The organism is Roseateles sp. (assembly GCF_965262435.1).
GTDB lineage: Bacteria > Pseudomonadota > Gammaproteobacteria > Burkholderiales > Burkholderiaceae_C > Paucibacter_A.
Genome location: NZ_OZ253537.1, coordinates 4,392,944 through 4,450,614 on the forward strand (window position 1 = coordinate 4,392,944; position 57,671 = coordinate 4,450,614).

General features: G+C 61.9%; 47 protein-coding genes (2 of these 47 running past the window's edge). 31 read left to right on the top strand and 16 right to left on the bottom strand.

Features of this window, described 5'->3' with window-relative positions:
• The 10 genes from araG to ACQY39_RS18920 form a co-directional block, all read left to right on the top strand.
• Window positions 1–1,074, top strand: partial view of an L-arabinose ABC transporter ATP-binding protein AraG gene (gene araG, locus ACQY39_RS18875; RefSeq protein ID WP_428508849.1) — the 3' portion only. Its footprint begins 468 nt before the window's first position; only the last 1,074 of its 1,542 coding nucleotides appear in the window; its start codon lies beyond the left edge, outside the window; its stop codon occupies window positions 1,072–1,074.
• 77 nt (window positions 1,075–1,151) lie between these two features.
• Window positions 1,152–2,117, top strand: coding sequence for an L-arabinose ABC transporter permease AraH (gene araH, locus ACQY39_RS18880; protein WP_428510884.1), 966 nt, complete (start codon window positions 1,152–1,154; stop codon window positions 2,115–2,117).
• A gap of 117 nt (window positions 2,118–2,234) precedes the next feature.
• Window positions 2,235–3,437 (top strand): SIS domain-containing protein, encoded by a 1,203-nt coding sequence (locus ACQY39_RS18885; RefSeq protein WP_428508851.1) that lies wholly within the window; start codon window positions 2,235–2,237, stop codon window positions 3,435–3,437.
• Complete coding sequence (locus ACQY39_RS18890; RefSeq protein WP_428508853.1) at window positions 3,421–4,383, top strand: ROK family protein; 963 nt, start codon at window positions 3,421–3,423, stop codon at window positions 4,381–4,383. The genes ACQY39_RS18885 and ACQY39_RS18890 overlap by 17 nt, the downstream gene beginning before the upstream one ends.
• A gap of 47 nt (window positions 4,384–4,430) precedes the next feature.
• Window positions 4,431–5,720: a D-tagatose-bisphosphate aldolase, class II, non-catalytic subunit gene (locus tag ACQY39_RS18895; protein WP_428508855.1), complete on the top strand. Its 1,290-nt coding sequence runs from the start codon at window positions 4,431–4,433 to the stop codon at window positions 5,718–5,720.
• 145 nt (window positions 5,721–5,865) lie between these two features.
• Window positions 5,866–6,642: a DeoR family transcriptional regulator gene (locus ACQY39_RS18900; protein ID WP_428508857.1), complete on the top strand. Its 777-nt coding sequence runs from the start codon at window positions 5,866–5,868 to the stop codon at window positions 6,640–6,642.
• A gap of 47 nt (window positions 6,643–6,689) precedes the next feature.
• Window positions 6,690–7,799: an N-acetylglucosamine-6-phosphate deacetylase gene (gene nagA / locus ACQY39_RS18905; protein WP_428508859.1), complete on the top strand. Its 1,110-nt coding sequence runs from the start codon at window positions 6,690–6,692 to the stop codon at window positions 7,797–7,799.
• Between the two features lie 180 nt (window positions 7,800–7,979).
• Window positions 7,980–10,034 carry a M13 family metallopeptidase gene (locus ACQY39_RS18910; RefSeq protein WP_428508861.1) on the top strand — a complete coding sequence of 685 codons (2,055 nt, stop codon included), beginning with the start codon at window positions 7,980–7,982 and terminating at the stop codon, window positions 10,032–10,034.
• A gap of 44 nt (window positions 10,035–10,078) precedes the next feature.
• Window positions 10,079–11,494, top strand: a complete 1,416-nt coding sequence (locus tag ACQY39_RS18915) for a hypothetical protein (RefSeq protein ID WP_428508863.1) — start codon at window positions 10,079–10,081, stop codon at window positions 11,492–11,494.
• On the top strand, window positions 11,491–12,126 hold the full coding sequence (locus ACQY39_RS18920; protein ID WP_428508865.1) for a M13-type metalloendopeptidase: 636 nt from the start codon (window positions 11,491–11,493) through the stop codon (window positions 12,124–12,126). Before ACQY39_RS18915 ends, ACQY39_RS18920 begins: the two co-directional genes overlap by 4 nt.
• A 90-nt stretch (window positions 12,127–12,216) precedes the next feature.
• On the opposite strand, the gene ACQY39_RS18925 is transcribed toward ACQY39_RS18920, so the two are convergent.
• Window positions 12,217–13,326: a fatty acid desaturase family protein gene (locus ACQY39_RS18925; RefSeq protein WP_428508867.1), complete on the bottom strand. Its 1,110-nt coding sequence runs from the start codon at window positions 13,324–13,326 to the stop codon at window positions 12,217–12,219.
• A gap of 6 nt (window positions 13,327–13,332) precedes the next feature.
• Window positions 13,333–14,436, bottom strand: a complete 1,104-nt coding sequence (locus ACQY39_RS18930) for a ferredoxin reductase (RefSeq protein ID WP_428508869.1) — start codon at window positions 14,434–14,436, stop codon at window positions 13,333–13,335.
• Between the two features lie 126 nt (window positions 14,437–14,562).
• On the opposite strand from ACQY39_RS18930, the gene fabR reads away from it, so the two are divergent.
• From fabR to ACQY39_RS18945, 3 genes are all read left to right on the top strand, one after another.
• Complete coding sequence (gene fabR, locus ACQY39_RS18935) at window positions 14,563–15,288, top strand: HTH-type transcriptional repressor FabR (RefSeq protein WP_428508871.1); 726 nt, start codon at window positions 14,563–14,565, stop codon at window positions 15,286–15,288.
• A 218-nt stretch (window positions 15,289–15,506) separates the two neighbouring features.
• Complete coding sequence (locus tag ACQY39_RS18940; RefSeq protein WP_428508873.1) at window positions 15,507–17,033, top strand: tyrosine-type recombinase/integrase; 1,527 nt, start codon at window positions 15,507–15,509, stop codon at window positions 17,031–17,033.
• A 193-nt stretch (window positions 17,034–17,226) separates the two neighbouring features.
• Window positions 17,227–17,895, top strand: a complete 669-nt coding sequence (locus ACQY39_RS18945) for a PEP-CTERM sorting domain-containing protein (RefSeq protein WP_428508875.1) — start codon at window positions 17,227–17,229, stop codon at window positions 17,893–17,895.
• A gap of 300 nt (window positions 17,896–18,195) precedes the next feature.
• On the opposite strand, the gene ACQY39_RS18950 is transcribed toward ACQY39_RS18945, so the two are convergent.
• Both ACQY39_RS18950 and ACQY39_RS18955 read right to left on the bottom strand, forming a co-directional pair.
• Window positions 18,196–18,963 (bottom strand): substrate-binding periplasmic protein, encoded by a 768-nt coding sequence (locus ACQY39_RS18950; RefSeq protein WP_428508877.1) that lies wholly within the window; start codon window positions 18,961–18,963, stop codon window positions 18,196–18,198.
• Between the two features lie 585 nt (window positions 18,964–19,548).
• The gene (locus ACQY39_RS18955; protein WP_428508879.1) at window positions 19,549–21,435 is read right to left on the bottom strand and encodes a glycoside hydrolase family 9 protein; all 1,887 of its coding nucleotides are present in this window, start codon (window positions 21,433–21,435) and stop codon (window positions 19,549–19,551) included.
• Between the two features lie 203 nt (window positions 21,436–21,638).
• Here ACQY39_RS18955 and ACQY39_RS18960 point away from each other — a divergent pair, with 203 nt between their 5' ends.
• The 9 genes from ACQY39_RS18960 (at window position 21,639) to ACQY39_RS19000 (ending at window position 32,555) form a co-directional block, all read left to right on the top strand.
• Window positions 21,639–22,877: an ROK family protein gene (locus ACQY39_RS18960; protein WP_428508881.1), complete on the top strand. Its 1,239-nt coding sequence runs from the start codon at window positions 21,639–21,641 to the stop codon at window positions 22,875–22,877.
• 69 nt (window positions 22,878–22,946) lie between these two features.
• A complete protein-coding gene (locus tag ACQY39_RS18965) occupies window positions 22,947–23,915 on the top strand; it encodes a carbohydrate kinase family protein (protein WP_428508883.1) in 969 nt (322 codons plus the stop codon).
• Between the two features lie 3 nt (window positions 23,916–23,918).
• Window positions 23,919–25,145, top strand: coding sequence for an MFS transporter (locus tag ACQY39_RS18970; protein WP_428508885.1), 1,227 nt, complete (start codon window positions 23,919–23,921; stop codon window positions 25,143–25,145).
• A gap of 72 nt (window positions 25,146–25,217) precedes the next feature.
• Window positions 25,218–27,884: a TonB-dependent receptor gene (locus tag ACQY39_RS18975; protein ID WP_428508887.1), complete on the top strand. Its 2,667-nt coding sequence runs from the start codon at window positions 25,218–25,220 to the stop codon at window positions 27,882–27,884.
• 557 nt (window positions 27,885–28,441) lie between these two features.
• Window positions 28,442–28,888 (top strand): hypothetical protein, encoded by a 447-nt coding sequence (locus tag ACQY39_RS18980; protein ID WP_428508889.1) that lies wholly within the window; start codon window positions 28,442–28,444, stop codon window positions 28,886–28,888.
• Window positions 28,889–29,094: 206 nt separating this feature from the next.
• On the top strand, window positions 29,095–30,366 hold the full coding sequence (locus ACQY39_RS18985) for a Shedu immune nuclease family protein (RefSeq protein ID WP_428508891.1): 1,272 nt from the start codon (window positions 29,095–29,097) through the stop codon (window positions 30,364–30,366).
• Window positions 30,367–30,947: 581 nt separating this feature from the next.
• Window positions 30,948–31,346: a hypothetical protein gene (locus ACQY39_RS18990; protein ID WP_428508893.1), complete on the top strand. Its 399-nt coding sequence runs from the start codon at window positions 30,948–30,950 to the stop codon at window positions 31,344–31,346.
• Window positions 31,343–32,065 (top strand): StbB family protein, encoded by a 723-nt coding sequence (stbB, locus tag ACQY39_RS18995; RefSeq protein WP_263568941.1) that lies wholly within the window; start codon window positions 31,343–31,345, stop codon window positions 32,063–32,065. Before ACQY39_RS18990 ends, stbB begins: the two co-directional genes overlap by 4 nt.
• A 22-nt stretch (window positions 32,066–32,087) precedes the next feature.
• The gene (locus tag ACQY39_RS19000; protein ID WP_263568940.1) at window positions 32,088–32,555 is read left to right on the top strand and encodes a hypothetical protein; all 468 of its coding nucleotides are present in this window, start codon (window positions 32,088–32,090) and stop codon (window positions 32,553–32,555) included.
• Window positions 32,556–32,596: 41 nt separating this feature from the next.
• On the opposite strand, the gene ACQY39_RS19005 is transcribed toward ACQY39_RS19000, so the two are convergent.
• Window positions 32,597–33,475 carry a DUF932 domain-containing protein gene (locus ACQY39_RS19005; RefSeq protein ID WP_263568939.1) on the bottom strand — a complete coding sequence of 293 codons (879 nt, stop codon included), beginning with the start codon at window positions 33,473–33,475 and terminating at the stop codon, window positions 32,597–32,599.
• A gap of 110 nt (window positions 33,476–33,585) precedes the next feature.
• Entirely contained in the window at window positions 33,586–34,056 is a 471-nt protein-coding gene (locus ACQY39_RS19010) for a single-stranded DNA-binding protein (protein WP_428508895.1), read from the bottom strand.
• Window positions 34,057–34,814: 758 nt separating this feature from the next.
• Here ACQY39_RS19010 and ACQY39_RS19015 point away from each other — a divergent pair.
• The 5 genes from ACQY39_RS19015 (at window position 34,815) to ACQY39_RS19035 (ending at window position 41,531) form a co-directional block, all read left to right on the top strand.
• Window positions 34,815–35,195 (top strand): AlpA family transcriptional regulator, encoded by a 381-nt coding sequence (locus ACQY39_RS19015; RefSeq protein WP_428508897.1) that lies wholly within the window; start codon window positions 34,815–34,817, stop codon window positions 35,193–35,195.
• A gap of 1,379 nt (window positions 35,196–36,574) precedes the next feature.
• Window positions 36,575–36,709 (top strand): rubrivinodin family lasso peptide, encoded by a 135-nt coding sequence (locus ACQY39_RS19020; RefSeq protein ID WP_263568936.1) that lies wholly within the window; start codon window positions 36,575–36,577, stop codon window positions 36,707–36,709.
• A gap of 295 nt (window positions 36,710–37,004) precedes the next feature.
• Window positions 37,005–37,742, top strand: a complete 738-nt coding sequence (locus ACQY39_RS19025; RefSeq protein ID WP_428508900.1) for a lasso peptide biosynthesis B2 protein — start codon at window positions 37,005–37,007, stop codon at window positions 37,740–37,742.
• An 18-nt stretch (window positions 37,743–37,760) separates the two neighbouring features.
• Entirely contained in the window at window positions 37,761–39,563 is a 1,803-nt protein-coding gene (locus ACQY39_RS19030; protein WP_428508902.1) for an asparagine synthase-related protein, read from the top strand.
• Between the two features lie 204 nt (window positions 39,564–39,767).
• A complete protein-coding gene (locus ACQY39_RS19035) occupies window positions 39,768–41,531 on the top strand; it encodes an ATP-binding cassette domain-containing protein (RefSeq protein ID WP_428508904.1) in 1,764 nt (587 codons plus the stop codon).
• A gap of 69 nt (window positions 41,532–41,600) precedes the next feature.
• Here the strand turns inward: ACQY39_RS19035 and ACQY39_RS19040 are convergent, their stop codons facing one another.
• The 4 genes from ACQY39_RS19040 to ACQY39_RS19055 all read right to left on the bottom strand — a co-directional run bounded on the left by ACQY39_RS19040 (window position 41,601) and on the right by ACQY39_RS19055 (window position 49,054).
• Complete coding sequence (locus ACQY39_RS19040; protein WP_428508906.1) at window positions 41,601–44,054, bottom strand: alpha/beta hydrolase family protein; 2,454 nt, start codon at window positions 44,052–44,054, stop codon at window positions 41,601–41,603.
• Between the two features lie 300 nt (window positions 44,055–44,354).
• Complete coding sequence (locus ACQY39_RS19045) at window positions 44,355–47,363, bottom strand: TonB-dependent receptor domain-containing protein (protein ID WP_428508908.1); 3,009 nt, start codon at window positions 47,361–47,363, stop codon at window positions 44,355–44,357.
• Window positions 47,364–47,489: 126 nt separating this feature from the next.
• The gene (locus ACQY39_RS19050) at window positions 47,490–48,572 is read right to left on the bottom strand and encodes a FecR family protein (RefSeq protein ID WP_428508910.1); all 1,083 of its coding nucleotides are present in this window, start codon (window positions 48,570–48,572) and stop codon (window positions 47,490–47,492) included.
• Between the two features lie 2 nt (window positions 48,573–48,574).
• Complete coding sequence (locus ACQY39_RS19055; protein WP_428508912.1) at window positions 48,575–49,054, bottom strand: RNA polymerase sigma factor; 480 nt, start codon at window positions 49,052–49,054, stop codon at window positions 48,575–48,577.
• A 945-nt stretch (window positions 49,055–49,999) separates the two neighbouring features.
• Between ACQY39_RS19055 and ACQY39_RS19060 the strand changes: the two genes are divergently transcribed.
• On the top strand, window positions 50,000–50,794 hold the full coding sequence (locus ACQY39_RS19060; protein WP_428508914.1) for a hypothetical protein: 795 nt from the start codon (window positions 50,000–50,002) through the stop codon (window positions 50,792–50,794).
• Here the strand turns inward: ACQY39_RS19060 and ACQY39_RS19065 are convergent.
• Window positions 50,791–51,060 carry a hypothetical protein gene (locus ACQY39_RS19065; RefSeq protein WP_428508916.1) on the bottom strand — a complete coding sequence of 90 codons (270 nt, stop codon included), beginning with the start codon at window positions 51,058–51,060 and terminating at the stop codon, window positions 50,791–50,793. The genes ACQY39_RS19060 and ACQY39_RS19065 overlap by 4 nt on opposite strands.
• A gap of 694 nt (window positions 51,061–51,754) precedes the next feature.
• Between ACQY39_RS19065 and ACQY39_RS19070 the strand changes: the two genes are divergently transcribed.
• Window positions 51,755–51,943 (top strand): hypothetical protein, encoded by a 189-nt coding sequence (locus tag ACQY39_RS19070; protein WP_263568927.1) that lies wholly within the window; start codon window positions 51,755–51,757, stop codon window positions 51,941–51,943.
• A gap of 81 nt (window positions 51,944–52,024) precedes the next feature.
• On the opposite strand, the gene ACQY39_RS19075 is transcribed toward ACQY39_RS19070, so the two are convergent.
• The 3 genes from ACQY39_RS19075 to ACQY39_RS19085 all read right to left on the bottom strand — a co-directional run bounded on the left by ACQY39_RS19075 (window position 52,025) and on the right by ACQY39_RS19085 (window position 55,402).
• Window positions 52,025–52,885 carry a hypothetical protein gene (locus ACQY39_RS19075; RefSeq protein WP_428508918.1) on the bottom strand — a complete coding sequence of 287 codons (861 nt, stop codon included), beginning with the start codon at window positions 52,883–52,885 and terminating at the stop codon, window positions 52,025–52,027.
• Between the two features lie 287 nt (window positions 52,886–53,172).
• Complete coding sequence (locus tag ACQY39_RS19080) at window positions 53,173–54,309, bottom strand: 3-deoxy-7-phosphoheptulonate synthase (RefSeq protein ID WP_428508920.1); 1,137 nt, start codon at window positions 54,307–54,309, stop codon at window positions 53,173–53,175.
• Window positions 54,310–55,150: 841 nt separating this feature from the next.
• Window positions 55,151–55,402, bottom strand: a complete 252-nt coding sequence (locus ACQY39_RS19085; RefSeq protein WP_263568924.1) for a hypothetical protein — start codon at window positions 55,400–55,402, stop codon at window positions 55,151–55,153.
• A gap of 208 nt (window positions 55,403–55,610) precedes the next feature.
• Here ACQY39_RS19085 and ACQY39_RS19090 point away from each other — a divergent pair, with 208 nt between their 5' ends.
• Together ACQY39_RS19090 and ACQY39_RS19095 are read left to right on the top strand one after the other, a co-directional pair.
• Complete coding sequence (locus ACQY39_RS19090; protein ID WP_428508922.1) at window positions 55,611–56,276, top strand: sigma-70 family RNA polymerase sigma factor; 666 nt, start codon at window positions 55,611–55,613, stop codon at window positions 56,274–56,276.
• The gene (locus tag ACQY39_RS19095) at window positions 56,273–56,491 is read left to right on the top strand and encodes a hypothetical protein (RefSeq protein WP_428508924.1); all 219 of its coding nucleotides are present in this window, start codon (window positions 56,273–56,275) and stop codon (window positions 56,489–56,491) included. Before ACQY39_RS19090 ends, ACQY39_RS19095 begins: the two co-directional genes overlap by 4 nt.
• 5 nt (window positions 56,492–56,496) lie before the next feature.
• On the opposite strand, the gene ACQY39_RS19100 is transcribed toward ACQY39_RS19095, so the two are convergent.
• Together ACQY39_RS19100 and ACQY39_RS19105 are read right to left on the bottom strand one after the other, a co-directional pair.
• A complete protein-coding gene (locus ACQY39_RS19100) occupies window positions 56,497–57,042 on the bottom strand; it encodes a TetR/AcrR family transcriptional regulator (RefSeq protein ID WP_428508926.1) in 546 nt (181 codons plus the stop codon).
• 154 nt (window positions 57,043–57,196) lie between these two features.
• Window positions 57,197–57,671, bottom strand: the 3' portion of a protein-coding gene (locus ACQY39_RS19105) for a DUF3455 domain-containing protein (protein ID WP_428508928.1). It continues 77 nt past the right edge of the window; 475 of the gene's 552 nt are visible here — the last part of the coding sequence; its start codon lies off the right edge, out of view — the gene reads right to left on this strand; it ends in the stop codon at window positions 57,197–57,199.

Sequence of the window (57,671 nt, forward strand, 5' to 3'; positions counted from 1 at the left end):
CGCGATGCGCGCGTGATCGCGCTCGACGAACCCACCAGCTCGCTCTCCCACAGCGAAACCGAGACCCTGTTCCGCCTGGTGCGCGAGCTGCGCGATCAAGGCAAGGTCTTGATTTATGTGTCGCACCGCCTGGACGAGATTTTTGCCCTCTGCGACGGCGCCAGCGTGCTGCGCGACGGCCGCTCGGTCGGCCGCTTCGCCAGCCTGCAGGGCGTCAGCCGAGATCAGCTGGTGCAGGCCATGGTGGGCCGCGAGATCCAGGATGTGTTCGGCAGCGGCAGGAAAAAGCAAGCCGCGGCAGCTAACGAAACGGCTGCACGCAGCCCACGACTCCAGGTGCAGCAGCTCAGCGGCCGCAGCCTGCCCAAGCCGGCCAGCTTTGAAGTCGCCGCCGGCGAGATCGTCGGCTTCTTCGGCCTGATGGGCGCGGGCCGCAGCGAGCTGATGCGCCTGGTCTTCGGCGCGGACCCGCGCCGCAGCGGCCAGGTGTGGCTGGACGGCGAGCTGATGCGCAGCGATTCGGTCGCCGGCTCGATCGCCGCCGGCCTGATGTTCTGCCCCGAGGACCGCAAGGAGCAAGGCATCATCGGCTGCCGCTCGGTGGCCGAGAACATCAACCTCAGCTGCCGACGCAACAACTCCGGCCTGCTGATCAACGCCCGACGCGAGGCTGAGGTGGCGGCCGAGTTCATCGCCCGCCTGCGCATCAAGACGCCCAGCGCGGCGCAGGAGATCCGCCTGCTCTCGGGCGGCAACCAGCAAAAAGCCATCCTGGCCCGCTGGCTGGCCGAGCGCGAACTCAAGGTGCTGATCATTGACGAGCCCACCCGCGGCATTGACATCGGCGCCAAGAGCGAGATCTACGAGGTGCTGCATGAGCTGGCCGCGCGCGGCGTGGCCATCGTCGTGGTCTCCAGCGAGCTGCCCGAGGTGCTGGGCCTGGCCGACCGCGTGCTGGTCATGCGCCAGGGCCGCATCGCCGGCAGCCTGGCCCGCAGCGAGGCCAACGAAGCCCGGGTGCTGGCCCTGGCTCTGCCCGATGGCGGCGCTCGCCCAGAAGCGCAAGCGGCCTGAAGCCCTCTCCTCGCATGTCACCGAATTCTGAATCGACCCCGATGAACACGAGCACTGACTCTTTGTCCCCCAAGCACATGCAAGCCGCTGCCTCTTCCCCTGACACGAGAAAGACTCTTCTGCGTCTGCTCGACGAACACAGCCTGCTGCTGATCTTTGCCCTGCTGTTTGGCGTGCTCTCGCTGACGGTGGAGTACTTCTTCAGTGTGCCCAACATGATCGGCCTGGCCCTCTCGGTCTCGCAGATCGGCATGGTGGCCTGCGCCATGACCTTTTGCATCGCCTCGCGCGACTTCGACCTGTCCATCGGCTCCACCGTGGCCCTGGCCGGCGTGCTCTGCGCCACCGTGATCAACCAGACCGAGAGCATCGCCCTGGGCATTGCCGCGGCCCTGGCGGCCGGCGCCGTGATCGGCTGGGTCAATGGCGTGGTGATCGCGCGTTGGAAGATCAATGCCTTGATCACCACCTTGGCCACCATGGAGATCGTGCGCGGCCTGGCCTTCATCACCGCGGGCGGCCAGGCGGTGGGCATCTCGGCCGATGCCTTCTTCGAGCTCGGCAATGCCTTCTGGCTGGGCCTGCCGGTGCCGGTCTGGATCACCATCGCCTGCGTGGCCTTGTTCGCCCTGCTGCTCAACCGCACCATCTACGGCCGCAACACCCTGGCCATCGGCGGCAACCCCGAGGCCGCCCGCCTGGCCGGCATCAACGTCGCCCGTGTGCGCATCACCATCTTCCTGATCCAGGGCGTGGTGGCGGCGGCGGCCGGCGTCATCCTGGCCGCGCGCATCACCAGCGGCCAGCCCAATGCGGCGCAAGGCTTCGAGCTCAATGTGATCTCGGCCTGCGTGCTCGGCGGTGTTTCGCTGATGGGCGGCCGCGCCAGCATCTCGGGCATGGTGGTGGGCGTGCTCATCATGGGCACGGTGCAGAACGCGATGAACCTGCTCAATATCGACGCCTTCTACCAGTACATGGTGCGCGGCGGCATCTTGCTGCTGGCCGTGGCCCTGGACCAGCTGCGCCGCAAAGACAGTTAAGCCTGTTTCTCGAAAGAAACTTCTTTTGTTTCATCGCCATTTCTTTTCTTTACGTCAATTTTCTTGACGAATCGAAAGTTAAAAGATAAATTTACCGACAATCTTTCGATCCATCCGATGACTACTCTTCTCAACCGCTCCGCCAGCGACTGGCAGCACTTGCAAGGCCTGGCCACGGCGGAGGAAATCGCGCAACAGCCCCGCGTCTGGCGTGAACTGGCCGCCTCGCTGGCCAACCATCAGGCCCAGCTGCGCGCCTTTCTGGACGCCTGGCTGAAGGAACCCAGTCACCGCGTCATCCTGACCGGCGCGGGCAGCTCGGCCTATGTGGGCCAGACCCTGGCCGACGAGATCAACCGCGACTGGCCGGCCGAGGTGCGCGCCGTGGCCACCACCAGCCTGCTGACCCACCCCGAGCTCTATCTGCAACGCGAGCAGCCCACCTTGCTGGTGTCCTTTGCGCGCAGCGGCAACAGCCCGGAAAGCCTGGCTGCCGTCGAGCTGCTGCGTCAGCAGATCGATGCGCCGCGCTTTCTGAACATCACCTGCAATGCCGAGGGTGAGCTCTACCGCAACAACGCGGCGCGCGCCGACACCCTGAACCTGCTGATGCCGGCCGCCTCCTGCGACCGCGGCTTTGCCATGACCAGCAGCTTCAGCAGCATGCAGCTGGCCGCCCTGGCTGCCTTCAGCCGCGCACCCTGGGCCGAGCGCCTGGCCCGCCTGGAACTGGTGGCCCAGCGCGCCGAGGCCTTGCTGGCCCAGCAGGCGGCCACCCTGGCCGAGCTGGCCGCCCAGCCCTTCGACCGCATCGTCTACCTGGGCAGCGGCCCCTTGGAGGCACTGGCGCAAGAGTCGGCGCTCAAGGTGCTGGAGCTGACCAGCGGCCGCGTGCTGGCTTTCTCGAACACCTTGCTGGGCTTCCGCCACGGCCCCAAGTCCATGCTCAATGGCCAGAGCCTGGTGGTGATCTTCCAGTCGCAGGACGCGCATGCGCGCCGTTATGAGCAGGACCTGCTGAACGAGCTGCTGCGCGACGGCATCGCCGGCCGCGTGCTGCTGATCGGCGAGGCCGGTCCCGGCGCGCTGCAGGGCGACAACCCTCTGCTGAGCCGCGCCCTGAGCGCCGAGCCCAGCGGCCTGAGCGACAGCTGGCTGACCACGCTGTGGCTGATCCTGGCCCAGCAGTACGCCCTGCACCGCTCGGTGGCCCTGGGCCTGACGCCAGACAATCCCTTCCCCGACGGCACGGTCAACCGGGTCGTGCAGGGTGTGGAGATTTATCCCTATGTCGAATCTGGCCGTGTCCACTGCGACTGAGTCCGCCCCGCCAGGCGGCGCGCCCTGCTACGGCCTGGACATCGGCGGCACCAAGATCGAGCTGGTCGCCTTTGATGCGGGTGCCCCCGGCTTCGACGAGCTCTACCGCCGCCGAGTGGCCACACCGACGCAGGATTTCGAGGCCTTTGTCGAGGCGATTGCTGAGCTGGTGATTGAGGCCGACCGGGCCCTGACTTGCAACGGCCGCGTGGGCCTGGGCCTGCCCGGCATCATCAGCCCGCAGACCGGCTTGCAGCTCAGCTCGAACGTGCCCGCACTCAGCGGCCGCGCCGTGCCGCAAGCCCTGCGCGAGCGCCTGGGCCGGCCGGTGGCCATCGGCAATGACTGCCAATGCTTTGCCCTGTCCGAAGCGCAAGGCGGCGCGGCCGAGAGCTTTGCTTCGATGTTCGGCGCCATTCTCGGCACCGGGGCAGGCGGCGGTTTTTGCGTCCAGGGCCGGCTGATCGCCGGCTACAACGGCCTGGCCGGAGAGTGGGGCCACTGGGCCCTGCCTGCGCTGCTGCAACAGCGCCACCGCCTGCCCCTGCTGGCCTGTGCCTGCGGGCTGCAGAGCTGTGTCGAGCGCTACGTCTCGGGCAGCGGCTTGGCGGCCTTGTTCCAGCATTTCGGCGGCCCGGCAGGCCAGTCCGTGCCCGAGATCGTGGCCGCAGCCGATGCGGGCGACGCCCACGCGAGCCAGGCCCTGGCCGTGCATCTGGACCTGCTGGGCCATGCCCTGGCCGGCCTGATCATGGCCTACGACCCCCATGTGCTGGTGCTGGGCGGGGGGCTGTCCAAGCTGCAAAGCCTCTACGCCGATCTGCCCGAGGCGATTCGCCCGCATCTCTTCCAGGGCGTCAGCGTGCCGCCCATCCTGCCGCCGCGCTTTGGCGATGCCGGCGGCGCGCGCGGTGCCGCGCTGCTGGCGCGCCAGCGCCTGAGCTGAAGCCGCTCCGCCTCCAGTTCCCCCAGTTCCTCTTTCTGCCTGCCCCCATGTCCCATTTGCTCGCCACCATCACCGCCCACCGCAACGGCCAGCCCGTCGGCCTCTACAGCGTCTGCTCGGCCAATCCTTTCGTGCTGCAAGCGGCGATGGCGGTGGCGCGCAGCTACGGCACACCGCTGCTGATCGAATCGACCTCCAACCAGGTGGACCAATTCGGCGGCTACACCGGCATGACGCCGCCGCAGTTCCGCGACTATGTGCAGGCCTTGGCGGCCGAGGCTCACTTCCCGCTCGATCGCATCGCCTTGGGCGGTGACCACCTGGGCCCCAATGCCTGGCAGCATCTGCCGGCCGCCGAGGCCATGGGCCATGCCCGCGTGCTGATCGAGGCCTATGTGGCGGCGGGCTTCGAGAAGATCCACCTCGACTGCAGCATGGCCTGCGCCGACGACGCCCCGCCGCTCAGCGACGCGACCGTGGCCGCGCGCTCGGCCGACCTGGCCCTGGTGGCCGAGGCCACGGCCACGCGCCTGGGTTTGCAGCCGCCGGTCTATGTGATCGGCACCGAGGTGCCGGTGCCGGGCGGCGAGGCCTCGCTGGGCGGCGGCGTGGCCGTCACCGCGCCGGCCGCAGCGGCCGCCACCTTGGCCGTGCATGAGCAGGCATTTGCGGCCCAGGGCCTGGATGCGGCCTGGCTGCGCGTGATCGCCATGGTGGTGCAGCCCGGCGTCGATTTCGACCACAGCCAGGTCCAGCATTACCAGCCGGCCGCCGCAGAGGCGCTGTCGGCCTTCATCGAAACCCAGGCGCGCCTGGTCTTCGAGGCCCACTCGACCGACTACCAGACCGAAGCCTCGCTGCACGCCCTGGTGCGCGACCACTACGCCATCCTCAAGGTCGGCCCGGCGGTGACGTTTGCCCTGCGCGAGGCCTGGTTCGCACTCTCGGCCATCGAGCGCGAACTGCTGCCGGCCGAGCACCAAGCCGATCTGCCCGGCGCGCTCGAGCGCTGCATGCTGGAGCAACCCAAGCATTGGGCCAAGCACTACGCCGGCAGCCCGGAGGAGCAGCGCCTGCTGCGCCGCTTTGCCTTCAGCGACCGCTGCCGCTACTACTGGGGCGAGTCCGAGGTGCAAGCCGCCCTGCAGCGCCTGATCGCCAATCTGAAGGCCAGCGGCATTCCCCTGCCCTTGCTGAGCCAGCACCTGCCGCAGCAGTTCGAGGCCGTGCTGGCCGGCGAGCTGGCGGCCGAGCCCGCAGCCCTGGCCCGCCACAAGGTGGGGCTGGAGCTGGCCCGCTATGCCAGGGCCTGTGCACGCAACCGCAACGCCGCGTGAGCACCGCCGACACATCGAAAGTACCAATGCCTCGATTCTTTCGTTCAACTAAGATTCATTCCGATCACAAGCTTCCAACTAAGCCAGCCACGAGCCAGCTTGAGTTTGAGCCCATAAAATTTCTTGAATCGAAAGCCAAGAGTCCATGAGGAATACCCGCGAGCGGCGCGAACAGATCCTGCAGATGCTGATGGAGCAAGGCAGCGTGCAGGTGGCCGACCTGGTGCCCATGATGGGCGTGTCGGCCGTGACCATTCGCACCGACCTGAGCGTCTTCGAGGACCAGGGCCTGGTCACCCGCAACTACGGTGGCGCCAGCATGAACCGCATGCCGCCGCAGGAGCAGAACATACGCCAGAAGGATGAGCTGAACTCGACGCTGAAGGAACGCATCGGCGCTCGCGCGGCCGCCCTGGTCGAGCCGGGCGACAACATCATCATCGACTCGGGCACCACCACCATGCCCCTGGCCCGCCATCTGCGCCACCTGCCGGCCGACGCCCGCGTGACAGTGATGACCAACGGTCTGAACATCGCCTGGGAGCTGGCCGATGCCGAGGGTGTGGAGCTGATGCTGACCGGCGGCCTGCTGCGCAAGAAGTCGCTGTCCATCCAGGGCTCGCAGGCCGAGGCCAGCCTGAACGGCTACAACTTCGACAAGCTGTTTCTCGGCGTGGACGGCCTGGACCTGCAGTTCGGCATCACCACCCACCACGAGGCCGAAGCCAGCATCAACCGCAAGATGGTCGAGCGCGCCAAAAAGGTCTTCGTCGTCACCGACGCCTCCAAGTTCGGCAGGGTCAGCCTGCACCGCATCATCCAGATGGACCGCGTGCACACCGTCATCACCGATGCGGGCATCAGCCAGGAGTACCGCGAAGGTTTGCTGCGCCTCGGCATCGAACTCATCGTGGTGGATTGAGCGCTCCACCGCGCTCCTGCAATGCAAATCCCTAACGCTGCAATCCCATGAACCCGCAGCAGTCCCTCTCGGGTCGCATCCTCGGCCCTCAGGGCTGGGTGCGCGGCCATCTCGAACTCCAAGCCGACGGGCGCATCGCCGCCCTGCATGAGGACGCCAGCGCGCCCGTGGACCGGCTGATCCTGCCCGGCTTTGTCGACCTGCATGTGCACGGCGGCCTGGGCGTGGACATCATGGAGGGCGGCGAAAGCGCCCGCACCGTGGCGCGCGCACACGCCCGCCACGGCACAACCAGCCTGCTGGCCACCACCATGACTGCGCCGCAAGGCGATATCGAGCGCGCCTTGCAAGGCATTGGCGCGGTGATGGCCGAGCCGCAGGCCGAAGAGGCGCGCATCATCGGCGTGCACTTGGAAGGCCCTTACCTGAGCTCACGCCGGCTCGGTGCCCAGCCCGACATCGTCAGCCGCGCCACGCTGGAGGCGGTGCAGGCCTTCTCTGCCTTGGCGGCCATCAAAGTGCTGACCCTGGCGCCCGAGATCCCCGGCCATCTGGCCCTGATCCCCGAGCTCAGCGCCCTGGGCATCCGCGTACAGATCGGCCACAGCGCCGGCAGCTACGAAGACGGCGTGGCCGCGCTCAAGGCCGGCGTGGCCGGCTTCACCCATCTGTTCAACGGAATGCCGGGCCTCAATCACTACGAGCCTGGCATGGTGGGCGCAGCCCTGGCCCATGCCGAGTACGCGGAGCTGATCCCCGATCTGCAGCATGTGCACCCGGGCGCCATGCGCGCGGCCCTGCGCGCCATCCCCAAGCTCTACTGCGTGACCGACGCCACCGCCGCCACCGGCATGCCGGACGGCGAATACAGCCTGGGCTCGCAGCGCGTGCTCAAGTGCCTGGGCTGCGTGCGCCTGGCCACCGGTTCGCTGGCCGGCAGCGCCCTGACCATGGACCAAGCCTTGCGCAATCTGGTTGAGGTGGGCCTCAGCGTGGAAGACGCCTCGGCACGCCTGTCGCGCAACCCGGCCGACTACCTGGGCCTGGCCGAGCGCGGCCGCCTGCAGGCCGGCGCCTGGGCCGATGTGGTGGTGTTCGACCCTGAGCTGCAGCTGCAGCAGGTCTGGGTTCAGGGTCAGCCCGTCTCGCTGAATTGAACGCGGACTGGAGTTCGACTCGGGAAACTCCCGAGCGCTGACTTTCGGCACACCCGGCCATGCCGGGTAGGCTCGAGCCGACCGATCTCCACATGAGCTTCTTTTCTTGATTGCAGATGCCCGGTTTCGCAGGAAGCCGGGCATTTTCTTTTTCCGATCTCTGATCTCTGAACTCGCGCCATGAACGCCTTCAAACATTGCACCCTGGTGGCCTTGCTGCACGTGGCCGGCCTGTCCAGCCTCTCGGGCCTGAGTGCCAGTGCCCTGGCCGCAGCAGCCGCCCCAGCCGTTTCAGGGCTGGACCTGCCCCATTTCGACCGCAAGGTCCGGCCCCAGGACGACCTCTTCCGCGCCAGCAATGGCGCCTGGATCAAAGCCACCACCATCCCGGCCGACAAGGGGTCCTGGGGCAGCTTTGAAAAGCTGGCCGAACTCAGCGACCAACGCGTGCGCGGCTTGGCCGAGGGCCTGGCCGCCCAGCCTCAGGCCGAGGGCAGCAAGGAGGCCAAGATCGGCCTGTTCTACGCCGCTTTCCAGGACAGCGCTGCCATCGACCGCCTGGGTCTGGCAGCGCTGCAGCCGCAGTTGGACGAGATCGCGGCGCTCGCCAGCCGCGAGCAGCTGTTGGCGTGGTTGGCGCGTGCGCAAGGGCAGATCAGCCAGCCCCTGCGTCTGGCCATCGGCCCCGACCCCAAGCAGCCCATGATCAACCGCCTGCAGCTGGCCCAGTCCGGGCTGGGCCTGCCCGAGCGCGACTACTACCTGAACCCGCGTGACCCCAGCCTGGCCAAGGCGCGCAGCGCCTATCTGGCTTACTTGGGCAAGCTGGCCCGCTTGAGCGGCGAAACCCAGCCGGCCGAGGCCGCACGCCGCGTGCTGGCCCTGGAAACGAGCATGGCCAAGGCGCATTGGGACGTGGTCAGCAGCCGCGATGTGCAAAAGACCTACAACCCGATGACGCCGGCCGAGCTGAGCGCGGCCGCGCCAGGCATGGACTGGAACGCCTTCTTCGCCGCCGCCCAACTCAAAAACGTAGACAAGCTGACCGTGGCCCAGCCCAGCGCCATCCGCGGCCTGGCCCAGCTGCTGGCCGAGGCGCCGCTGGCCGACTGGAAGCTCTACGCCAAGCTGCACACCCTGGACGCCCACGCCGCCGTGCTGCCCCAGCCCTTCCGCGCCGCGGCCTTTGCCTTCCACGGCCGCGCCATGAGCGGCACGCAGCAAGAGCTGCCGCGCTGGAAGCAAGGCGTGGATGCGATCAACGAAGCCCTGGGCGAAGCCGTGGGCGAGCTCTACGTGGCCCAGCATTTCCCGCCGCAGCAAAAGGCGCGCATGCAGGAGCTGGTGGCCAATCTCCTGGCCGCCTACAAAAGCTCGGTCGACGGCCTGAGCTGGATGACGCCCGAAACCCAGCTGCAAGCCCAGGACAAGCTGTCCAAATACCTGGTCAAGATCGGCTACCCCGACACCTGGCGCGATTACAGCGCCCTGCAGGTCAAGGCCGGCGACGCGCTGGGCAACCAGCAGCGCGCGGCGCAGTTCGCCTGGGCCCGCGAGGCCGCCAAGCTGGGCCAGAAGGTCGACCGCAGCGAATGGGGCATGGTGCCGCAGCAGGTCAATGCCTATTACAACGAGACCTTCAACGAGATCGTCTTCCCGGCCGCCATCCTGCAGCCACCCTTCTTCGACATGAAGGCCGATGACGCGGTCAACTACGGCGGCATCGGTGCCGTGATCGGCCACGAGATCAGCCACGGCTTCGACGACCAAGGCGCCCAGTACGACGGCGACGGCATGCTGCGCGACTGGTGGCAGCCGGCCGACCGCAAGGCCTTCGAGGCCCTGGGCCAGCGCCTGGCCCAGCAGTTCAGCGCCTACCAGGCCCTGCCCGGCAAGCGCGTCAATGGCCAGCTGACCTTGGGCGAGAACATCGCCGACCTGTCAGGCCTGCAAATCGCCTACAAGGCCTACCAAGCCTCGCTGGGCGGCAAGCCGGCGCCGGTGCTGGATGGCTACACCGGTGAGCAGCGCTTCTTCCTCGGCTTCGCGCAGATCTGGCGCGAGAAGGTGCGCCCGCCCCTGCTGCTGCAACAGCTGATGGCCGACCCGCATTCGCCGGGCCAGTTCCGCGCCAACGGCGGCGTGGTCAACCACGACGCCTTCCACCAAGCCTTCGGCACCCGCAAGGGCGACCGCCTGTTCAAGCCCGAGGGCGAGCGCATCCGCATCTGGTGAGCGCCCGCCTTCGACCCCGCCCCTTTTTCAGGAATAACCTGCCCATGTTGATGATGAAAACCCCGTTCAAGCTCGCCACCCTGGCCTTGCTGACCCAGCTGGCCTTCGGCGCCGGCCCGGCCCTGGCCGCAGAATCTGCCGCGCCCAGCATCCAGGGCCTGGACCGCAGCAGCTTCGACCCCAGCGTGCGGCCGCAGGACGATCTCTTCCGCGCCGTCAACGGCCTGTGGCTCAAGAACACCGAGATCCCCGCTGACAAATCGCGTTATGGCAGCTTCGATCTGCTGATCGACCAATCCGACGCACGCGTGCGCGCCCTGATCGACGAGCTGGCGCGCGGCCAGCACGCCGCCGGCAGCAATGCCCAGAAGATCGCCGACTACTACCGCAGCCACCTCGACACCGAAGCGATCGAGCGCGCCGGCCTGGCGCCCATCCAGCCCATGCTCAAAGAGATCTCGGCCATCAAGGACCGAGGCGCGCTGGCGCAGTGGCTGGGCCGCTCGCAACTGTTCGCCGCCTCGCCGGTGCGCGTGGGCGTGACGGCCGAGGCCAAGAACCCCAAGATGAACGGCGTGCGCATGGGCCAGAGCGGCCTGGGTCTGCCCGACCGCGACTACTACCTGCTCAAGGACGACGCCCGCATGGCCAAGGCTCGCGAGGCCTACCGCGCCTATCTGAGCCAGCTGGCCGGCTTCGCTGGCGAGGCCGAGCCGGCAGCGGCCGCCCAGCGCGTGCTGGCCCTGGAAGAGCGCATCGCCACCGTGCATTGGGACAAGGTCGACAACCGCAACCCGGTCAAGACCAACAACCCGACCCGCGTGGCCGATCTGCGCGAGCAGGCGCCCGGCTTCGACTGGACGGCCTATCTGGAATCGGCCGGCCTGGGCAAGACCACCAGCATCGATGTGGCCCAGCCCAGCGCCATCCGCGCCCTGGCCGGCCTGCTGGCCGAGCAGCCGCTGGAGGACTGGAAGCTCTACCTGCGCCTGCATGCCCTGAGCCGCAGCGCCGATGTGCTGCCCAAGGCCGTGCGCGAGGCCAACTTCGCCTTCCGCCAGGCTCTGACCGGCGCCAAGACCGAGCTGCCGCGCTGGCAGCAGTCCATCAACGACAGCAACAGCGCGCTCGGCGAGGCGGTGGGCCAGCTCTGGGTGGCGCGCCATTTCCCGGCCGCCTACAAGGCCCGCATGCAGACCCTGGTGGCCAATTTGATGGCCGCCTACAAGGACTCGATCGATGGCCTGAGCTGGATGAGCCCGGCCACCAAGGCACAGGCCCAGGACAAGCTGTCCAAGTACACGACCAAGATCGGCTACCCCGAGCAGTGGCGCGACTACAGCCGCCTGGAGGTCAAGCCCGGTGACGCCTTCGGCAACAGCCAGCGCGCCGCGCGCTTCGCCTGGGCGCAGATGGTGGCCAAGGCCGGCCAGCCGGTGACCGCAAGGAATGGGGCATGACGCCGCAGACCGTCAACGCCTACTACCGCGGCTCGGCCAACGAGATCGTGTTCCCGGCCGCCATCCTGCAGCCGCCCTTCTTCAGCATGGAAGCGGACGACGCCATCAACTACGGCGCCATCGGTGCCGTCATCGGTCATGAGATCAGCCACGGCTTTGACGACCGCGGCAGCCAGTTCGACGGCGACGGCGTGCTGCGCGACTGGTGGACCAAAGAAGACCGCGCCGCCTTCGAAGCCATCGCCGCCAAGCTGGTGGCGCAGTACGAGGGCTACCAGCCCCTGCCCGGTAAGCACATCAACGGCCGCCTGACCCTGGGCGAGAACATCGCCGACCTGTCCGGCCTGCAGATCGCCTACAAGGCCTATCTGCGCTCCCTGGGCGGCAAGCCGGCGCCGGTGATCGGCGGCACGACCGGCGCGCAGCGCTTCTTCCTGGGCTTCTCGCAGGTCTGGCGCAACAAGTACCGAGACGAACGCATGCTGCAGCAGTTGACCACGGACAGCCACTCGCCCGGCGAGTTCCGCGCCAATGGCACGGTCAGCAACCACGACGGCTTCCACGAGGCCTTCGGCACCAAGGCCGGTGACGCCTTGTTCAAGCCGGCTGCGGAGCGCCTGCGCATCTGGTGAGCAATCGGACCCAAGCAGACCTGAAACGTAACAAAGGGCGGAGCGCCGATGGCGCCCCGCCCTTTTCCTTGCCTGGCTGAAACCCGGCGCTCAGCTTTGCAGGCTGGCCACGCGGGCGCGGCTCGGCCGGCTCGGGAAGCTGTGGCGCACGATGCGCCAGATCACCTGAGCGAACTGTTTGGACAGCGAGCCGGTGTTGTAGTGCACGCCGTAGCGGCGGCAGATGTCGCGCACCGCCGGTGCCATTTCGACATAGCGATTGGCGGGCACATCGGGGAAGAGGTGGTGCTCGATCTGGTGGCTCAAGTTGCCCGAGAGCGTGTTCAGCACAAAGCCGCCGGCCAGATTGCTGGAGCCGCGGATCTGGCGCCAGTACCAGTGGGCGCGCGTTTCGTTCTTCAGCACATTGCGGTGGAAGGTCTCGACCTCGGTGGTGAAGTGGCCGCAGAAGATGATGGTGTAGGTCCAGACATTGCGCAGCATATTGGCGACCAGATTGCCCGTCAGTACCACCAGGAAACCCGGGCCGGCCAGGGCCGGGAAGATCAGGTAATCCTTGATCAGCTGGTGCGAGATCTTGCGGCCAGCCACCTTCAGCTCACGGCGCGCAGCCCGGCCATGCTTGCCGAAATAGCCGCCCTTGGGCAGATTCTGGATGGCCACGCCCCATTGGAAGAACAGCGCAAAGAAGACCGCAACAATCGGCTGGATCAGCGCCAGCGGCTGCCACTTCTGCTCGGGGAAAAGGCGCAGCAGACCGTAGCCGATGTCGTCGTCGAGGCCGTGGATGTTGGTGTAGGTGTGATGGCGGAAGTTGTGGGTCTTGCGCCAGTTGTCGCTGGTGCCAACGATGTCCCACTCGAAACTCTTGCCCTGGAACTTGGGGTCGCCCATCCAGTCGAACTGACCATGGATGACGTTATGGCCCAGCTCCATATTGTCGAGAATCTTGGACAGGCCCAGGCTCAAGGCGCCGACGATCCAGAAGCCGATCATCCAAGGCATGGGCAGGAAGGCACCGATCATCAGCGCGGCGCGGCCGATCACCTCGGTCCAGCGCACGGTCTTGAAGATGTTGCGGATGTAGCGCGCATCGCGCACGCCCAGATCGGCCACGGTGCGGGCACGCAGGGCCTCGATTTCAGCGCCGAACTTCTCCAGCTCGTCGTGAGACAGATTGCGGGTCAGGGACTTGCTCATGGCTGTTTACAGATCCAAACTGAGGTCGGTACAGGCGCGGCTGACGCAGATGCGAATCGCGCTATTGGGCTCGCTGCAGCGCTCGCCGGTGTTCATGTCTTCGGCCAAGCCTTCATGCTTGGTGCAGACGCAGCTGTGGCAGATGCCCATGCGGCAACCCGACTGCGGGCGCAGACCTTGGGCTTCCAGGGCGGCCAGAAGGGACATGCCCGAGGCCACCTCCAGCGTGCGACCGGAACGGCGCAGCTCCACTTGCACCTGGTGCTTGCTGTCGGTGTTCAGCGGCACAGCGGGTGTGAAAGCCTCGGCCTTGAAACTTGCGACCTGGCCGCTCAGCAGCTCGCGCGCCAGCGCGGCAAAGCCACCCGGGCCGCAAGCCAGAGCCTGCAGCTGACCGGCACCCGCAGCCAAGCGCGGAGCCAGCAGTTCGGCATCGATGCGGCGGCCGCCTTGCTGGGTGGCGATCAGCTGAAACTGGAAGTTCGGGAAGCGCTGGGCCAGGGCCTGCAGCTCGGGCACAAAGCAGGCCTGAGCGGCCGTCTTGACCCAGTACATCAGGGTGACGGGCTGCGGCATCTGGCGTTCGGCCTGCTCACGCACCAAGCTCATCAGCGGCGTGATGCCACTACCGGCCGCCAGCAGCAGGTGGCGAGCCAGACCCTGAGCTGGCAGCGTCAATTCACCATAGGCGGGGCCGATGTCCAGGACATCGCCGACCCGGGTCCGCGTGCACAGCTGCGTGGACATCAAACCGCCATCGATCTGCTGTACCGTGACGGCGATTCGGCCATCGGCGCGCGGCACATCGCACAAGCTGTAGGAACGCGTGACCCGGCGGCCATCGATTTCGACGCCGAGGTTCAGGTGCTGGCCGGGAAGGAAACCCTGCCAGTGCCGGTTGGGCTGCAGCACCAAGGTCACCGAGCCCAGCGCAGCCTCCTGGCGCTCGACCACGCGAGCCAGAGGGCGCTCCCAGGTCCACAGGCGGTTGATGTGGCCGGCCCAATAGTCAAACACGGCCGGGTCCACGAAGGAACGGGCCCAGCGGCGCAGCAGGCCGGACTGAGAGGCTGGGAGAGAAGTCGAAGCAGTGGTCGTCAAAGCGGTCACGAAAGGCACTCCGTCCAGGGGGAAACACTGAACTGGCGCCATTATATGCATACGCATACAGATTTATATACGCTCGTATATTAATTAAGATCTCGTTATGATGCGAGCCTCGCCACGCCCGCCTTCATGACCCCAACGCTCGCGCCACCGCCACTTGCCGATCTCCCAAGCCCCGCCATCGGGCTGGAGCTTCCCGAGAGTTCGGGCGTCAGTGGCCCTGGGCGAAAGGCCTTGATCACGCGCGACGACATCGTCCAGGCAGCCCTCAAGCTGGTCGGGCCGCACCGCAGCGTCTCTTCATTGAGCTTGCGCGAAGTGGCCCGCGAGGCCGGCATTGCACCGAACAGCTTCTACCGCCAGTTCCGCGACATGGACGAGCTGGCCGTGGCCCTGATCGAACGGGCCGGCCTGTCGCTGCGCAACATCATCGGCGAAGCCCGGCGCCGCTCCAGTGGCGGCGCCAGCGTGGTGCGCAGCGCCGTTCAAGCCTTCATGGACCAGCTGAGCTCGGGCGATGTGCTGCTGCACATCCTCTTGCGCGAGGGCACGGTCGGCTCGGACGCATTCAAGCATGCCGTCGACCGCCAGCTGAGTTTCTTCGAAGAAGAGCTGAGGCAGGATCTGATCCGCCTGGCCGAGGCCAATGGCACCGGCCTGTACGAGCCGGGCCTCACGGCCAAGGCCATCACCCGCCTGGTGTTCGCCATCGGCTCCACCGCCATGGACTTGCCGCAGGACAAGCTGCCCGAGTTGACCGAGCAGCTGGTGGTCATGGTGCGCATGATCGTCACCGGCACCCAGACCATGGCCGTGGTGGGCTCCCCTGACCAGACCCCAACCGCTCGGGTCTGAAGTTCAGCACCACAGGGCTGCAGCCAAGCTGACCCTGCTTTACCTTCAGTCAGTCACTCCAGGCATAGGACCACACCCGGCCGACGCTGCGCCCGCTTTCCAAGCGACCATGAAAAAAGCACCGACTGCTTTCGCATCCGGTGCTGGTTTCATTCTTAATTTTTGGTGGGCCCTGAGTGACTCGAACACTCGACCTACGGATTAAGAGTCCGAAATACATGGATTTTCTTGGCGGTAGCCGGACAACCAATCAAACGCAAGTCATTGATTTATATAGAAACGCCTCCAACAACGTCCTAGAATTTCCAGCATCAATCACGCCAAAACTGGCACCAGACTGGCACCAGCTCCAAAATGCTGAGGCAAGACTGGCACCAGACTGGCACCAGATGACGGGGTCCAGGATGGCTACCAAAGCACAAAAAACAGCTGGCGAGACAATTGCAGGCCTGAAGCAAGGACAGTTCACCACGCTGGCAAAAATCATTCCAAACGGCGCCTTGCAAGCCCGCAAGCTATCCACAGGAGCGGTGAAGCTCTATTGGCGCTACACATTCAACGGTGAGACCGATCGTGTAGAGATTGGCCTGTATGACGGTAAGTTGCCTCCCAAGACCCTAGCCCCTAGCGAAGGTCGCTGGACTATTGCGGCGGCAACGACTGAAGCAACAAGACTGGCCTTGTCGCACGAAGATGCAAAGACCAAAGGTGGGCACGCCGGACTGGTACAAGCCAAGGCTGAAGCCGAAGCCCAAGCCATCAACGACCAAGCCGCAGCAAAGGCCCAAGCCCAAGCCGAGCTTGACCGGCGCAGCAAATACACGCTGGCCGAGTTGCTGAAGGCCTACTGGCTGTACCTGGAAGCGCTCGGCCGAACCTCATTCAAGGACGCCAAATCCATTCTGACCAATCACGCGATAGTGGCCTTTCCTGACACTGCAAGTCAGCCTGCTGCGGACGTGACCGACGAACAAGTCGCTGACATGAGTCGGCGATTGATCGAGGCCGGCAAGGAACGCACGGCCAACAAGCTCAGGGCCTACATAGGGGCGGCATACGAGGTCGCTCGCAAAGCCAAAACGAACCCAAAGATTCCGGTTGCTTTCAAGGGCTACCAGGTCAAGCACAACCCCGCGGCTGAGACCTCCGCTAACAGCGACGCCAACAAGGCCGACAAGAACCCACTATCAGCCGACGAAATGCGGACCTACTGGAACTGCATCAAAGATTTGCCCGGAATCAAGGGCGCGGCTCTCAGACTGCACCTGCTCACCGGCGGGCAGCGAATCGAGCAATTGGTCAGGCTTAAGTCTGCTGACGTGACCCCCGACACCATCACCATATTCGACTGCAAGGGCCGCCCAGGTCGCCAGCCTCGAAGGCACACCCTGCCCCTGACCGCCAAAGCGCTCGAAGCCATCAAGGTCCTAGACATGTCGGGTGAATATGCAATCTCTTCAGCCGCAGGCGAATGCGTCGGCACGACCCATGTGGTCAGCTCGACCCTGAGCGCCTGGGCAAGCGATGCAGTGGGCGGAAAGGTCATCGGCTTTCAGACCAAACGAATCCGAAGCGGAGTCGAGACCATCCTGGCCAGCGTCAAGATCAGCAAGGACACCCGCGGCAGGCTGCAAAGCCACGGCATCAGCGGCGTACAAGACCGCCACTACGACGGCTACGACTACTTGCCCGAGTTGCGTGCAGCATTAGAGGCGCTAGAAAAGGAGCTCCAGGTTCAACACTGAATGCTCGCCTAGCTTTGAAGGGCATGCTCACCAGCAACATTGCCGCGCCTTGCCTTGCCTTACCTTGAATACACCCCCCCTAGTTTGAGGGTCTTGCCTAGCAACGTTTTGTAGGTCTGAGGGTACTCACCCCGAGCCAACGCATTTTGGCGTCGGCTCCATCGGATCTTCGATATTCAACTAGGTACTACAAATGAAGCAAAGCGCATTGAACAAAGCCTATGCAGCCAGTTCGGCCCTCATCCTGAGTGCGGCTGCATTGGCGGCCTCTCCTGCTCAGGCGGTGACAGTCGCAGACCCCATGGGGGACTTTCTGAACACCTATAAAGGCGCTAAGACCGGCGAGTTTGATGTTATCGCCAGCTGGGTCAACTACGACGCTAACCGAGATGTTTTTGAACTGTCTGCCACCATGGCGGGCAATATCTCTCCGACCTCCTTGGCTGCCTACGTCTGGGGCTTCAATCGGGGGAAAGGCACCGCAGGCTTCGGCAACAGTCTCGGGCTGACCCAGGTATTGTTCGATCGAACGGTGGTGGTCAATGCCAATGGTTCCATCGTCAGTGGGGGTGTCAATGTCGGCGCAGCCACGATCTTCGGCTCCACCATCACAGCTACCATCGCCGGCTCTGTTTTGCCCGAAAACGGCTTCAGCAAGGCCAACTACACATGGAACTTGTGGCCGCGTTTCACAGGCAACACCTTCAATGGCGTGTCGGTCTCGGGCGTGTCGGCGATTCCAGACTTTGCACCCAATGCTGTAAATGCCGCTGTGACTGCCGTTCCCGAGCCCTCAACTACAGCTTTGATGTTCCTAGGGCTTGGCGCATTCGCCTTGCTGCGCCGGCGCGCGCAGCGCTAAAGCTCAGCCTTCCACGGCAGGCAGCTTGGCTCTGGACCGAGCTCCGGTCCAGACCGCTGCACAACTATCAGCATGCAGCTGGCTCACAGCAACCTCCGGGCATTGAATCGCCCGGAGAAAACTCCCTTGCAATCTAGCTGATAACGCTTGCAATCATTTGCCTATGAGTTTGTAGGTCGAATCGGTCGTCTCCGCGTACGTCGCCCCCCCCCCGAAAATAGATTGAAATGCCCCATGTTTGGACTGGACCCTAGAAGTTGAACAAGGTTCAAAGGGCGAGGTCAACCCGAGACGTTTCCATCAATGCGGCGATGGTCTAGCTGAAAGGGCGTGTTGGTATCGCATCTGCGTCTCGCGCCACTCGTTGCTTTGGGCAACTCGGTTTACGACTGCCAACAATTGGACAGCAGGAAATGCTGAACGCGCACTCACCACACAATGCCCCCACCTCAGATCAACTGTCTGAAGGATCCGAACCCGTCCCCCGGCAACCTTATCCTTATTGAATTGCACTGCAGCCAAACGACTGGACACGGCCAAATCAGTACGGCCGCGCATCAGCTTTTCGAACATGGTCTGCAGGCTGGGTGCCGCCTCGACCTCCAACTGCGCCCCCTCCAGCAAACGCTCGACACCAGGGTATCGGTGGCCGGCCACCACACCCAGCTTGAGCGTCGGAGCTGTTCCGACGTCTAAAAGCAGTTCAGTCAGCTCACCTCGAAACGTCGGACCAGCCAACAACACGTCTTCCAATTTCAACAACGGGTGGCTCCACAATTCGGCAGGGACTTCCGGGCGCCAAGCGGGACTGACAAGGCATTGGATGTCCACGCGACCTTCAGACATATCTAGCGCAGCGCGGCGCGGCGGTAGCATCACATATCGCGCCTCGGCGCCGGCCTCACGTGCCACTTGCTCCATCAAGTCGTACAGCAGCCCGCCACTCAACTCACCAGAGCGCAAGAGGATGAATGGAGATACCCATCCTGTTGCAACAGCAAACCGGATCTGCCCCCCCGCCGCTGCCGGTGCCGCCCAAAAGAACAAAAGCCCGACCAGCAAGTTCACTGACTTGGTAAGTCTCCAGCTCAGCAACCTCGCTTGCCGCCTTTGCGTTGAACGTACCAGCATGGTCCTCAATGTAGCTGATGATGCCTGTTTTGGCTCTCAACGTAGAACTGGCGGCTCACCCCCCGGTGAAACTCGGCCACACGGCAGCCGCCTTGGCAACCGCGAGGACCGTAAATAGGTAGGCGCTCAGCAAAGACAAGCCAAAGGTCGATGTAATTTCACACCTCAAGTACGAGCTTGAGCATATCCTTAAGACTCGCTAACCCGCATCACCAGCGTAACGAGTTCGCTCAATGTCACGTATAGGATGCTTGCCGGGCAGTTCGGTCTGCGAAGCCATCTTCGGCCGACTCAAGACCGAGATGTTCTCCGCTTGCGGCCACCATCGCAGAGTTCTTGTAAGCCTTGGACACCTACATTCGCCAGTACAACGATGTGCAGATTAGGAATTCACGGGGCTTTCACAATGCCGCAGAGTACCGCAGAAAGTTGAGGATCGCCTTTAATAAGTCCAAGCCCCCCCCCCCCCCGCCAGATTAGCAATGGCTAGTGGGAGGTGCTGCAGCCGCACGCCGCTGGCCCTCAGGGCTTCTGAGCCATGGTAACTGCAGCCAGAAGCAGCCATGTGGAGTGAGGAACCCATTGCTCGACCCAGCGCCACTGGCTGTCATCCGGTCCTGGCGCGAATGCAATGCCTTCACCGGTGTCACTGTCAGGGGCGCCGGTGATGCCATTTGAGACGCCGCCGGCATACATGTCGCCGGCGCTTTGCTGGACAGTCGGTGGATTTCGATGGCCAAAGCCGTACAACATACTAATGCCGTATGGGTTTCGCCCCAGCGTCCAGTCAAGCTGATTCTGGGCAAAGCTGCTTAACGCTGAGGATGCGCCCGAATCAATCGCAGCAGCAGCACTTGGCTGCATGTGTCGACCGCCCTCCACGGCAGCAACCGTGAGCGACGCGAGCCTTGCGCTTTCCCCTTGCCACCAATAACCAGTTTCATTTTGGTGCGGGATGAAGAAGCCGGTACGGGTCTCGTCGGCAAGCTTGCCATCCTTAAAAAGTTTGAACTGCTGGCGCGCGTAGTTGTAGGGATTGGCGACCTGTTGGTTAAGCCGCAACTGCTGCTTGAGTGCTGCCGCGATGGTGCTGCGTGCTCGTTCGACTCGGTTTGGATCAGGCTCGATGTCAATGTAGCGCGCCAGGCTGATGATAGGCAGGCCCGCCTCGACTGCGTGATAGAAAGGCCGTTGCCCCTCGTCGCTGATGAAGCCTCCATCTGGAGCCTGGCGCCGTATGAGTTGGTCCGCTCGCAGGCGCGCGGCGTCGAGATAGGAGACTTGCTTGGTCGCATTGTGCAACTCTACCGCCGCCATTAGCGCGGTGTAGTCGTCGATGATGTTTTCCTTGCCGTCGGCGCCGTACAGCGGGTTGACCAACTGCAGGTGTGCAAAAGCGCGTTCGGCATCCTCGAGATAGATCTTGCCCGAGAAAGCTCCGGACCAAGGGCTGTCCTTCGCCAGCATGGAGGCTCGCGCCAAGGCCGCGATGGCCATGCCAGCGCCGGCCCGGTAGGCCGAACGGTAGAGCCGCGTGTAGTTGCCCTCTTCGCCCTCATAGCCAACCACCATTCGCTCGGCCTTGGCGTCCCCCCATTTGTCAAACACCGTGGTGTAGAAATAGCCCTCAGCATCCAGGATTCGATGTAGGTAGTCGGCGCCCCAGAACGATTCCTGCACGACTTTTTTCAAAAGTCCAGCCTCGCGGTAGAGCGGAGCCGCCGTGTGCGCTGTGTAGGCCAAGACCCAGGCGGCCATCGAGGCCTGCTGGGGGTTGAAGTGGTTTGCGTAGCCCAAGTGCGAAAGGTACTTGCCCGTGTCACCACCAGCATCCCGCCACCCCCCCCAAACATCAACAAAACGTTCAGTGTCGAAAATCCGAATGCGATGGTCTTTGGCATTCAGGTGGCGGCTCCTGCGGAAGTAGTCCACCAGCTTGCTGGCGGTAACCTTGAAGAGAGCGCGATCCAGGACGTCAACAGGCCCCGACACCACCTTCTGCGTGCCGATTTGTACTTCGACCCGGTAGCGCCCAGGTGTTTGCAGCGCCGAGAAATCAGCTTCAAAGTAACGGCGACCTGGCCCCCAGGCGTCAAAGGCGGGCAGAGGTTTAAGTGCACCTCCGGCCACAGTCTTGCCCTGGCTTGTGACGCGATAGCTGCCGGCTTCCGCCATGCCGCGGTATTCGACGATGGCCGACTTTGGCCCGGCGCGCTCAAGCGCGACCTGGTTGAGTTGCAACAGTAGCAGCGCATTGGGCAGTGCCACCGACACGGTGGTGAGGCCGGGGGCAGGAGCATGAGCATCGGCAAGCGCCACCGAGCTCAACAGAGCCTGGACAGCCAGTACCATGAAAGAAAGCGCGTGCCTATGGCCCCGGCTCGAAGCGACATGGAAGGGTGTGATCATCGCGATTTGCAGGTTGGTGTGGGACGTGTTTAGGACAGTCTAGGTCGCAGACAATATCCTGGACGCTTGGCTTCGTCAATAAATACAATCAATAGATGTAAATAATATACCGGGGATTGCGTCCGATTGGCATCAGGCATGGTGACTTGTGTTCACCGCGTTTTCCGAGCGTCGTTCGCCCCCCGTCCAAAGGAACCTGAGGCATGAGAACTACAAGCCGCGGCACGACGCAGCAATCCAGCGCACCCTACAACCGGCGCGTGGTACTGGACTTCATTCGCCAGCATGGCGCGGCGTCACGCAAGGACATTGTGGACAGGGTGTCACTGAGCCCACAGACGGTGGCCAACATCACCAACGACCTGGAAGCGATCGGGCTGATCGTTTCCCGGCGTTTGAAGGTCGATAAAACGCGAGGTCAGCCGCCCATCGCCTTCGAACTAAATCCCGACGCCGGTACAGCCATCGGCATAAGCCTGGAGCCGGGGCGGGCCTCAGCGGCGCTCGTCAACCTAGTGGGAGATATCCGCGCACGCTCAGAGCTGGTGGTCGATACCCGTGATCGACGGCAGATTCTTGCTGGCATGCTGGAGCTGGTGAGCCAACTGCGCAAGAATTCACGCGAGCGCTTGTGGGGCATAGGGGTTGCTTTGCCAGGCCCTCTGGGCGCGAACGAGCTGAGTTTTGTCGGGCCCACAGCCCTCGAAGGCTGGGTGGATCTGTCGGTACTAGATGAACTGCGCGACATCACAGGCCTGCCCTTGTTTCACAGTGTCGACAGTGTCGCCGGGGCGCTGGGCGAGACGCTGTTTGGCGAGGCCAAATCGCTGAACAATTTCTTTTACCTGCACTTTGGCCTGGGTCTTGGCGGCGCGCTAGTCGAGAACCGCATGGCCTACCACGGTGCGAGCGGCAACGCGACCGAGATCGGGCATGTGCCACTGGTGCCAGGTGGCCGAGCATGCTACTGCGGCAACCAAGGTTGCCTGGAGCGTTATGTGTCCATGCACTCGCTGGCCGAGGCCATGGGCGTGGATGACAAGCAGGTCTGGACATTGCCCATCGAGCAATTGCTGGATGCATCGGGCGACACCTTGTTCATGCGCTGGTGCAGCGAGGCCTCGGAACGGCTTCGCGACGCCATATGCATGATCGAAAACATGCTGGATCCTCAGGCTATCGTGATTGGCGGCTCCGCGCCCAAACGCCTAGTCGAGCATCTGGTGGCGCAAGCGCAGCCATTGAGGCACTCGGTGCGCGGCGGCTTGTCTTCGTCCGGCGCGCGCATTGTGCTGTCACAGCGGCAGGTTGACAGCTCAATCCTGGGGGCCGCAGTGTTACCCATTCATGAAATGCTCTCGCCTCGCCTGGACGTGCTGCAGCCGGACAGGCGCGTCGAGGCGGACCTAGCCGAGTTGCTTGGGCACGCCACTCACAGGTAGAGAAAAATATTTACATCCAATGGATTTAAGTATTGACGACGCGAAAGCGCTGACCTACAGTCGGCGCCCATGGACAGTGAACTTCCGCATCTAGGCATCATTGGCGACGTCGGCGTCGACCTAGTCATGGGCACGATAGCCGGCTGGCCGCAGGTTGGCACCGAGTTGATATTGCCGCATAGCGAATTGCGCGCTGGTGGTTCAGCTGCGAACTCGGCGCTCGTACTTCGTCATCTCGGCTTGCAGGCGCAGCTGATCGCATCTGTTGGGCAGGACGATCTCGGACGCTGGTTGGCCGAACAACTGCACGGCGTGCAAACGCAATTGCAGGTCTGTGCAAGTGCCACCACTGTGTCGGTAGGCTTGATGCATGCCTGCGGCGAACGCAACTTCTTCACCACGCAAGGACATCTGGAGCTGATGACGCCTCAGCATGTGCTGACGCATCTGCATACGACGCCAAAGCCAGGATCCTTGGCGCTGATGACAGGCCCCTTTCTGCTTCCGGGTTTGCGAACGGCCTATCCGGAATTGCTGCGTGAGGTGGCCGCACGCGGCTACCAAATCGCTCTAGACACTGGCTGGCCCTCTCAGGGCTGGACCGAGAGCGTGCGCTCGGAAGTCCATGCCTGGCTGCAACACTGCGACCACCTGCTGATCAACGAGTTGGAGGCGCAAAGCCTTGCCAATGTTTCGGACATCGAGCCTGCCATGCAGCAGATTGCGGCGCTCATGAAACCGAGCGCCAGCCTGGTGGTGAAGGTGGGACCGCGGGGCGCGCTGGCCCTGCAGTCGGGGCAACTGAGTAGCCATCAGATTGAACCGTCGAAGGTCTTCGACTCGATCGGCGCTGGCGATACCTTCAACGCAGGTTATCTGGCGGCGCGCTTGCGCGGTGCCGACTTGCCCCAGGCACTTGCCACGGGTTGCCGTGTGGCGAGAGCAATTCTGCCGCGCTTTCCGCGCGGCACCATTCGGCCGGGTGAATTCGCGGCCTGCATTCACGGCTCTTACAGCTCTCAACTTGTAAAGGCCTAGGTCATGAAGCACCGCAGCCTGATCGTTGCTTACATCCTGTTGATCTGGTTCGTGATCTCCTTTGTCACTAACCTGATCGGGCCGCTGATGCCCATCATCATCAAAGACTTCCAACTCAGCCTGGGCATGGCGGGCTTCCTGCCGTTCTCCTTCTTTCTGGCTTATGGCTTGATCTCCATTCCGGGCGGCGTGTTGGTCGAAGCGCGTGGCGCGCGCAGCACGCTGCTGATCGCCTTCGTCCTGAACCTGCTAGGGTCGCTGGCGATTGCACTGAGGCCTGACTATGGCGTTGTCATCGGCGGGTTGTTTGTGATCGGCCTTGGCATGGCGCTGCTGCAGGTGGTGATCAACCCATTGATGCGCACAGCCGGCGGGGAAGCACATTTCGCCTTCTATTCGGTGCTGGGCCAGCTAGTTTTCGGCTTGGCTTCCTTTGTCAGCCCAGAGGTTTTCAAGTGGCTGATGGGGCGCCCGGATGCCGCCGCGACACCGCTGGTCTGGGTGAGTTTCTACTGGGCCTTCCTGTTCTTGTTCGTGGCCTTGATCGCAACGAATCAGCTCCTGCCGATCCCACGCGTAGACCTCAAGGAGGATGAGCGTACGGGTGGCATTGCAATCTATCGCGAGCTCATTGCGCGCCGGGATGTGCGCCTGTACTTCATCGGCATCGTGGCCTATGTGGGCAGCGAGCAAACGCTGGCAAACTGGATGTCCCAATTCCTGAGCAGCTACCACGGCTTCTCGTCTACCGGCGCGGCAGCGGACGCGGTGGGCCGCTTCTGGGGCCTGTTGTCGTTGGGCTGTTTGCTCGGCCTGCTGCTGCTCAAGTTGTTGGATTCCAAGCTGGTGCTGGCCATGTTCTCGGTGCTCGCCATTGTGTGCGTGGCGCTGGCATTGTTCGGACCGGCCGAGGTGTCGCTGATGGCGTTCTCAGCGTCCGGCTTCTTCTTGTCCGTGATGTTCTCGGTGATCTTCTCACTCGGCCTGAACTCATCGGCCCAACATCACGGAGCCCTTTCGGGCATCTTGTGCACCGGCATCCTGGGTGGTGCAGTGGTGCCACTGATAGCCGGTGTCCTGGGTGATTACATCGGCCTGCGCTGGGCCATGACCCTGGTCTTCCTGACCCTGGGTTTCATCCTCAGCATCAGTTTCTGGGCACAGCCCCTCATTCGGAACGAGACAGTACCACTGTCTCGTCTGTTCGCTTCGCTCAAGTCTGGGCAGTAGCGCAAGTTAATTCTCTTCACTTTCACCGCACTGTCGGCACAAGACCGACACATGAGAACTTAGGAGCACAACATGTCACGACTTGATTCACGCGCCAGCCACTCGTTCAACGCCATTGCGGCAGCAATAGGCCTGCTGAGCCTGGCGGCCCAGCCTGCACTGGCCCAACAAGCGGCAGTAGCCGATGAAGCGAAAGCCGAAGCCAAGGACAAGAACGAATTGCCCACGGTCATCGTCAGTGCCACCCGTACGGCCACCAGCTTGCTGAAGACACCGGTGGCCGTGACTGCACTGACACAGGAGGCGCTCAGCCGCGAAGGCATCACTGATGTGCGCGGATTGTCTGGCACCGTTCCCAATCTGCAGATTTCGGCAGGTACCGATTCAGGCGTGCAGATCAACATCCGCGGCGTAGGCTCGACCAATTTCACCGAGATTGGAGATCCTGCCGTCGGTCTACATGTGGCTGGCCTGTATTCGCCGCGCCCCCAAGGCGCCTTGGCCCTGATGTTTGACCTGGAGCAAGTGGAAGTGCTGCGCGGGCCGCAAGGCACTTTGTTTGGTCGCAATTCCACGGGTGGCAGTGTCAACATCATTCCTGCCAAGCCGGATTTTGGCTCCACATACGGCAGTGCAGAGTTGGATGTTGGAAACTACAACAAGCGGCAACTTAACTTGATTCAGAACCTGGCTGTGAATGACAAGTTGGCGCTGCGCGCGACTTTCAGCAAGGTCAAGCGCGACGGCTGGATCAATCAAAGGCAAGACTTTGCCGACGTTGACCTGCCCGAGCAGGGCATTCACGCGGACGGCATCCCTGACGTGGATCAGCGCCGCAATGTCAAGGTACCCAAGAGCAAGTATTACTACAACCGGGACGAGTGGGCCTTGCGCCTGGCGGCGCGCGCGAAGCTGAGCGACTCGCTGCAGTGGGTGCTGGCCTACGAAAAGTTCCAGAACTCGAGCGCAGGCCAGATTGCATTGAAGGATTGCGAGCAGGCCGCTGGTACGGCTTTCGCCTGCAACGGTGGCGCCTTCGATGTGAACATCAACGTACCGGGCAAGACCGATATGAAGATCGACACGCTTCGATCTGGCCTCACTTGGAAGCTGAGCCCAACCAGCACGGTGGAGTATGGCCTGGCATTCGCGAATCAGCGGCGCTCGCAGATTGCCGACGATGACGCTGGCTATCACCCCATCGCCAGCCAAGTGACGGTACATCAACCTGTTGGCCACGATGGGGACTATGGCACCTGGCCGGTACGCGATGAAACCTCGATCACGCTGGGCTCCACCTACAAGTCTACGGTGCACGAATTGCAGCTCAAGCAGAAGTTTGACACCGTGTCTCTCGTCTCCGGCCTGTTCTGGATGCACGAAAAGAACGCGATCGACTATGCGCAAGAACAGCTGGTGACCTCGCCCTTCGGATTCCCAACCAGCCAGTTCTACCATCAGCCCGATCGCCAGATTGACGCCAAGGCGATCTTCGCACAGGCCGACTGGAAGTTTGCACCTGGTTGGACAGCAACCCTGGGAGGCCGCTACAGCCGTGACAGCAAGTCTGACAAGGGCGGCCAAGTGTATGGCGGCTGGGACGGCTCTACGCCTGCCTACTACAACAACTTGTTCGACCCAGGCACGCCAGGCGATGCGCACTTCCGTGCCCACAACGGCAAAGACCTGACCGAGGCCATGGGCCCGTTCGCGGGCATCGGAGCCTACAGCCATTGGGGCGAACCAGCCGGCAACGACCATTCGGAGAGCTGGAAGAAGTTCACCTATCGCCTGGGCCTGGCCAAGCAGATCACGCCGAATGACATGATCTACACCTCCTTGTCCACAGGCTACAAGGCCGGTGGGTTTGGTGACAAAGATGACATTTGCGGCGGCAAGACCTGCGTCAACGGCCCGGCTGGTCCGCAATACAGCTTCTTCCCCTACCAACCCGAGACTGTCACCAATTTCGAGTTCGGCTACAAAGGGCTGCTCTTGAACAAGCGCCTAAGCCTCTCGGCGACAGCCTTCTACAGTATCTACAAGGGCATGCAGGTGACAGGCGACTTCTTTGCCTCGCGTGTCAAGCAGGACGGCCCTTGCCCGGAAGACAACCCGACCTGCGACATCATCACCCGCTACCAGACCGTGAATGTGGGCAAGGTGCTCATCCCCGGTCTGGAGTTGGAGGTCGATTACAAGCCGTGGGCGGGCGCACGCATGGGTGCCTTCTTCTCCTACATCAACAGCAAGATGAAGGACTACGCCTCCTACAGCGACAGCTGGAACTGCGGTGTGCGTGCCGATGTGGGTGCGCCAGAATGCCCAGCTCCGTATAGCGGCCCGGTGCGTGAGTTTGCTGGCCGTCAGATCTATGACATCACCGGCAATCACCTGCCGAATTCGCCCAAGTACAGCTTCGGGGTGAACTTCTCGCAGAGCTTCGAATTCGAGAACGGCTATGAGGTTACGCCCTGGATCAATGTGAAGTGGCAGGACAAGATGTACCTGACCTTGCGCAATCTGGACAACGCTCACATCTCCGATGCGCAGAAAGCCCACGCCAAGGTGGACCTCTCTTTGCGGGTGAATGCGCCCAAGCTGTGGCATGCCGAGCTGTACGTGCTGAACGCGACCAACAAGATGACCAAAAATTCGGCACAGGACGGCAACGGCTTTGTCCGCGGCTATTACAACGATCCGCGCTCCATCGGCCTGCGTATCGGCGTGGACTATTGATCTTAGCCAAGCTCGACACCTAGCCAAGGCAGGACGACATGGCTGCCTCGCTGATGGTCAGGGAGGCCCGCGATGCCGAAGGCCGTGTCGAGCTGCAGCACACTGGATGCCGAACTGTATGGCGTGTAGGGTTGAGTTTGCACGATCTGGCGCCACGTCTCCTGGTGACGTGCGCGTGCGGCAATTCAGATCATGCGACAACGTACCTGCGCTACTTGGTGGAGGTGCAACTGGGCGCCCTTGGGGCCTCGCTATCACCATCGATGAGTTAGGTCTCTGGCAAGCAGTTGAACCTTTGGGGGCTGCGTGTTCATCGCCTTCTCACAGTCCGAGCGCAGCCCCGACCTGCTCGCCGCCACACGTACGGCCGAACCCTCCGGCACCTTTGTGCTGGCGCGGCTGAAGGTCGCGGGCTCGAGGCCATAGCTGATGACTTTCGGCCGCTGCATGCCGGGCCGGAGTTAAGTGTGGCGGCGACAAAGTCCTACCTCTGCACTTCGGGGGGCGCCTTGCGCCTGGTGGCCGGGTGGTCACAGGATGAAGGCCAGAACCGAAACATGGCATTGCCGCCGCAGAAGCTGTGCGAGGCTCGGTCGCATCGCTGGAACCTCCAGGGCGCAGCCTTGCTGCAGGCCGAGCACAAGATCGTGCTGGGGCGTGGCGTGGGTCTGGTGTTTGCGCAAGAGGCAGCGCTGAAGTTCAAGCAAAGGAATGCGCACTTCGATGCAGGCCTCAGGGACCGCGAAATCGCTCGAGCCGTGGCTGAACACAAGTCCTATTTCTTCAGCGAGAAGGATGGCGCCGGTAACACGGTCGACTATTTCGCCGCCGTCGCAGGTTCCCTGCACGTGGTGCCCCAGGGAGCCGCACGCGAGGCCCTTGCTGCGGACTACGCGCGCATGCTCGAAGACCAAGTCATGGTAGGGGACGCCTTGCCCTTCGAAGACCTCATGCAGGCCTGCGCGGAAGTTGCAGCCCAAGCGAACGCAGCTGGGAGCCCTTGAGCTGCTTGCCATGTGGGAGGCCGCCTCGGCGCTTGGTGCATGAGCTGAGAGCCGACGGGCATCCGGTTGTAAACAACCGTTGAGTCGTTGCACGGGCCAGCCGGACGCCGTTCAGCGCATCCGCCTTTGATCATAGGCAGTCCCCGCTGACCGCAAGGCCAATGCAGTGGCAGGCTGCGATGACGCGACCTCTTTCAGGATCAACCATGACCAAACCTGCCGTTGAATTCAACCTCTCCGACAACGAGCTCCACCTCATCTACCGCCCGCGCGACGACACCAATTGGGTTCGAAAAAAATTCGACCGGGGCGAAGAACTGCTGGTGAAAGGCACGTTCCACCTCAGGTCACAGGACATGCTAGAGGACGCGTCAAAAGATGCGGCCAATGTAGCCAGCGGAGACGATGACGCCGTCTGGGTAGACGACCATCGAATGGTATTTGTCATCGCAACGGCGGAAGGTGAGTACTTCCGGTTCACTCCCCAGATCCTAGGTTTTGAAACGCCGGTACTGCTGCATCGGGACGCACGGCCAGACTGGAAATGGTTCAGCGCCGAACGCAAGGTATCCATCCTCGGCATCGTACAAAGCCTCGGTCTTGAGCGCATCGTCATCGGCGGCCCCGCTCCGGACGCCATCCCAATCCCCGAGTACGAGCGGCTGCTGAACCAGCTCCCAACACCGCACGAACTACGACGCTACGTCCAAGCGCGTGTCAGCACGGTGATTCGCCAATATACAGAACCAGTGATCGACGCCGAAGAGCTGCTCAATGCCTATGTCGACAAGCGCACTACAGCGACCCCACCAGACATAGAGGCTCCCTTTCGCCAGTTCGACGTCGCAAAATACGCCTTCGCTCTGGACCGACTGCAAGCCATGCTGGCCAACGAGACTGGAACTTCGGAGGCACAGTGGCAATTGGAAATTGTGGAGATCATCCTGCTGCTGAATCCCAGGTACATCAAGGCATTCACTGAGGTGAGACTTTGGGATGCCGATGCCTCCACTTGGCGGCGTATAGACATCTTGTTGGTCGATGCATCCGGCAATGTCGATGTCATCGAGATCAAGAAGCCGCTGGGCAAGCCCATCATGCTACCGACGCGGTACCGCGACCACCACCTGCCAATGCGCGATTTGGTCGGCGCCATGGGTCAGGCTAATCATTACCTGAGGCATTTGAACCGGTGGGGGGCGACTGGCGAGGACTACCTGACCCAGCTATTGAGCGCCAGCTTGCCAGAAGACTTCAAGATCAGAATCATCAACCCCTCGGGGATTGTGATCATGGGGCGCAGCAACACGCTGTCCGATGTGCAGCTGCGCGAGTTCGAAATGCTGCGTCGCGACTCCAAAGGTGTCGTCGACATCGTCACCTACGATGACCTGTTGGCGCGGCTTCGAGCGGTACTCGATCAACTACGTCGCGGACCTGCTCTTAGCATGGCGCCAGCCTATACGCCGGCGGAATAGCTCGGCTTTGACCGTAAGCGCGCGCGTCAATGGGCGTCCCCCGATCATCCGACATCGGTGCGAGGAGGCCCGGATACCAGAGTCGAAGACAGCTGTCACTGGCAAAGACTGACCGACCGCAACCAGCCCCAACCTGACTTCCAAACTCCCCTCAGTTGAGCGGAGCCTACCGATCCTCTAGAACTCCAGCCCATAGCAGGCCAGAGTGGCGTCCAAATGCTGGCAGCCAGCCTATCCTGCACTATTCAATCTGCTAGCTTTTCAGCTAGGACCACCGTCCGCTTGCGCCAAGTACAAGGGCCCGGTTGCCGTTAGACCCAATGCCGGCTGGCCTCAGCACTCCCCGCCCTGACGGCGAGAGGCCTAGAAGTGAACCACATCCGAACAAATTCCGGCTGACAACTCGCACGAATCCGGACCTTGACCGCAACTCATCCGCTTCGAATCCGACACGCAAGCGGACCGCAAGCACACGCTCCGCGACCAGGGAATGCACAGCAGTGAATTTCACGCTTGTTTCGTCGCGGCCAAGGTATCCCAAGTGGGCAAAACTAAGATTCTGACTAGCGGTCCTTCGCTCCATGATGCTCGCCCCCAAACTCCCACCCGGCCGAGCCAATCGCAAGGCGCTGGCCTTCAGTACCGAAATCAAGTGTTTGCGAAAACAGGGGTACAGCTTCGAAGCCATCCGCGTGGCATTGAAGGACGCGGGCGTAGCGGTGAGCGTCAGCACGGTCAGACGTGAAGTCAACATTGGATGCACCTACGCTCCGAGCAATGCGGGCCGGACACCAAATCCGCCGAACAGTGTGCAGCTTGCACCGCACGAGGCGCCCGGCCCTGCTCAGTCTAGTCAAGCGCGCATGCAGTCGCTTCAACACCGCGACTCGGGTGATGCCCGAAGTGGCAAAGAGGTTGCCGAAGACTTCATGAGGAACCGGATCACCAATCCCCTGATGCAAGAGAGGATTGCGAAATGAAAATTGCTGTTCTCAGTTTCTCAGGCAATGTCGGTAAGTCCACGATCGCTCGGCACTTGCTTGCACCCCGATTGCCTGGTGCCAAACTCATTTCCATCGAAAGCATCAACGCAGGCGAAGAGCTGGACCACGTCATCCGTGGGCGGCAGTTCGCCGAGCTGCAGGAATTCCTTCAAATCGTGGACGATGTGGTCGTCGACATAGGTGCGAGCAACATCGAGGACCTGCTGACCCTGATGAGGCGCTACCAAGGGAGCCACGAAGACTTTGACATCTTCATCGTCCCCGCTGTCCCGGCCGGCAAGCAGCAGCGCGACACCATAGCGACCCTGGTTGAGCTCTCTCGCCTGGGGATTCCCCCGGGCAAGGTCCGTGTGATCTTCAATATGGTCGAGGACGACAGCGAGCTAGAACGGCAGTTCGAGCCCCTGCTAGCCTTCCTGCAGCAGTCGCCCATGGCGCGGGTTTCCTTGGCTTGTCAACTTGGCTTCAACGAGATTTATGGGCGTCTGAACGGCCCTGACGTTGACCTGGTCGCTGTTGCCTCCGATTCGACCGACTACAAAGCGCTCATCAAGAACAGCGCAGACAACGAATCGCGGCTTGCTCATGCGCAAGGCCTGGCCACGCAGCGCCTGGCCCGAGGCGTGCTGCCCAAGCTCGATGCTTGCTTCCATGCACTGAACCTGCGTGAGCTGGTCCCCTCCAAACAAGGTTGACTTGGCTGAGCACCCCGCCACGATGAAGTCGCCGCAAAGCTCTCGCGAAGCTTTGATTGCCGAAGCGATCGGCGAACTTGGCCAGTTGCTCGACAGGGTCGACACGCTACTACCGGCGATTTCAGAAGTGACCCGGCAGCAGGTCGAGGCGAGCGCGCAGCTGGCTGATCAACTCTCTGATTTCGAGACCCAGATCAACGCTTTGGGCGACAAGGTCAAGGTGCACGCCTTGAAGCAACTTCTAGCTCTGGTGGAAGCCCACGCCGTGCAAGCGATGGAATCACAAACGGGGGCGATGAACAAGGCAATCAGCGAAGCCTTCAAGGCTGAAGTTGACCGGGCGCTGCAGCACATCAGAAAAACCATAGAGAGACAGACAGGCGTGCACCAGCGCCACGCAGGCCGCTTGCCCGCACTGGCTGGCTGTCTGGTGGCAGGGGCTGCGGGAGCCATCACCGGCTTGCTGGCGACATGGCCATGGGCCCGGTAGCGTGAGAGCCGCCGGGCCTACGTTCAGGGTATGTCAGCGCATCAATGCTTCAGCTTGCGCATCTCCTCGGCCAACACCCAGAGAGCACGGTTCAGGCTGACGTTGCGGTCGATGCTACCCACTGCACGAGTTCGGACATGGCGGCCTTGCGCACTGCGCCCGGGAAGACCACCTTGCAGCAGATGTTCCTGCGTGCGTTGGAAGGTCATCCACAGGCTACCCTCCTCGTCTTCTCGCCGCCGCGCTTGCAGAAGTTGAGAAGCCGTGATCGGTGCGACGTGCACTGCAGGCAACGCACCCTCTGTCGGAAACTCAAGCTCATCTCCGCCATAACGCAGCGTCAAAGCAGCTTCCGCAAAAGCGTGCTGCTCCTCGTGGCACAGCGGCAGCGCCTTCATTTCTTCGGTGGAGGACTCGACCAGCTCGAAGTCCTGCAGAACTCGGAAGGCACCGTCAATCACCTGATCTTGGATTCGGCCTTTGTGCGGGATGCGGATGTCGTTGGCGATGTCGCCGACCACCAGCCCGTTGCAGCAGACGAAGCGGAACATTCCCGCCAACATTTGATAGGAGCTGGCACCGTCGTGGCTGTTGATCAAAATGATCTCGTGCGCTTCCGACTTGGCCTGCGCCTGTTCGGCATGACGCATGCGGATCATGTGCTTGGTGAACTCACTCTTGCCGGCCGTTCGGCTGGCACTCTGTGCCACCATGAACGGCTCAAACCCCTCATGGCGCAAGGCGCGAAGTACTTCAATTGTCGGAATGTAGGTGTACCGTTCAGAGCGGCTGTCATGCTTGCCAACGGCAAAGATGGAAGGCGCCGTGGCTCGCATCTGATCTTCCGCCAATGGAAAATCACTGCGATAGACCGTGCTCTTGCGGCCAAATCTTGTGGCCAATGCAGACACTGTTTGCATGTTGGTCTCCTTGATGATGTGTGCTTGCCCAAATGGGTTGACTGAATCCATGAATCGAAGAGGGTGGGCGAGGCGTCCGCCTCGCCCTGGCTTGTGTAGGCCGACAGCCATCAACCCTGCTTGGGCTTGCGTGAGGCACTGCCCTTGTTTGCATTGCGGCGGCGTTGTTGCGCCGGTGCATCCATACTGGACTCACCCCAGCCCTCGCCTTCCTGCGCACGGACCTGGCGCGCTTGGGCTGACGCACGGGTGTCGAGGTAATCGATTTCCTCACAAGTGAAGGCCATCGCGTACACATCGGCGCCGGCATCGTCGTGATAGTTGTTGTTACGCAGCCGGCCCACCACATTCACATGCGAACCCTTGCCCAGGTATTCGGCAGCATGTTCAGCCTGCTTGCCCCACAGGGTCCACTGCACAGCCGTGCATTCCTCTTTGCGCTCATCTCCGCTGCCATGGCGGGTGTTACTGATGGCAGTCAGCACAGCCCGGGCCAACTTGCCATCTCGACGATTGACGAAGTCCAGCCGGACGGGGGCGGCCAAATGAGCATTGCGTTGCTCCACTCGAACGGAAGCCATAACGTTCTCCTTGAAGAGTGATCAACCGGCAAGGCCGGAATGGCTGCCTCTTTGCTGATCCTCTTGCTCGGACTCCTCGCTCCCGCCCACGGGCGGGCGGGGGGTGGGCATGACCCCTTCCCTCACGGGAAGGGGTGGGGGATGGGTGGGGTTCACAGCAGCCGAAGCAGCGAGCACCTGTCTGGGCCCGCCGCATCAAAGATCCCCCCACAAGTCCCCCTCACCCACGGATGGGGGCGCGTGGGGGGAGCGCGACGGGCAGCACAGCGCGTAGGCAGACATTTCCGCGGGCGGCGTAGTTTGGCGAAGTCGACCGGCGTTTCGAGATGCGGCGCCCCTGCGAAGGATGTGCCAACAAGCGCAGCGACTGGCGCGGACTTCGAGCCGCATCGAGCACCTTGGCATTTGGCGCGGCCGGCTTCGGGCGTGGCGAATGGATAGGGTGGCGATCTGCCCAAGGCCATGGACGAGAAGCGAAGCGTGGCGGACGGGGCCGCAGGCTGTTCGCTAAGCGGGCTCGTTAGCGCGCAGCGCGAAGGAAGCGGGCCTGCGATCCCTGGACATGGGTAGGTCGCGCCTTTACTGGAACCGCCTCATGCATTGGGGCCGGATATCGCCTGGTCCTGACAAACACCACAAAGTGAGCTAAGGGGCACGTGCCCGAAGCTGAAAGGGGCGCATTTTTTCCGGAAAGTCACCGCAGGTCAGGCCGGCGCAGCCCACTAGATTCCATGGAACACCACCCAAGGAGGTATGCCATGCAGCCCACATTGCTCAGCACCCAAACCGAGATCATTTCGGCACAGCCGAAACTGGTTCGTTTGCCCACCGTCATGCAGATGACCGGCTTGTGCAGATCCACGATCTATAGCTTGATCGCCGAGCGTCAGTTCCCAGGGCAAGTTCAACTCAGCAAGCGTGCCGTTGCATGGCGGCAGACCGAGGTTGAGCAATGGACGCTTACCAGGCCTGCTGTGTCGCAGGCCCGGCATGCAGACCACCTTGCATCCACGCGGAATCAAGCCCCACCCGGAGCTGTGACCGGCAGTCCAATGAAAGTCGCCGCAACGGATGCCAAAGACAAGCGCGCTACGGGCCATCGTTTGACGATCAAGCGCCGGAGCGCTCAGGCGTCATGAGCGGTCGGGTCAGGCTTCGCAGGGTGGTGCACACGCTTGCCGCAAACGGGCAGGCGCCCCACCCCGGATACTCGCAACAACGCCGCCTCGTCCAGGATGCGACGCAGGGGGATCGCAAGCGTCAACCGATCGAGGGGATGTCGACGGCATGCCGCCATCTGCTCGCACAGCGTAGCTTTGGCGCGGTGGAAATATCTCGCCACGGAGGCTGCCGAACAGAGTCGATGAGCCCGAGCCAGGCAGGCCACCAAGGCGCGGCCCCTTGCGGCCAAATGACTGGAGCTCGCATACAGATCAGGCGGATTGTTGGCATTCAGACGCACGCTCACCCAAAGCGCAAGGACCTCGAGCGCGGCATCAATGCCGTACCCCCCGCCCGCAGCCACAAGGCTGGCCGCAGCACTATCCACCAGCCGGGCCATCGCGGGCCTAGGTCCGACAGTGCCTGTCGCCAGGACCAAGCCACGAGTGAGCTCCCAAGCGCATCGCTCCTGTTGTGTGGGTCGCCTCGAGATCCAGCGGCGCAGAGTATCGCGAGATACAGGAACCGAATCGCCGAAGTGCCGCAACATGGGACGGGCATCGAAACCTATGGCTGGCGTCAGCCCCAAGGCGATCCGAAGTCCCCCGTAAGGGTGGTGGGTCGGTGTCTTGCAAGCCCCCACCGCGACCGAGCGCCATGCCAGCATGCGCAACTCGTCTCGCAACTTCGAGATCGAATCGATGCGCTGGGCCCGGTAGGGGCCAGCCAGAACCGGGCTGCGCACGGGTTGCGCCTCACGAACCCATCGCGACACCACGTTGCCAACCGCCCGGGCCACACTGCCCACCGAATCATCGGCAGAGATCTGAGACACGGCATGGATCTCGGAAGGCAGGATCAGGTAGTCGATCAGGACCCGCCCAGTCCGCTGATGCGCATCAAGCAGCCTGGCTCGGATCCGTCGAGCGAGCGACGGGCTAAACAGGAAGTCACGGCCAACAGCCGCCTGCCAACACAAGCTCCACACTTGAGACGTTGGATCGGGAGTAGGACTGAGGGAATTGGCAGGCCCCATTGAACAATGACGATTTCAAGGCCATTTCCCTCAATGTAACCCCTCAAGTAACGTGAAAAACGTTCGGAATACCGCAAGCAATGGCCTGAGCCCAACTGATCACCCTGACTGCCGAACAAGTAGAGCATCGCTGCCCGACCGCCCAAGATGCAGATTCCAAGTAGCTGTAGCCATGGGCTCGCCTCGATCACGGCCGCCGAACACAGACCGGCATCGTCCCTTTGACATCGACACAGCCGACAGCCGGAGCTAACTTCAAGTTGCCTGAGGTCAAGAAGGCCTCAGGCACTGGGTCTCAACCTCAACTTGAAGGAGTCTGTCATGGACGAGAAATCGCAACTGGAGCAGCAAACCCCGGTCATCGAACTGGGTGATGCCAAGGAACTGACCCTGGGCTTCCCAGCCCTGGAATATGCCGAGGAAAACCCGGTGATCCCGGGTCGCCGCGAGCCCTGAATGAGCCTGGCACGCGCCACAACGGAGCGCGCTGCCTAGCTTGAGAGAAAGTCCTGGGCTCCGTAAACAACGGCGCCTAGGACTGACCCCAAAAGCATCCACTCCCACAGCGTGAAATCCCAAACTCAGCTTGCCATGCAAAAACCCTGAGGCGGCGTGTCGTGACGTAACGCAGCCGCGCCAAGTCTAAGTAAACGGCGATCGTCCACTACGGAGGCGACCGCCAAGACCCACCAAAGAGCCGACCTCCGGATGCTTTTCACGCCAAACCAAGGACCTGGACTCGGAGAACGCCATGCAAGATGCGCACTCGAAGCCGCAACTGGAACTGGAACTGGCCCACCATGTAAGGGCTTGCGCCTGCGAAAGCTGCGTGGTCTTGCTCGACTTGCGCCGAAACCGCTATTTGGCCATCAGCAAGCGGGAAGCTCTGCCGCTGAGCAAGTTGATCAAGGGCTGGCCAGCCTTTGACGCCCAGCCACACAACACGGACACCCCGCTACCCAATCACAAGACGGTGCAACAACTCGTTGCCTTGGAGCTCCTGATACGGCCTGCCTCTGAAGCGGCCCCGGAACAAGCCCCTGAAACAGCACTGCCAACTGCGTTGCAGGAACTGGATCATGATGGGACGACTGCGCGGATCAGTGCCCGGCGTACCTTTGCTTTCTTAACAAGTTCAGCAAGTGCGAGCTGGTGTCTCCGCCATCGATCCTTGTGGGCCATCGTCTGCGCGCGCATTTCGCGCAAGCAAAGACTACGAGGCCCCGGCGCTGAGTCGATAGAGGCCATCCAGAGTGCATGTGCCGCATATACCGCGCTTCGCCCCTTCTTCTTCAGCACGCAGCAGCAGTGCCTTCATGACTCCCTGTCCCTCCTGGGCTTCCTGGCCACTGAAGGCCTTTCAGCGCAATGGGTGATTGGCGTCAAGTCAAATCCCTTTGCCGCCCATTCCTGGGTTCAGCGTGGCGACATGGTCTTGAACGACCAGCATGAGCGCGTTCGCCAGTTTTGCCCCATCCTCGTCGTGTAGGCCGGAGCACCTGACGCCATGTTTCGCTATCTTGCTTTTGTCTGGGACTCCAACCTGGCCGACCCGAGTGCTGCCGCCAATGAGCTGGGATCCCAGACTCGACAAATCCAAGTCTGGCGGCAGGTGCTGAGCCGCCCCGGCATGCAGGTCTACACGCGAGGGGAAAAAACGGGAATCAACGATTCCCACCTGCTGCACGACCACCGCGGCGTCATCCTGGGCAAACTGTTTCAACGGCAGAGCCTGGAACAAGCACTCCATCCGCGAGCAAAGGAAGGCGACTTCGACCAGACATCCAGCACTGAGATCCTGAACAGCGGGGGACTAGCGCTGCAGCAGCAGTTCTGGGGACGCTACATCGCTTTCTTCACCGACAAGGGTGGGGCCCACTGCGTGCTGCGCGACCCAAGCGGCACCCTGCCCTGCTTCCATCTGCAGCGGCACGGAGTGACAGTTGTTTTCTCATGGCTGGAGGATGCGCTTCAAGTGCTGGACGCCCAAGAGCTGCCCCGCGTGAACTGGAATGCCCTCAGAGCGCAGCTGCTGCATGGCCCCCAGATTGGAAAGGGGACCGCCCTGGATGGCGTACAACAGGTCCTGCCAGGCGAGAGGCTCGACCTGAAGGAGGGTCGGCCGACCCTGCTTTGGGACGCGGTCCATTTCGCTCGTTCACCCTTGTATCTGCCATTCGAGGACGCGGCGAGCTTGCTGAGACACACCGTGCGAAGCTGTGTCCAGGCCTGGGCAGGCAGCTATGACATCTTGCTGCTGCGATTGTCAGGCGGTGTCGACTCCTCCATCATGCTCAGCTGTCTGGCCGCGGGCAGCTCGCCCGCCGATGTGATCTGTCTCAACTACCACTCGCCTGGCTCCAACAGCGACGAACGCCACTACGCGCGCCTGGCAGCATCGCGTGCCGGCCGAGATCTGCTGGAACGAGAGCGTGAACCTGGATTCCAGTTGGAGCGCGTGCTGCAGACGGCACGCATGCCGGATCCAGTGCACTACCTCGGCTGGATGAACTCGCGCACCGATGCGCGCCTGGCTGCGGCTCACGCTGCGCCGGCCCTCTTCACCGGCGCAGGTGGCGATGCGCTGTTCTTCGAAATTTCGTCGTGGTGGCCGGCGGCCGACTACCTAGCCACCCGAGGCCTGGACTCAGGCTTTGCAAGCGCAGCCTTGGACGCGGCACGCCTCGGGCGCACATCGGTCTGGCGGGCCGCACGGTTTGCGCTGAGGGAACGCTTGACACCCGACCCCGCCCTGAGAGCCACATCGGGGCCGGCGACGGCGTTCAGCACAGAGTCCTCGGCCCAAGGCATGGACATGGAGCTCTTCAGCCATCCGGCCCAAGATGAGGCCCAGCGTCTGCCGATTGGCAAGTTCACTCAAGCCACGGCCCTCATGCAGCCCATTGGCTACTACGACCCTTTCGAGCAAGAAGCAGCCCCGGAACTCGTCAACCCACTGCTCTCTCAGCCCTTGGTGGAACTGTGCCTACGCCTGCCCAGCCATCTGCTGACACGAGGAGGACAGGGCCGAGCATTGGCACGACGGGCGTTTGAGAACGACCTCCCCGCCCCCATCATCAGACGTCGTTCCAAGGGGGGGATGGAAGAACACATCAAAGCCGTGCTGAACGCCAATATCAGCACGGTGCGTGAGCTCTTGCTAGACGGAGAGCTCTGCCGCCGAGGCTTAATCGATCGGAGTCGTCTGCAGGCCCAACTGTTCGACCGTCCGAGCACCCAATCCGCGTCAAGCTCACAGATCCATGCCTTGGTTGCGGTGGAGGCCTGGCTCAGCCGCTGGCAGCCCTAGTCGGCCGTAGCAGGCGTCCACGGCAGAACTGGGGACCACCTCATGAGGAACAGGAGGGCCAACGACGGAGTCGACGGTGGCAATGGAGCAAGGACAGAGGCGCCGCGCCAGGACGGCATGCAACCATTCAAGAATGCGCTGACTGAGCTTTGTCTAGCGCTCCGGCTCCTGTTCACGGGCTGCAGTCGGTCGCAAATATTCCCCTTGTTGGCGGCCAACTTTCTGGCCGTCGCTGGCGGTCTGCTAGCTGGCGTGGCACCGCTTGCGCTCAAAGGCATGATCGATGGGGCCACAGCCCAGAGTGTCCCGGCGGATCAGACTCCTGCAGCCAACCAATTGCTCGGGTTCAGCCTGGCCTACTTGCTGTGTCTGTGTGGGGCGCGTCTGTGCACCGATCTGCGCCCCTGGATGCTCAGCTCCGCAGAGCAAGGCTTGTACGCGCACCTACGACAGCGCTTCTTCCGGCACGTCTTGGCATTGCCCCTGTCCGCGCATTTGCATGCGCAAGGCGATGCCAAGGTCCAGATCCTGCAGCAGGCCGTCTCCGCTTACCAAGTCATTCTGTTCAATCTGGCCGGCAGCGCAGTCCCGATCTTGGCGGAGGCTCTCGCTGCCAGCGCTGTGCTCTTGACCCTGGGCCAGCCCGCATTGAGTGGCATCTTCGCCACCACTGCATTCGCCTACCTGAGCCTGGTCCTGATCTGGTCCTCCCGGATCAAAGTTGCGGCAGGGTTCGTCTCTCGCGCCAACTTTCATGCGCACGGACTCATGAGCGACAGCCTGAGCAACTGTGAACCCCTCAAGTGCTTTGGTGCCGAGACGTGGGCGCAAGGAAAATTCATCCGAGCCACACAGGAGCTTGAGCGCGCCTGGTCGAGGCTGCAGGGGCGACGACTCAGCCAGGCCCTGCTGACCACAGCAGCCTTCGGCTTGGCGATGGCCGCATCGCTGCTACTCGCTTCCCGCGCACTAACTTCGGGTGAGTTGAGCATTGGCGGGTTTTTCTTGGCAAACCTCTACATGGTCCAACTCATACGCCTGCTGGAAATGATGAGCTCAGCCCTACGTGACTCGCTGCAGAGCCTTGCTTTCATCCGGCCGATCATGGAGGTATTTCAGCAAGCACGAGAGGATGAATCAGCCGACCAGCGGAGGACGCAGTCCGAGAGCGAAGCAAGCGATCCCAGACCCAGGGCCGGCAGCATGGCGACATCCCAGCCCATTGGCAAAGCGCCACACATCCGCTTCTCCGACATTCACATGGCTTTCGATGAGCAGCGCCTTGTGCTCGATGGCTTGAACCTGGACATCCCCGCAGGAAGCTCGATCGGCATCGTCGGCGAAAGCGGAGGCGGCAAGTCCTCACTGGTGCGAGTCCTGCTTCGGCTCTACATACCCCAAGCTGGCCAGGTCTTCTTCGACGATGTTCCCATCCACACCCTGCCGCTGAGCACGCTGCGAAGCATGATCGCCGTGGTGCCACAAGATGTCGTTCTGTTCGATGCCACCATCGCTGACAACATCGCCATTGGCAGGGAAGGTGCGACGATCCAGGACGTCCAGGAAGCCGCATGCCTCGCAGGAATGCATGGCCTCATCACGTCCATGCCACAGGCCTTCGAGACTCGGGTTGGCGAGCGTGGCCAAAGGCTCTCGGGCGGTGAGCGCCAGCGAGTCGCCATGGCCCGCGCCATCCTGAAGAGTCCGCAGATCTTTGTCTTCGATGAAGCAACCTCGATGCTCGATGCCAACACCGAGCGCCAGATCCTGATTGACCAACGCAGAGTCACCGCGGGTCGAACCTCCATCACCATCGCCCACCGACTCTCGGTGCTTCAAGACCTCGACCAGATCGCCGTCATGGCTGACGGCCGAATCGTTGAGCAAGGTAAGCATGCGGACCTGCTTGCAGGCGGAGGCATCTACGCCAAGATGTGGCGGGCCCAGCAGACCGGGGCCGGACAATGAACACTCGTCAATACTTGCGAGTTCCGGTCGCAGGTCGTAATTCATCTCGCCTACTTGAGGTAGTCCAACTCAGTTTTGATCCAGCGCACGCACACATGCGGGCTGCCTGTCCACGGCCTGCTTCAGAGTTTCCATCTGCTGCCAGCGCTGATACTGTTCCTTCAAGCTGGCAGTCGTTTCCCCAGGCACGATCAACTCCTCGCGCTGCTCGCCCTTCAACCAGAAGCGATACCAGTCGACATTGCCTTGCAGCGAAATCATGCGTTCGCTGGGCCTCGCCAGTGCATGTGCACCACCAGGAATCATGAGCAGCTCAACGGGCCGATACTGCCTGCGCAAGAGTGCGTAGATGTCCCAGTTGTTGTGAGCCTCAGGCCCATAGGTCTCGATGCGCAGCGCCGCTCGAATGCAGTCGGTGTACAGCGAGGGGTCGTTGCGAATCCAACGCGTGCGCGACTCTCCAAAAGGACCGCCCCCGTTGGTTCGTTCCTTGCGAGCCTGGATGCCATCCATCACCGCATAGGTGATCGTCATGGAATACAGGGTGTTGGCATCACCATCCAACAAGGTGGCTGCTCGGATCGGTGTGTCTGTGAAGGTCAGCAAGTTCAGCACCCGCTCGCCCGTGGCACTCCATCCCAAGATGCCGATGCGCTCCCGATCCACCGAACCGTCCTTCACCAGCGCATCGATGGCCGCCCTCACCCCATCTTGGAAAGATTGGCGCGCTCCAGGTTCGTCAGTCGGCGCACCGCTGCTGGCTCGCCAGGGGAAGGCCAACACCAGAATGCCTTCACGCAGAAAAGCTCGACCGGCAAAGCCGCTGGTGAATCCGTCGTAGTCGTTGGAGCCATCGCGATAGAAGCGGTTGGGCGAGAAGCCATAGGGCTGAATCACCAGGGGATAGCGCATACCCGCCTTGAAGTCCGCAGGCACCATCAAGCCCCCACGCCATTGGCGCCCCGCCACGTCCTTCCAATCGTATTCACGCATCGTGCCCCACTGGGAAGCACGATATTGCGGATTCAGCTGAGTCAGGCGCACCTCGGCGCCATCAGGGCCCTGGGCGACGATGTCAGGCGGTTGGTTCAGGGATTGAGCGACTTTCAGGCGCCAGGCCGGGCCTGAACCTGGCGCACTTGGGTCCGGGCCTACAGCGGCTTCTAACTCCTGCCAAACACCATCCGCGCCACGCTCAAAACGGCGGTGCTGCCCACCATCAATCGCCATGAATGCGCCAGCCTTGCCGGCGATCGAAAAGGCCGTCTTCAAACGCTGCCCGAGTGCGGCAATGATCTGCCAGCGCCCTGTATCCGGCCAGAACTCAATGATGTGAGACGCGGGGCTTGGCTTGGAGTGAGGCGTGCCAGACGACGGACTGGCCGAAGCTGCCTTGGCAGGCATTGGCGCATTCACAGCATCCTGCAGCGGCAGATAGGTACCAGCGATCACCAAGGAAACGCCACCATCCTGCCAGAGCCGATCCGTGCGCGTCTGGTTGCCCGGCAAGACATCATCCGGCGCGTCGAGTATGGGCTGCTCCTGGCCGTCGGAGAGGCGGTAGAGCACTAAACGTCGCGAGACATAGCTCATGGGGCGCGAGTAGTAGGCCAGCGGATCCAGTGTCACCGATGGTCCGTACTTCGCAGTCGCCTCAGCAATCTGAGGGTAGTCCGCGGCCCATGCGAGCTGCCGGCCCGGCTCGTACTTGGGCAAGACCAACCACCGCCCGTCCGGCGACATGCTGACCGATGGGAAGCCACCGGCGCTCTCCGGGAAGGGCACACCGACTGGCCGTGCGGCCATGCGGGAGCCCGATTCCGCCACAAAGAACTGATAGCGGCGCTGCTGAGTCCGAAAGCTGTCCTGCCCAAAATGGACACTCCAGAATGAGTGGGTTCCCACCACCACGCTGCGCGAACCAGGGGGCATCGCAGGGTTGGGCACCGGGGCCACATAGACCACGCGCCTCGAATCACCGGACACGTCAAAGGACAGGACCCCCAGGGGCGCGTAGGTCAACTGCGTCAAGCGCTGGGTCAACACATCGAGTTGATAGACCTGGAACGGCTCGTCGTGCAGGCGGGCCCGAAACACAAGACTTCGATGGCCGTGCCAGCGGACCTCGCGCAACGAAGGGTTCGCATCGTCGTCATCATTGCGCGACTCCACCGAGAACACGCGAACAGCAGCACCAGGTGCCGAGGCGGCCAGGCGCCCGGCGTTCAGGTCCAGCAGCAAGATCTCGAACCGATTCACGTCGTTGGCCACCTTAGCCGTACGGGTGACCACAAAGGCTTGTGAGCCATCCGGCGACACCTGGCTCTGCAGCGTTTCAGCGTCATGCTGAATCGGCTGAATGATGCGCGTGAACTCGATCAGCTCTCGCACCGTCGGCCCCATGGCCGCATGGGCCTCTGGAAGTGGCAACACAAGACACAAGATCAACAGGCAGAACCAAAGCCCGTCATCCAAGCCAGTCCAGCCCTCGCGCATCAAATGGGAGAAAAGTGTTTGCAACATGGAATCCCCCGGACTCATCGGTCGGGTTCAAAAACAGGAATAGAAATGAGCCAAGCAACGTCCGGCCTACGAGGCCAGGCCGAGCCCAGTCAACAAGGGAGCCACTGAGCACGGGCGCTGAGATGCGCCAGGCGACGCCACGAAGTGCGCTGCACTAGGTCATCGCAGGAAGAAAGCTCAGGGGCCTGCGGAAAAGTGCGGAAACCGCAGAGGCAACGAAAGGACAGCGAGGACACGGCGCGGACCGGATCGCCGCAAGGGCCCATGTCCCCCCATACTCGGCAGACCCCTGGTCGGCGCTTACCAACTCATGGACAAACGCAGGCTCAGGTAGCGGCCGCGCCAATCACCCTGGGTGAAGTCGTAGTAGGGCGAGGATTCGACAAACTCCGGCATGCGATTGGCAATATTGGCCACCGACAAAGAGAGCGAGGCGTCCTTGGCGGAAGCCAAGCTCAGACCCAGCGGTGCCAGTTTGAAAGTCGCCGCCATGTCGTGAAGCCAATAGCCTCCGAGCCGGCGCTCGCTGGGCAAAGAATCTCGGTAACGCCCCAAGTAGCGGCTGGTCAGTCCCATGTTCCATGCGCCACGATCCATGCCTGCAAACAGACGCCCCTTCCACGCCGGTGACCAGAAGTCGATGGCACGTCGTCCCAGACGGTTCTCGGCCGGAGCTCCTGGTGCCAGCGTCACCTCGTAGTCGCGAGTACGCGTGGCACTGGCGGACAAGGTCCACTTGCTCCCCTCGGTCTTCCAGGCATGGGCCGCTTCCAAGTCCAGCCCCGAGGTGTCAACACCGCCGTAATTGACCTCGGCATAGAGCACCTGTGTAACAGCACCTACCTGACCAGGAGCCGCTGGCGCACGCGTCACAAAACCAGGAAAGCGAGCCTCATTGGCCAAGACCACCTGCGGCCACAAAAGCGAGATCAGCCCATCGATCTTCACGCGCCAAGCCGTCACACCGAGACGGGTCCCTTGCGCGGACTCAGGCTCCCAAACAGCGCCAAATGCCAAGGCACGGCCGGTTTCGGGATTCAAGTCCCGGTTGGTGGTGCGCAACACCTCACCGCCCACAATGGGTGCGTTCGCTCGTACCGGATCCACCAGTCCAAAGGCTTCCGTGCTGTAGCGCAGATCATCTACCTTGGTCTGGAGCAAAGTAGGCGGCTTGAAGGACGTGGCGGTTGAAGCCCTCAGGAGCGTTGTCTTACTCGGCCGGAACTCCAAGCCAGCTTGGTATGTGCTTGCGCTGCCGAAGTCGCTGTAGTAGTCACGCCGCGCAGCGATGGTGAGCGCCGCCATCTCGCGGGCAGGACCCTCGCTGGGACTGGATCGCCAGAGAGGTACATGCATTTCGCCAAAGGCCGCACTGTTAGAGCGTCGCGCGGCGATGTCAAAGCTCCCCGGCGTGACCGTCCGGTACCGATCGCGAGCCGCCTCCGCGCCCGCGATCAGATCCACGCTCCCGGCGGGCAACTCCAACACCGAGCCACGCAGAAAAGCACTGACCTGGTCCTTGCGGCCATGGTTGTCGCGAATCGAGTCCGACCAAATCGCCTGGAGGACCTCATCGCTGGCCGCCTTGCCCGCCGTGAAGGGATTGAGTGCAGCAGCGGCGCTGGACGCGGCCAAGGCCGCGGTGCGGGCTGCCACATTGGGCGTGGTGTTGGACAGGCGTCGCTGACCATCGTCGCGCGTGCTTGAAAACGAAGCCTCCAGCTCCCATCCAGCCGGCAGCTCACCGCGCATCCCCACCAAAGCCCGTGTGAAATCGGTGTCACGAGCCAACCGCTCGAATCCGTTCTCAGGACCTAGGCGGGCGGTCACACGTACAGGAACACTGAAGGGATTGTGCGGATTGGTGGCAGGAACCAGAACATTGCTCAAAAGCAGACCGCCTTCTTCCGCCGACAGCTTGTCCTTTGCATGGGTCAACTCACCGAACACCGACCAGTCATCGCTAAGCCGGTAGTCCCCGGCGGCATGAAAAGACAGGCTCTCCGTGCCGTGCACCAGCGCCCTGCCCTTGCCATTGGCCATGGAATTGCACAGATTGGCCTGCCCGGCGCTTGCGGTGAAGCTGGCCTGGGTCAAGGCTTGGCCTGGCGCCATCGTCGGGATGGCTGCGAACGATGAATTCAGCCCTGGAAGATTCGCACCTGTGCTGCTACTCACCGTGCCCGGGGTGCACGAACGGGTGCGCGCATCGACACCGCCGAAGCGCCGGTAATCGGCATCCACAAAGAAACCCCGCTCGGCCATGGTCAGCGGAGAGGCCTTGTTGTAGGCGCCGAGCACGATGTAGGAGCCGGACTGCGTGCGAGTGCCAGCACCCATGGAAATGTTTCCATCCCCACTGCCCTGCCCTGAGGCAAGGCGTGCATCGAGCACCAAGCCGTCGAGGGATTTCTTGAGAATGACGTTGACCACACCCGCCAGCGCATCTCCGCCATAGACTGCAGATGAGCCTACGGGAACGACTTCGATGCGATCGACCGCAGCCATGGGGATCAGGTTGAGATTGAAGAAATTGGCCGACGAGGAACCCACGGCCTGCAAACGGCGACCATTGATGAGCACCAAGGTTGAACCTAAAGGCAAACCCCGAAGCTGGACGGATCCCTGACCGGTCGTGGCGACAAAGCTGCTTTCTCCGGGGCTCACCGAGGCCTCGTTCAAAGTGCTGAGAAAGCGCTCCAACGAGGGCTGACCGCTGCGGTCGATATCGCCGCGCGTGTAGACATTGACAGGCGTGGGGCCGTCCGCCTCAATGCGCTTGAGGCGAGATCCGGTGACCTCAATCCGACCGAGTGAAGCCACCGTTCCATGGCCCTCTTCAGTCGAGGCCGCATCGGAGTTCACGAGCGAGGCCGTCACGGCCATCATGGGTCGGCTGCTTGAAGCATCAGCCACAGCGACGGCCATGCCCGAAGGGCGAGGCGCAAGTTCCAGAGTAGGAACGGTCGCAGCGCCCGGCCCACTGGCCGGCCCTGAAGTACCCGGCGTCGGTGCGGGGCGAACCACGATCGAACCGTCACTCATCACAGTGGGAGTCAGGCCAGACCCCTCCAGCGCACGAGCAATAGCCTCTGCTGCCGTCAAATGGCCGAATACCGAGCGCGATGTTCGGCCATTGACCTTGCCAGGATCAAAAACAATGGAGACGCCGGTCTGTCGGGCGATCGCCCGCAGCGACTCACCCAAAGGTTGCGCCGGCTGATCAATCCGATGCTTTGCAGCACTAGCAGCTTCGCTGGCACATGCCGCTCCACAGCACAAAGCCAGCGCAAGCAAGGCGCTGTCCAACAAATGGCTGCCGCCCCATCGACTGCCTCTGAATACTTTGCCTAACATCTCGTGCCTCTCTCGAAGTTCCAGGTTGGTGACATCGAGATGACGAGCTGGTCGAGTGCGTTTCCGCCAGGGCTTGCCCTACTGAGACTGCGACAACTCCAGACGTCCGCCCTGCTCACGCAGCCGCAAGCCGTGCAAGGCAGCCACTGCATGGGCAAAGCCCGCACTATCTCCCGTCCGGTACAGACCACTGACTCGAAGCGTCCCGAGCGTGCCGTTCCCCAACAAGACAATCGGTGTGCGGCTGTACCGATTCATCTCTGATGTGGCCTCCATCAAGGACGCATCCTCGAAATCCACTTCATTGCGTCGCCAGGCCAGCACAGTCGCCAACTTCGGCCGATCCAGCTGCGGTCGCACGGGTCGACTGGCGCCCAGTTCCTGTGGAACCCAACGCAAGCGCTCCCCTGGCTGCATCAACACTGCCTTGTCGGCCTCAGATCCACGGACGTCTCTAGCCACAGGCGGTCGCACTGCCACCTGGCCCTCGATCAGCGTCACTGCCGACTCCTGAGAACCCTGACCACTGCCACCCGGCATGCGCACCGAGAACACCGTGCCGATAGCCTCCACTTCGTTGCCACCAGCCTTCACCACAAAGGGCCGCTCCGGGTCCTTGCTGACTTCAAACAAGGCTTCACCACGCTGCAACTCGACGGTTCGCTTTGACGTCCCCATGTCCACGCGAACCTGGGTATCGGTGTTCAGGGTCATGCGGGTGCCATCCACCAACATCAGTTGCTGTTGTTCGCCCACTTGGGTACCAAAGGATTCGCCGCCACGCACAAAGTGCCAATAGCCACTCCCCCCGGCAAGAAGGACGATGAAGGCCGTTGCCAGGATCCAGATGCGGCTGGCGGACCTCTGGGAGCCCGGACCTGCGTCACCTCCGCCGCCTGCGTCGGATGCACGACGCGAGGCGCTCGCAAAAGCATCCGCCAAGCGGACGCCCGGCACCGACTCCCACACGTCGGTACATCGCTCAAACGCCAATCGATGGGCGGCCGAACGGGCCTGCCACGCCAAACACTCGCGTTCCATCTCTGGCCCACGATCCGGCCCGTGCAGCCGGGCAATCCAGACCGAGGCCTCGGCCGCGATTTCAGGCGTCACGTGGGGACCCGAGGTATCCTTTGAATCGGGGTCTGCTGAAGCATCCATGGCTACCAGCCCTCCATTGACCGGGTGATCACCAAGGTGGCTTTGGCGACGTACTTCTCCACCGAGCTGATACTCAAACGCTGCTCCCTTGCAATTTCAAGATAGCTCATGCCATCGACACGGTGGGCCAAGAATATCCTGCGAGTACGGGTATCCAGTTGCGCCAAGCACTCACTCAGTCGCGTCAACCGTTCTCGAGCCAAAAGTGTGGACTCGGCAGAAGGTCTGGTATCGACCAGCACCAGGTCCTCGATCAAAACCTGCTCGCCATGGTTTCTGGCATTGCGAAATTCATCGATCGACAGATTCAGCGCAATCCGCATCAAAAAGGCTTCAGGACTGGTGATGACCTGCTGCTGCTCCTGGCAGGCCAGACGGATCCAGGCCTCCTGCACCAAATCGTCCGCATCATGGCGCGTGCGGCCACGGCGCATCAAGGCGACCCTGACACGCGAGAGCACGGACTGCCAGTTCTTCACCATCGCAATGCGGCGTCATGCATCGAAGTTGGACGACAACTTTGAATCTTAGGATGCGAAGCCGCAGAAGGCGAGAAAGCCAGCGCGGCCGCTCTCCTCTTTCTGACGGACACCGAACGAAAGCACCATTAGGGCCAGGCTAACTGCCCGCGAGTGACCGCCCTGCTCTCCCGCTTCCGTATCGAACCATGAAACCTTCGCCCTTGCCCCTGGGCAGCGCACGGTGCGAAAGGACCTACGCAGCACCCAGAGCCGGATGCACGGCTAACGCCCATCGTGCACAGCATCAATCGCGGAACAGCATCGACTGCGACAACGCAGGCGAACGGGCAATCTCTACAAGGGCCCACCGAACGCTCACACCCACATGGGAACTCAGCCCTTGAACTCGCGGCATGTGCCCGCCATGATCCCGACCGTCGAACGCACGCCATCGTTTGGGCGCCGGTAGTCTTTCCTGGCCATCAGGTCCGGCACGTCAGGCGCCCGCCCCTCTCGACGAGCTTGCCCATGGCCCAGCTGCGGCTGGCTCGGCAATAGAGGGCCGCGACCAGTGACAGCCAAGGTCACAAGCGCACCGCCCCGCGTCTGGCCATTCACACCCGGAGCCCGCCGTGTTGAACAACAGAATGCTCGAAGTCAGAGACGCAGGGAATGCCAGACCGGCAATACCCTCCAGGCTGGAAAACCCCGCCCATCGCAGGAGGACCGCGAAATCCACCCGGCCCCTTGCGCCACGCAAAGCATCTGCCCCTAGCGCAGGCTGGAAGGTTCAGCTCTTGAGCGTACCTTCCGGCGTAGCAGCCGGCCGGACCTGCGCAGGCGGAGGCAACGCAAGGACCGAGTGGTGGACCTTGTTTGACAACCGCGAACAGTTCGACGCCTGCCTGGACAACGATCCCTTGCGGTTCACAGCCCCGCTGTTGCTCGCCCAAATCAAACGGGAGTTTGACCATGTCATCCAATACACAAGCACCGCACAGCTCCATCCTAGAGATCGCGAAGACAGAGCACTATGCGGAGAATGCACTGGAGGCCATCGTCCAGATCCCGCTCGCGAACAGCCCGCCTGAGCTGCTCGATCGCCTGGCTCGGGCCACCATGGCCATCGGCGCCAGCGGCAGCATCTACACCGCCTGCATCCCTGAAGGTGGCCTAGAGGCCTCCAGCTTCAGTCTTTTTGCTTGCCATCCTGGTTTCGCACAGGCTCAGTGCACAGTCGGCTCCATGTTGGAGCACCCATGGTTTCGCTTCGCCCGAAGCCGCACAGTGGCCGGTACGGACCACCAAGTGCCACGGCAAGACCCGAACGATGCACAAGCCATCGAACTTGCCAATCAGTATGGTTTCAAATCTTGCCTCATCGTGCCCACGCCCGCAGGATCCGATCTAGATCGCCTCGAAATGCTGTGCCTGGGCAGCGCGACGCCGGACGACTTCGAAGGCAAGCAGGCGCAACTGGTGCGCACACTGGCTCGCGCACTCGCAGGAGAGCTGCACGACTGGTTGACTCGACATCTGCAAGACCGCCTGCGCGCATCGGCAAGACTGCAAACCCACGATGTCACCCTGCTTTCTATGGAGTGGCAAGGCCTGGGCACGAAGGAAATCGCAAAACGCACCGGCCTGACAGCGACCTCCGTGAACTCACGCTTCCAGCGTATCAATGCGCGTCTGCACTGCCGCAATCGAAGAGCATCCGCCCAAAGAGCTGCGGCCCACGGCCTGCTGGAATCCAGCTAGGCGCCCTCAGCAGCGGAGGTGTCAGCGAAGGCGTGAAACTGCAGATGGGTCCATTCATGCTCATCGGTTTCGAACGATGCGGGAGGAGTCTCCCTGAAGCCCTTAGATAAACGGTTCAACCTGGTTGGCGCTTGCAATGCGTGCGACCGACCCGGCCACTGCGGCGCCCCCAGTTCAAGAAAAACGCTCAAAAAACAAAAACGGAAATAACGCGCCAGGAACCGCGCGAACTCATAAACCAATTTTCGGCCCATCGGCATGCGCATCGCAGGTGTGATCCGTTGGAAAGAGCACAGGACCTCAGTACGAGGCGTTCGCACATCTTTGCCGTCAACCTGAGCACGCTACGCTTGTCGTTCAGTCGGCTTCAGCCCGGCCATGGCACACAGTGGAATCAAGTGGCCCACCGCCACCGCGGGAAGGTCACCACCTCGCTGCATTCCACCATGTGGGAGCCGTCGTGCACCCCGACCAGCGAGATCACAGCCAGGCTCGAAACGGCCTCATCCAAAGGAATCGGGATGAGCCGACTGCCCTAGGCGAGTTGCCCTCCAGGAGGCGCGCTGCCCAAGTGTGCCATCCACACAAAAACGCTTCGACCAACAACACCTCATTCGTGATCGTGCAAAGCACTGTCATCAACCCTGATCATTCATCACGACAGTGGCAAGAGACTCCAAATCCATAGATCAGACCGCACGACAACCACCGGACTGAACAGCGTGAGACCTGGCAAAGCATTCCCGCCAGAACACTGAGAAGTCGCGAGGGCGCTGGCTGTGGCTCCGGCAACTCAACACTCCGAAAACAGACCCCGCGACCGCGAGAACGAGAGCGCCCCCCAACATCCCACACACCCTAATCGCGCACAGCCCCCCCCCCAAAGGTAGGCACCCAGGAGTCGGATAGACGATTTGAAGCTGACCGCCGAAAGTAGCTTCTATGCAACTGGAGCCTGTCATGCCACATCTTGAAACCTTGAGCACACCAATCAGTCAATGGGTAGGCCGACTCATTCAGGGTCTGCGCCAGCCTCACGCGCCGCACACCACGCAAGCCATTGAAGGTCTGGACGTGAGCGAATCAACCTGGCAGGAATGGCTGGACACCATCCAAGCCACACCTGAGCAAGGCCCTGCAACCCACTGAACCGCCTGGGTGTGGGTGAGAAGCTGGGCAGCTCGCCAAGAACTTCGAACACTCAAAAACGAAGCTCAGACTGCCTCGCCCTCAGGCTTCCGCCGGCAATCCCACTGCCTTTCGGAACGTCGCCCGCCAAATCGGCGCCAACTTCTCCCAGCCCTGCCGATTCGGATGAATCTCATTGATCCAGTCGCCACTTTCGCCCTGACTCGTCGGATCGGCTGGACTGAGCACGTTGCGAGTTGGAACCAGAGCCACGCTAGGGCGCCCTACTGCCCATGAACTCAGTTCGTCACCAATAGACGCGAAGATAGCAGCCGTCACAGCTGGCCATAGCGCCTCCGGGATGTTGTTCTTGACATAGGCTTCATAGAGCCAAGCCTTCCTGACTGCTGGAGCGTTGCGGGCGACAGGCACGTCATAGCTATTGACCAGAATGGGCTTGCCCTTGTTTCGTGGGCTCGCTTGAACCATGTCATAAACAGCTTTGAAGCAAGGGCCCAAATACGTCTGTCGCAGCTCATTGACTGCCAGCCAGTCGATGCAGTCGTTCGCAGCGGAGGGCGCACCTGCATGGTTGAACTGCTTCAGGATTCCTTGTCCAGGATCGGGGTCACGGGCTGCATCGATGTAGTCGTTGCCTGCGGCACTGAAGAAAATAGCGTCGTACTCGAATTGCCTCAGCCAATACTTGAATTCCTTGCGTTGCAACGTGCCGATTCGACGGAGTTCGTCACCAAAGGTTGCCAAGTTGATGATCAGTGTGGACTCGTCTTTGGAGTCTGACAAAAAGTTGTAGAAATCAGGAAGTGACCCTTGCAGAACGGCGCTGCGCTCCATCCACGAGTCACCCTCGGCCAGGATGATGTATTTGAAGTCTGATACCGCCAAGCCCTGGTCCACGAACACCCGATTGAAGTCGACGGGCTTGATGACGATTGAATGCATTTCCTGCCTCCTTGTTCGATAAGCGGACCATCCTAGGTTTCGCAGGTGTGACCAGGCATCGCAGGTATCGTCAGAGTTGATGACGAGACTCAAGAACACCCACCAGGAAAGCTCGAAGAAGGACAGCGTGAATGCAAGCCACTGGATCGGATCCGTTCCCTCAGCGCGTCGCCCAACCGTCACGACCCGGCTGCACGCCCACTGTGCTTGGATTCCTGCAGACCTGCCCTCACCCAGAAAAAAAGGGCGACCGTACGCGGTCTCCCCCGATCTGCTGCCGCTCAGGTTCAGCCGCGCCGTGCACGCACGGCTGCCGCCAGTTCGCGCAGCAGTGGCTCGGTCTGCGACCAACCCAGGCAAGCGTCGGTGATGGACACACCAGGCAGCAGGTCGTGCTTGGTCTGACCCTCGGCCAGGTCTTGCCGGCCCGGCTGCAGATGCGACTCGATCATCACACCGGTGATGCGTGCGTCGCCGCCGGCGATCTGCGCGGACACGTCGCGGCCGACGTCGATCTGGCGCTCGAACTTCTTGCTCGAATTGGCATGCGAAAAGTCCACCATCACCTGCTCGCGCAGGCCGGCGCTGCGCATGGCCTCGCAGGCGGCGGCGACCGAGGCCGCGTCGTAATTGGGCGCCTTGCCGCCGCGCAGGATGATGTGGCAGTCGTCGTTGCCGCGGGTTTCAAAAATGGCGGCCGCGCCCATCTTGGTCATGCCCATGAAGGCATGGCTGGCCTGAGCCGCCTGCACCGCATCGCTGGCGACCTTGATGCCGCCATCGGTGCCGTTCTTGAAGCCCACCGGGCAGGACAGGCCGGAAGCCAGCTGGCGGTGGCTCTGGCTCTCGGTCGTGCGCGCGCCGATGGCGCCCCAGGACACCAGATCGCTGATGTACTGCGGCGACAGCAGGTCCAGGAACTCGGTGCCGGCCGGCAGGCCCAGGGCCGTCACATCGAGCAGCAGCTTGCGCGCTAGGCGCAGGCCTTCGTTCATGTGGAAGCTGCCGTCCAGACGTGGGTCGTTGATGTAGCCCTTCCAGCCGACCGTGGTGCGCGGCTTTTCGAAGTACACGCGCATGACGATCAGCAGGTCTTTCTGCAGCTCAGCGCGCAGGTCCTTGAGCAAGCGGGCGTAGTCCATGGCCTGGTCGTGGTCATGGATGGAGCATGGGCCCACCACCACGAGCAAGCGGTCATCGCGGCCATGCAGTACATCGCTGATGTCGCGACGCGCCTGCTCGACCAGCTGCAGCGAGCTGTCCGGTGGCGGCAACTCATCCAGCAGCAGAGCCGGCGAGATCAAGGGGCGGACGGCGCCGATGCGGGTGTCATCGGTGCGGGTGCTGTCCTGCGTGCTGGCATCGCCAGCATCGCTGCGGCGGCCGATTTCGCGGTCCTTTGCGGGGTTGTCGAGAGACTGCATGGTTAAAACTCCAAAAACACTGAAACCATTATCTGTAGGCGGACTTATCCCCGTTTGCAGCGGGCTTCTTTCGCATCCAGCCTCGACTCATCCGTCTAGCCCCTCGAACTCAAGCTACTAACTCCACATCTACATGCCACTCAAGGAACCGGCCATGGCCAACAAGCTTGCTAAACGCGGTACCAAGCGCAACACCAAAAGTGGCACACGAATCGCACCAATCGCACCCACATGATCTGCACTTGGAAGACCTAAGACCCATAAGGGATTCGATGAAGCAGTGACGCCCAGTCCGCAAGCCGCTTCCTGGTCCAGGAGACCATCAGCATGCTGGTCAAAAAAATGGCCACCGGGACAGTGACCGCACCTACGGCACCCGTCAGTTCTGGCGCGATGTGCTGGCCAGCGGCGGGGAATTCGGACTGCAACTCATCGAGAAGCGGCGCTGCTCACGGCCGTTTGGCATCGAGGCAAGTTGCTGCCGCTTCTGCGCCGATACAGAACGTGGCAGTCAACACACAAGAGAACCCTTTGGGCTGTTGCTGCTGCACAAGGACCTCAGGGGAAGCATGAACCGCGCAGCGAGCTGCGGCGCAAATCGACCGTCTAGGGGCGCTCCAGTTCGATCAATAACCTATGGCTTGCACGCAAGGTCTACAGAACGCTCAACGCGGCATGGCCTGAGACTCTCGACTACAGACCGCAGCTACAGCCTGACACGGCGTCTTTCGACGCGTCAGCCAGACCAGCCCCATACAGCTCGAAGCGGCACATGAAGGCGTAGCCTGCTAACAGCTACCTTAAAGCACAGCGGCAGCCCACAAACTCGTCCAACAGATAGTCAGAAGAAATAGCTCAGGTCAGACTCAAGCACCAGCGCCAGTTGAGCGACCCTATTTCCCTTTTCGGAGAGCTTTCCTTGCAAATTGACCAAGTCCATTTGGGCATTCGCCAAAGCCTCAACCAGATTAGCAAGCTGCGACTTATGTTCAAACTTCTCCAATGATGAATTGGAGTCTTGAAGCACCTTGGCAATGTCGGCGGCAGTCTCGATGCTGCTGAGTGCAGCCTTGATGGTTGAAATGTCGGGCATGAAATTACTACGTGAATTGCGCCGTGTGCCTCAACGCCAAAGCCACCTCAAGTCGCCTCGGTAGACGCGAATCAAGGCCGTGATGTCGACACGGCAGCCTCAGAACGCGTCGGATTGAAATCACGCACACCAAAGCAAAAAAAGAAGATAGGATAACGTCGATTCCTTACTTTTACCAGTCGAGCTTTTCCGAAGATGGCTTCTTGACATGTCGCAACCCGACCGCGACGACCGCGTGATCAACAGCGTCTGTGCGATGGAAGTCGCATCAATGCATCCAGTCGACCTTGAGCCCGAGAACGAAGATCAAGTGAGTGACCCGGATCCAAAGGTGGCGGTGGAACTGGCCAGCCTTCGGCCGCAATTGTTGAAGTTCGCGAGGTTTCAGCTGCGAAACAGCGCTGGTGCAGAAGACGCAGTCTCGGAGACCATGCTTGCTGCGCTCATGCGCGCGCCTTCATTCCAAGGAAAGAGCCAGTTCAAAACTTGGGTGTTCGGCATCCTCAAGCACAAGCTGATTGATCAGCTCAGAAAGCAACCGCGGGAAGTTTCCCTGGACGAAGATCCCGGCCTGATGGACACACTGTTTTTGTCCGATGGGCACTGGTCCAATCCCCCTTCAGATTGGGGAGATCCAGAACGATCACTTCAGCAGGCCGAGTTCTTCACAGTTCTGGAAGCTTGCATCGATCATCTTCCGGAGAAGCAAGGACGAGCCTTCATGCTGCGTGAATGGATGGACATGGACGTCGAAGAAGTCACGAAGACATTGGGCGTGAGCCCTGGAAATTGCGGAGTGTTGCTGCACCGAGCGCGTCTACGCCTGCGCGAATGCCTCGAGCAAAAGTGGTTTTCACCGCAGAACAGCAAATGAAATTCTTGGAAATCACCTGCCGGCAAAGCTCAATGTTGCTGATGCAAGATGCGGAAGAACCCAACTCGCTGTTCGCTCAATGGCAGCTCAGTCGGCATCTGTTGATTTGCAGCGCCTGCCGATGCTTCAGCGGCAATCTGACCTTGATGAAGAAAGCAACCGCGCAGTGGCGTAAGGAATCACTTGAACACGAGTACCCCACCACAAGCCAGTGACGGATCTACGGAGCCGCCATGCTGGTCAAGCCACGAACGAGCATGCGCTTGATGGCCGAGCCGTTGTTTGGTTCTAACAAGAGCCACCGAGCCATCATTCGATGAGACGCCCCCGTCATCATGTCCAGAAGGACATCAGCTGGAACATCCTTGTTCACAAGCCCTGCCTTCTGACCCTCTTTCAGCACCTGGACATTGGCTTGAATCACGGCGGTTTGCACGAAATGAGGGTTCGACAGCCAATAGGCTGAGGGGATGCGCAGGAACACGACCGTCGCAAGGCGATGGCGCGCCATATAGAAGTCACACCAAGCCTTGGCGATGGCCACAACCTTCTTCGAAGCATCCAGCGAAGTCTTGCGACCGATTTTTGCCAACTGCTGATTGAGTTCGTCCATATCCGGCTGGATACAAGAATAGATCAGTTGATCCTTGGTGCCGAAGTACTTGTAGATCGTCTTTGGACTCACACAGGCCCGTTTGCAGACCTCACGAATGGTGACCTCGTCATAACGCAGACCGCCAAACATATCGAGCAGGGTCTCGCGCAAGCGCTGCAAGTCCTCTGCACTGATCTCCCGCCCATCGCCCAAAGAATTCTCTACCACTTCAGCTTCCCAATCATGCTGCCCCCACCTGGGGCAGCACACATCGTAGCTTGCAAGCGATAGGAGCCGCCAGAACGGGCGAGCTGCCCTTTCAGCGCTATTTGTAGAAGACGTAAGCAGCCGTGTAGGGCACACGGAGCTGCGTACCCAAAAGCCCCTTTCCGCAAGCGACATCCTGAGCGACGCCCCCCTTGGTGTCCAAGCGCTGAATGAAACTCACGCCTTGAAAGACTCCAGGCGACGGCGTTGGCAGAGCATCCAGCAGCAATTGAGGGATCGCTTTCGGGCTTGCTGAGGGGACCGAGGCTCGAGCCTTGCCTGCTACCTTGCTGCCGTCAAATGCCTCCCAGGTCGGGCCATCGTAGTGACGACCCATGAGCTTGGTGAAGGCCGCATCTTGAAACAAGTCAGCCTCCGGCGCTTGAAAGACCCACTTGCCAGATCCAGGTGCCACAGGATCTAGCTCACAACGATAGATCTGCGAGCCACGGGCGAAGATCACGGCACTTTGGGCGACTGTCCCGGGGGCAACAAGACTCTCTGGAACCGGAACTTCCGCGGCTGAACTCAAA

What these genes read in the sequence shown, in the direction of transcription:
- ACQY39_RS18965 (WP_428508883.1), top strand. Translation starts at nt 22,947, where the DNA reads ATGGACAGTGAACTTCCGCATCTAGGCATCATTGGCGACGTCGGCGTC.
- stbB (WP_263568941.1), top strand. Translation starts at nt 31,343, where the DNA reads ATGAAAATTGCTGTTCTCAGTTTCTCAGGCAATGTCGGTAAGTCCACG.
- araH (WP_428510884.1), top strand. Translation starts at nt 1,152, where the DNA reads ATGCAAGCCGCTGCCTCTTCCCCTGACACGAGAAAGACTCTTCTGCGT.
- ACQY39_RS18945 (WP_428508875.1), top strand. Translation starts at nt 17,227, where the DNA reads ATGAAGCAAAGCGCATTGAACAAAGCCTATGCAGCCAGTTCGGCCCTC.
- ACQY39_RS19005 (WP_263568939.1), bottom strand. Translation starts at nt 33,475, where the DNA reads ATGCAAACAGTGTCTGCATTGGCCACAAGATTTGGCCGCAAGAGCACG.
- ACQY39_RS19065 (WP_428508916.1), bottom strand. Translation starts at nt 51,060, where the DNA reads ATGCGCATGCCGATGGGCCGAAAATTGGTTTATGAGTTCGCGCGGTTC.
- ACQY39_RS19020 (WP_263568936.1), top strand. Translation starts at nt 36,575, where the DNA reads ATGGACGAGAAATCGCAACTGGAGCAGCAAACCCCGGTCATCGAACTG.
- ACQY39_RS18970 (WP_428508885.1), top strand. Translation starts at nt 23,919, where the DNA reads ATGAAGCACCGCAGCCTGATCGTTGCTTACATCCTGTTGATCTGGTTC.
- ACQY39_RS18910 (WP_428508861.1), top strand. Translation starts at nt 7,980, where the DNA reads ATGAACGCCTTCAAACATTGCACCCTGGTGGCCTTGCTGCACGTGGCC.
- ACQY39_RS19070 (WP_263568927.1), top strand. Translation starts at nt 51,755, where the DNA reads ATGCCACATCTTGAAACCTTGAGCACACCAATCAGTCAATGGGTAGGC.
- fabR (WP_428508871.1), top strand. Translation starts at nt 14,563, where the DNA reads ATGACCCCAACGCTCGCGCCACCGCCACTTGCCGATCTCCCAAGCCCC.
- ACQY39_RS19075 (WP_428508918.1), bottom strand. Translation starts at nt 52,885, where the DNA reads ATGCATTCAATCGTCATCAAGCCCGTCGACTTCAATCGGGTGTTCGTG.
- ACQY39_RS18885 (WP_428508851.1), top strand. Translation starts at nt 2,235, where the DNA reads ATGACTACTCTTCTCAACCGCTCCGCCAGCGACTGGCAGCACTTGCAA.
- ACQY39_RS19050 (WP_428508910.1), bottom strand. Translation starts at nt 48,572, where the DNA reads ATGGATGCTTCAGCAGACCCCGATTCAAAGGATACCTCGGGTCCCCAC.
- ACQY39_RS19085 (WP_263568924.1), bottom strand. Translation starts at nt 55,402, where the DNA reads ATGCCCGACATTTCAACCATCAAGGCTGCACTCAGCAGCATCGAGACT.
- ACQY39_RS18960 (WP_428508881.1), top strand. Translation starts at nt 21,639, where the DNA reads ATGAGAACTACAAGCCGCGGCACGACGCAGCAATCCAGCGCACCCTAC.
- ACQY39_RS18990 (WP_428508893.1), top strand. Translation starts at nt 30,948, where the DNA reads ATGATGCTCGCCCCCAAACTCCCACCCGGCCGAGCCAATCGCAAGGCG.
- nagA (WP_428508859.1), top strand. Translation starts at nt 6,690, where the DNA reads ATGAACCCGCAGCAGTCCCTCTCGGGTCGCATCCTCGGCCCTCAGGGC.
- ACQY39_RS18980 (WP_428508889.1), top strand. Translation starts at nt 28,442, where the DNA reads ATGGCATTGCCGCCGCAGAAGCTGTGCGAGGCTCGGTCGCATCGCTGG.
- ACQY39_RS19000 (WP_263568940.1), top strand. Translation starts at nt 32,088, where the DNA reads ATGAAGTCGCCGCAAAGCTCTCGCGAAGCTTTGATTGCCGAAGCGATC.
- ACQY39_RS18900 (WP_428508857.1), top strand. Translation starts at nt 5,866, where the DNA reads ATGAGGAATACCCGCGAGCGGCGCGAACAGATCCTGCAGATGCTGATG.
- ACQY39_RS19040 (WP_428508906.1), bottom strand. Translation starts at nt 44,054, where the DNA reads ATGTTGCAAACACTTTTCTCCCATTTGATGCGCGAGGGCTGGACTGGC.
- ACQY39_RS18915 (WP_428508863.1), top strand. Translation starts at nt 10,079, where the DNA reads ATGTTGATGATGAAAACCCCGTTCAAGCTCGCCACCCTGGCCTTGCTG.
- ACQY39_RS19090 (WP_428508922.1), top strand. Translation starts at nt 55,611, where the DNA reads ATGTCGCAACCCGACCGCGACGACCGCGTGATCAACAGCGTCTGTGCG.
- ACQY39_RS18920 (WP_428508865.1), top strand. Translation starts at nt 11,491, where the DNA reads ATGACGCCGCAGACCGTCAACGCCTACTACCGCGGCTCGGCCAACGAG.
- ACQY39_RS19025 (WP_428508900.1), top strand. Translation starts at nt 37,005, where the DNA reads ATGCAAGATGCGCACTCGAAGCCGCAACTGGAACTGGAACTGGCCCAC.
- ACQY39_RS18925 (WP_428508867.1), bottom strand. Translation starts at nt 13,326, where the DNA reads ATGAGCAAGTCCCTGACCCGCAATCTGTCTCACGACGAGCTGGAGAAG.
- ACQY39_RS18955 (WP_428508879.1), bottom strand. Translation starts at nt 21,435, where the DNA reads ATGATCACACCCTTCCATGTCGCTTCGAGCCGGGGCCATAGGCACGCG.
- ACQY39_RS18985 (WP_428508891.1), top strand. Translation starts at nt 29,095, where the DNA reads ATGACCAAACCTGCCGTTGAATTCAACCTCTCCGACAACGAGCTCCAC.
- ACQY39_RS18975 (WP_428508887.1), top strand. Translation starts at nt 25,218, where the DNA reads ATGTCACGACTTGATTCACGCGCCAGCCACTCGTTCAACGCCATTGCG.
- ACQY39_RS19080 (WP_428508920.1), bottom strand. Translation starts at nt 54,309, where the DNA reads ATGCAGTCTCTCGACAACCCCGCAAAGGACCGCGAAATCGGCCGCCGC.
- ACQY39_RS19015 (WP_428508897.1), top strand. Translation starts at nt 34,815, where the DNA reads ATGCAGCCCACATTGCTCAGCACCCAAACCGAGATCATTTCGGCACAG.
- ACQY39_RS19095 (WP_428508924.1), top strand. Translation starts at nt 56,273, where the DNA reads ATGAAATTCTTGGAAATCACCTGCCGGCAAAGCTCAATGTTGCTGATG.
- ACQY39_RS19030 (WP_428508902.1), top strand. Translation starts at nt 37,761, where the DNA reads ATGTTTCGCTATCTTGCTTTTGTCTGGGACTCCAACCTGGCCGACCCG.
- ACQY39_RS18940 (WP_428508873.1), top strand. Translation starts at nt 15,507, where the DNA reads ATGGATTTTCTTGGCGGTAGCCGGACAACCAATCAAACGCAAGTCATT.
- ACQY39_RS18895 (WP_428508855.1), top strand. Translation starts at nt 4,431, where the DNA reads ATGTCCCATTTGCTCGCCACCATCACCGCCCACCGCAACGGCCAGCCC.
- ACQY39_RS19010 (WP_428508895.1), bottom strand. Translation starts at nt 34,056, where the DNA reads ATGGCTTCCGTTCGAGTGGAGCAACGCAATGCTCATTTGGCCGCCCCC.
- ACQY39_RS19055 (WP_428508912.1), bottom strand. Translation starts at nt 49,054, where the DNA reads ATGGTGAAGAACTGGCAGTCCGTGCTCTCGCGTGTCAGGGTCGCCTTG.